Here is a 50177-nt window from a genome sequence, read left to right on the forward strand (position 1 = left end):
CAGACATCCTATAATGCAGGTAATTTGATATCCTTGTCGCAAGCACACGTCCGAACACCTGCTTTTGACCAATAGTGTAGTTATTCACGACACCTCTACGATGGTTCAATCGCTACTCATTCGTCTCCAGTAGTCTATACCTGATAAAGTCGGCCGTACAACTGACCCCTTTACCGTTTCCATGACGCTCAGTACCGTCCTCTTGAAAAGGCAGCACCTCATGGTGGTTTGGCAAATCCTCCTGCAAGGCCTTTGCCGAGAGACCATATCGAAGTAAAAACTCCAATACCCTCTCATCTTGATTGCAGTTATGTTACTCAAATTCAAAGAACATTTCTTAAATTGTATCCCTGAGTAACGACAGGACACACGCACGAAAACACAACATCGTGTATAGTGCATTTGGCGGATAGTGCTAATTTCAAGGTTGTTACATCTAATAAACTTTGTAGCGGTTTGAAAGGTTTGTGCTTCGAATCGCCAAACGACACCATACACGTAACCGTTGGCGTTCATTAAGCGCCAAAAATACGAATCCCCTCTCTGTTAATAGTTCTTTTCCTTATATTTGATATTCAATAATATACCCTATTTTATGCCTGAAAATCAAAACATTGAATGGAAAGAATCATGGAAAGACGAATATCTGAAATGGATTTGTGGGTTCGCAAATGCACAAGGGGGAAAATTAATCATTGGAAAAAGTGATAACGGAAGAACAGTTGGTATTGAGAACTCAAAAAAACTGCTCGAAGATATCCCAAACAAAATCCAAAGCCAATTAGGAATAATCTGTGATGTAAATCTTTTCGAAGAAAACTCAAATGTAATAATTGAGATTGTTGTAAAACCATATGACAATGCTATCTCATATCAAGGAAAATATTATTATCGAAGTGGAAGTACAAAACAGGAACTAAAGGGAAAGGCTTTAAATGATTTTCTCTTAAAGAAATCAGGCAAAACATGGGATGATGTTATAGAGAATAGAGCAACCCTTGATGATATTGACCCAAATGCAATTGAGGCATTTATTAAAGCTGCTGTGATTAGCAAGAGAATGCCATTTATTGAAAGCGAAACAAATACAGAAATAGTTCTTGACAATCTATTATTGAGAGAAAACGGATTAATAAAACGCTCAGCAATAGTTTTGTTCGGCAAGAATCCTTGCAAATTTTACATAAACGCATTCGTGAAAATTGGACGTTTCGGAAAAACGGATGATGATTTGATTTTTCAGGAAGTAGTTGAAGGAAATGCATTCCAAATTGCAGATAAAACACTTGAAATTCTTGACAAAAAATTCCTGATTTCTCCTATTTCATATGATGGATTACACCGAATCGAAAAATGGGAATACCCATATAAGGCAGTAAGAGAGACGATTATTAACGCAATAGTTCATCGTGACTATTTTGGAGCTCCAGTTCAAATTAGTGTGTATGACGACAAGATAATGATTTGGAATGAAGGAAAACTTCCAGAAGGCTTCTCAATTGAAGATTTAAAGAAAAAACACACATCAAGACCTTACAATCCAACAATTGCAAGTGTATTCTTTAAAGGAGGTTTAATTGAGGCATGGGGAAGAGGAACAATCAATATCATTAGTGAGTGTCTTAAAGCAGGACTCCCAGAACCTTCTTTCGAATCAGAATTTGGAGGCATTTTTGTTAAACTCTTTAAACCGTACACTGAAAAACATTTGATTGAAAAAGGCTTGAATGAAAGGCAGATTAAAGCTGTTTTTTATTGTAAAGAAAATGAATTTATTACGAATGGTATTTACCAATCAATAAGTGAAATCTCAGAAAGAACAGCTACACGTGATTTAGAGTTTTTAACTGAAATTGGTGTGTTTGAAAAAGTAGGAGAAAAGAAGGGAACAAAATATAAACTTATCCGTGTCTGACAATTGGCGGATAAATGGCGGATAAAAACATGTTTTGGCGGAAATATGACGGAAATAATTAGCGAAACGCCAAGATTTTGTTATGTCAGTTTTGCAGATAGTTCCACGTTTTTAGATGGTTTCGAGTGTGCAAAACCGCCACATACAAATCACCGATGGCGGCATGACCTGTCCCGCAAATCTGCTACTGTTGGGCATACCAGGAACGTTTACGGCCAATTTTGAAGTTACCAACGCGCCTTCACCTAGGCATACGATACGCAGTGAGGCATGCAGACAAAACCATTCGGCAACACTGATACAATTGATTATGAAAGAGCTTACAGAATCATCACGAAGACACTGAATAAGCATGAAAATAGAAAAAATCACCGAAAATAAGAAACAGTTTCTTGACTTATTGTTGTTGGCCGATGAGCAGGAAAATATGATTGACAAGTATTTGTTGAGTGGAGATTTGTTTGCTTTATATGATGATGATTTGAAAAGTGTCTGCGTTGTGGTACCCATAGATAGCGAAAACTGTGAGTTGAAAAACATAGCCACATACGCAAAATATCAAGGTAAAGGGTACGCAAGCGCATTGGTAAATTACATCTCTGGTTTCTACAAAAAACGATACAAAACGATGTTGGTAGGAACAGGTGAAACACCGACCATTTTATCGTTTTATGAAGGTTGCGGATTCAAAAAATCTCATAGGGAAAAGAACTTTTTTACAGATAATTACGACCATCCTATCTTTGAGGGTGACATACAACTTGTGGATATGATTTATCTTAAAAAGAATCTGTAGGCGTGAATGAATGCAAACCAAAACCGAATACAATATGAAACAATGGTATGAATCACTCTTTGAGAACTACGGTGAAAAATATGACAATGAAGATTTTGCACAAGGAACTATTGGCGAATGCGATTTTATTGAAAATGAGATAAATTACAACAAAGCGTTAAAAATAATTGACATCGGGTGTGGCACAGGCCGTCATTCCATCGAGTTGTCGAAGCGAGGTTATTCAATGACCGGAATTGATTTGTCGGAGTCGTTACTTGAAAAAGCAAGAGAAAAGGCAAAACACAATGGCGTTCAAATTGAGTTTTTACGTCACGATGCACGAAATTTACCGTTCGACAAACAATTTGATGTAGCCATAATGATGTGCGAAGGTGGTTTTCCTTTAATGGAGACAGATGAAATGAATTTTGAAATTCTTAAAAACGTTTCAAAGTCGTTGAAGGATAATGCAAAATTTATTTTCACCACTCTCAATGGCCTATTTCCGATTTTTAATTCCATCGAAGAGTTTTGTGCATCAAACACCAGTGACGGCAATGCCACCTATCACAAAAATACGTTCGATTTAATGACATTCAGAGATTTCAACATAACAAAAGTTGAAGATGACAATGGCATAGAAAAAGAACTGGAATGCAACGAAAGGTATTATATCCCGTCGGAGATTACATGGTTGTTGAAAACACTCGGATTCACTAAAATTGAAATTTTTGGTGCAAAACTCGGAGCCTTTTCTCGCGGGGATAAGTTAACAACGAGTGATTTTGAAATGTTGGTGGTTGCAGAAAGATAAAGCTTACGTACGTAAACACGCGGTATTTGAAATTGCAGTTATATGAGGATATATAGAAATAGCCGACATTAATAGTACCCATGGGTAAATAATGACGACTGATAACAATTCTACAACGCTCAATTTAAATCTTATCGACCTCCTCCAAGTTACGAATGAGTTGGTTTATGACAGATGTGGTTTTTTTATTGGTGTTTCTCCGACACTAATTATTATGCATCCTGCCGATATTTAAAAAGTTTTACTATCTTTTGACCTTTGTTAACCTTCTGAATCTTTTGATATCAGTTAACAACGAGATTTTAATTCTAACCTTTTGATTAAATATGAAACAATTTCACTTAAGAGGCTCATACACATGGATGAATTGCCGAACGACGAATGTTGAACCGTTCATGCGCCTTTCATCCGACCTTAAAAATCAAATTTTACGGATGAAAAAAATTACATTTTTTTTATTTGCACTGCTGCTGGTTGTGGCATGCAAAAAGGATTCGAACCAGGAATTGGTTCTCAATGATTTGGATTATTTCGAGATGCAAGGCGTCAATGTGCTGGTTTACAGCAATCTTTTTACCGGAGGTTTTAACGATGAGAAAAATGCCGGTATTGAGTTGATTCACCATGGGGTGAGAACATCACAAGGCGGTGCGGTGCGCCTTTCCAATACGCCCGAGCAGTGGGATTTGGTTCCGGCTATACCAAACCGAACCGTTGACCATGAATCGGGAAAGATAGAGGCAACACTCAGATATGAAAGCTACGATTTTGATTCGCGGGTGGTTGTCACGGCCAAGGGCAAAGGTTTCGAGATATCTGTTTATCTTGATAAACCCATTCCTGCCGAGCTTGAGGGCGCTGCCGGATTTAACCTTGAGTTTCTTCCCTCACAATATTGGGGCAAGACCTATTTAGTGGATGGACGTATCAACCGTTTTCCTCGTTATGCGGTAGGTAATACCATTACAAGACCCAACAGTGAGAAGATTGTACAGTATAAAGGTTACGTAACGGCCGATGACAGAGGTACCGGTACGTTTATCGATCCGCTGCCATTGGAAACAGGCCGTAACTTTGTTCTGGCTCCCGAACAACCTGAACGCACAGTGAGAATCACTTCGCACGACGCAGATATTATGCTCTTTGATGGCCGTATTCTTGCTCAAAATGGCTGGTATGTCGTTCGTAGTCTGCTACCTGCCGGTGCTACGGGTAAGGTTTTAACCTGGACTGTGGAGCCCAATGCCATCGATGGTTGGGTAAGGGAACCGAATATCGGTTTCTCACAAGTTGGTTATCTGCCAACTCAGCCTAAAGTATCTGTTATTGAGCTTGATAAGAAAGATAAGCCGCTTGCCAAAGCCTCCATATTTAAGTTGGATGCCGATGGAAAAACCAGCAGCGTATTTACTGGCAACATTGAGCCTTGGGGTGATTATTTCAAATACCATTATGTGAAATTTGATTTCTCATCGGTTAACACGCCGGGCATATACTATATTCAGTATGGCGACTTTAAAACAAACAATTTTGTTATTGGTGACGATGTGTATGATAGAATTACCGATGCCACAAGTGATATATGGATTCCAATTCACATGAATCACATGTATGTGAAGGAAGCTTACAGGGTTTGGCACGGAGAGCCATTTAAAGAAGGTTACCGTCAGGCGCCGCCCAACACCGACCATTTTGACCTGCATTGGCAAGGGCCAACAACCGATACAAAGTACAAAGCGCTGGAGTTGATTCCGGGTTTGAACATCGGGGGGTTTTTCGATGCCGGCGATTTTGATATCGAGACAGGTGCAAACATTGGCGTGGTGCAAAACTTTGTTCAAACATGGGAGTACTTCAAACCTCAACGAGACCAAACCTTTGTTGATCAGGCGCAACGCTATGTGGTGCTTCATCGCCCTGATGGTATTCCGGATGTTCTGCAGTATATTGAGCATGGCACCTTACAACTAGTGGCTCAGGCCGAGATTTTGGGTCACATGGCCCAAACGCTTTCCAACTCAGTACTTCACAATTACCATCACCTTGGCGATGCCGCTTCTATAACCGACGGACTTCCGTATAACCCAAATCTTGGACCCTATGAAGTAGCAGCCGACGGTCGCTCGAGTGGTGTAAAGGATGATATGTGGGCATTCACCTCACGCGATCCAAACCGGGATCTGCGAGCCGCAACGATGTTCGCCGCCGCAAGTCGTGCCTTGAAGGGGTATAACGACGACCTCTCCGAAAGGGCTTTGTTTCAATCCAAACGACTCCTGAAAGAGGCTACCGAACTTCTTGCAAATGCACCGCAGGAGACGCCTTCGTTTATGGGTGGTGCAGCTGATGTATCAACCAATCTTCAGTTATATATCTCCACCGGAGAGCAACAGTATGCCGATAAGTTTCTGGAACTTTTATGGCCAGCACTCGACCGCGGTCTCAGTTTTGTCATCTTAACTGCTCTACATGCCATACCACACATGGATGCCTCTTTTAAGGAGGATTTACGTCCTTATGTTGTTAAATATAAAGAGTATATCGATGATCTTGAAAAGGACAATCCTTACGGGGTACCCATTGGCTTGGGCAACTGGGCCGGTAGTGGCATGATTGTGAATTTTGGTACTACCATCTGTTTTGCCAACAAGCATTATCCTGAAATCATCGACGCCAATCACGCTTTCAAGACCACCAACTGGCTCTATGGCTGCCATCCATACCACAACTATTCGTTGGTAGCTACAGTGGGTGCTGCCCGTCCCAAAGAGGTGTTTTATGGAAACAACAGGGCCGACTTTTCGTTTATTCCCGGTAATGTGGCTCCCGGTTTATTATTCCGACAGCCAGACCATTTCGAGAATTACGACGATTGGCCATTCCTGTGGGGGCAAAATGAGGGCACCATTGGTGGAAATACAAGTTATCTGATTTTTGGCTCTGCCTTTAAGAATATGATAAAGTAACGGTTACTTCTTCTGTGAATTGCCCTATAAGAAATCATTTATAGTTCAAGCAGATGATTTTGTACCCATGGAGTGGTGGAAAGCCATTTCATGGGTATATTTTTTTTTGATGAGCTAGATGCCTTACTCCACTTCCAGGCTAATTAATCTGGCATCAACACCGTTAAGTAGGTTGAGTTTGCGGGTGATTTCTTCGTGTTTGGTCAGGTCATTACCTGTTAATTCAATAAATATCAAACCGCTGTCTGAGCAATTATCGAGCACGCCATCGTGTATGCCTAGTCGGGTTTTGATGTAGCAACCCCAACCGGTCAAAATTTTCTGAACCTTCTCTGCTGTTTCCTGGCGGTGGTTCACCAGTATGAGCAATACATCGCGTTTCATGATTAGATATTTTTATCTGTAATTTACAACGAGATGGTGGTTTGCGCGACAATTTTTGCCTTTTTTTTTGTTGCTACTTCAAAAAGGTTGGATACTTAATTGATGAGGCTTCTCTGTTTTTCATAACAGCTCTTTTGTTGTATCTGGTAAATAATTCACTATATTTATCTAAAATGTAATTGGCGATTTTTCTTGACTGAACCCACCAAGCTTAGGTTTTTTGATTTACGCAGCAGATGGTAAGCGTTAGATGCAATATTTTTGATGAGAGATAGTTAGAAGATAGATGTTTGTTGGAAGGATATGATATTCATCGTTTGAAGATTAATATGCCTGCCTTGCGCTGTTCTCTGTCTCTCATGATCCAACAACTGTCCATCTCTGATAAGCAATACCAATTTACATCACACAGTAGATAAGATGAGCCTATAATTGATAACGTTGCACAATGGCTGATATAGTCAAAATAGAAATAGTTTACAGTGATTTTTTTAATGCACTGCTCAAGGGGGACAAATCTCAATGTTCGCAAATAGTTCATGCGCTGATTAATGCGCAGATGGATGTGCGCTTCGTTTATGAGCATCTGCTTAAACCAGCCATGTACGAGATAGGCTACCTTTGGGAGCGTAATAAAATTACTGTGGCAACGGAACACATGGCATCAGCCATCACAGAGTCAATTATGAATGAGCTGTATGGCTCAATAGTGTACAATGGATCTACCTCAAAAAGTGTGGTTGTTACCTGTATCGAAAGTGAGTTACACCAAATTGGTGCACGAATGATAAGCGATGTGTTTGAACTGAACCACTGGCAGGTTCAGTTTCTTGGTGCCAACACACCCAATAGTGAACTAGTTAATTTTTTGAGTTTGAATCAGCCGGCTATGTTGGCAGTTTCAGTAAGCCTCTACTTTAACCTTCCCAGTGCCGAAGAGCTCATTAAAATGGTGCGGAAGCATTTTCCAACGCTTCCGATTGTTGTCGGAGGTCAGGCATTTTCACATGGTGGTCATGAGATTGTTTCAAAGTTTACAGGGGTAACTCTTTTACCCGATGTTATGAGCATGGACAAGTACTTAAAAAATCTAGATAGCAATGAATAGGGAATGGTTAATTGAATCTGCATCAGCTTTAAAACAGGTTAACCCAAATGAGGTTGCCGAATACGTTCAAGTGTCTGAAATGGCGGTGGCAGCAGTGAACGAGGCCTTGCTTGGACGTCCCGACATTGTCGAACTTATAGGAAAGAACAACATCCAGATGATGAAGGACAATCATTCAAATCATGCACGTTTTATTGCATCCATACTTAATCATTATCAGCCGGAGGTGTTTGTAGATACTGTTTTGTGGGTTTTCAGAGCCTATCGGAGCAGGGGATTTGTCTCTACCTATTGGGCTGCGCAGTTAAATGCCTGGATTACTGTGCTAAAAGAGATGCTTCAACCTGAGTCTTATTCTGAAGTTTTTCAATACTATTATTGGATGTTGATAAATATACCCCAGTTTATAGCCGTAACAGAAGCACAAAATGGTTCATCGCACTATCAAGACTAATTTATGAATGGCAATGGTATGTTATCGTTGGTACAACATTGGGCGGATGAAATTGTGGTTGCCTGTTTGGAAAATGAATCGGTGTGCATTGCGGTTTTTAGTGTAAGTGGCGAACTGGTTTATGCCAATAAAGCAATGTCGGCTCTTTTTAAGGGGGTGCCATCGCAAAGTTTGATAAATCCTGCTTTCAACGTTCTGACGACTATAGAATCGGATAACAGCTTGATTTTTAAGGGGTATATTACAGTAGGCGACCTGCTTTCTGTCAATAGTTCCATTCAGGCGCACGTATATCGAAAAAACAATGAGCTGCTTATTATAGGTGGGATGCCTTTTCATCAGCTTTTGGAAACCAATGAATCTCTGCATCGTCTCAATCGCGAGAATCTGGAGCTACAGCGTGAGTTGATTCGTGAAAAGCGAAAGCTGGAGGAGACGCTTGTTCAGTACAATGCTGCCAATGTTGAACTTCAGAAGTTGAGTACAGATAAGGATCGGTTTATTTCCATACTGGGACACGATTTGAAAAATCCCTTTAATAGTATTTTAGGATTTCTTCAGTTGTTACGGTCAAATATTCACCGCTATGATATGGAAAAGATAGAGAAGCAACTCTCTATAATTCATAATTCAGCAGATCATACTTATAATTTGCTTGAGGATATTTTAAGCTGGGCGCATGCGCAGTCGTCGTCGTTCCCTTTTGAGCCTGAAATAGCAGATTTTTGCGCAATTTGCACTGAGGTTAATGTTGAACTTAAAGCCGTTGCAATGGCAAAGAGCATTACGGTTGTTTTTCCTTCCTCTGATTGTGTACCGGTATATGCCGATGTAAACATGCTTAAATCTGTTTTGCGAAACCTCATTACCAATGCATTAAAGTTTTCAGAAACTGGTGGCCACGTAGAGGTTAAAGCAAGCCATAGCACAAAGGAAGTTATTGTATCTGTTGCTGATAATGGCATTGGCATGGAACCTGAGGTAGCTGCTGATTTGTTTGATTTAACTAAGAAATTCTCCACCAAAGGGACTGCCGGTGAACATGGAACCGGAATTGGTCTTTTATTGTGTAAAGATTTTGTTGAAAAACATGGTGGCCAAATATGGGTAGACAGCACTCCAGGGTTGGGAAGTACCTTTAGTCTTAGCTTACCAAATCGCCTCATTGGAGGAGCCTCTAAATGAAGTGGTTGTTTTGCAGCTTGTGGTTGATAAATAGTGTGTTAGTTATCGTAAGATGAGATTTTGATGAGTTTTTTGTGAGTTGATTTTTGCACTTCATGTGATTTTTATGCAGTCTTTTTTTTTCTAAATCAAAAGGTTAAAATTAGTTTTGATGTGTAAAATATGTTGTGAATTTATTTCTGTCAAATACTAAACTTTAATCGCGATGAAGAAAGTAATCTTAGTTGGAATGTTTGCAACCGGAATTCTATTTGGTTGTTCATCCCCGAAAAAGAGTGATGCTGCGTCGATGGTTGAGCGCATTCCGGAAGTGGAAAAACTGCTGTCTCAAATGACGCTTGAGGAAAAAGTGGGTCAAATGGCTCAGGTAACACTCGATGTAATCACTGTGGGCGCAAATGCCTTTGTTTCTGATGAACCTGCCCGCCTCGATATGGAGTTGGTGCGCAAAGCTATTGTCGAGTATCATGTTGGTTCTATTCTTAATACTGCCAATAACAGAGCCCGTACTCCCGAAACATGGCATACCATTATCAGCCAACTACAAGATGTGGCCATGAACGAAACCCGTATGGGCATTCCGATTATTTATGGTGTTGATGCCATACATGGTACCACTTATACTGCCGGTGCTACATTTTTTCCGCAACAAATAGGTCAGGCTGCTACCTGGAACCGCGAACTGGTGCGCAGGGGTGGAGAAATTACTGCCTATGAAACACGTGCGTCTTCAATTCCCTGGAATTTTTCTCCTGTACTTGATATGGGTAGAGACCCAAGATTTCCGCGTATGTGGGAGACTTTTGGCGAGGATGTTTATCTGGCCTCTGCGTTGGGCGTTGAGTTGGTAAAAGGGTATGAGGGCGATGACAACGACATAAGCGACCCAACCCGAGTAGCGTCATGTCTGAAACATTTTCTTGGTTACGGAACGCCTGTTTCCGGAAAAGATCGCACACCTGCGCTCATTCCTGAAATTGAGCTGCGTGAAAGACACCTGCCTCCTTTTGAGGCGGCTATTAAAGCAGGCGCCCACACCATTATGATCAACTCCGGACTTATCAATGGTGTACCAGTGCATGCCAGTTTCGAGTTGTTAACCAAATTGCTCAAGGAAGAACTGGGTTTCACAGGTCTGGTGGTAACAGACTGGGCTGATATCGAAAATCTGCACAACCGTGACCGCGTAGCTTCTACTCAAAAGGAAGCTGTTAAAATGGCCATCAATGCCGGTATCGACATGTCAATGATTCCGTACAATTTTGATTTTTGCGATTATCTGGTGGAGTTGGTAAATGAGGGTGAAGTGTCTATGGCACGCATCGATGATGCCGTTCGCCGTGTACTGAATACAAAGTATAAGCTGGGTCTTTTTGAGCGTCCTGTGACCCATTACGAAGACTATCCATTGTTTGGCAGCGAGGAATTCGAAGCAGATGCTTACCGCACAGCGCAGGAATCTATTACACTGTTAAAGAATGAAGGTAATGTTCTTCCATTGCCAAAAACCGCGCGTGTTCTTCTGGCAGGGCCTAATGCCAACTCTATGAGAACGCTAAACGGCGGTTGGACCTACTCATGGCAGGGTGAAAAGGTACATGAGTTTGCCGATGGTTATTCAACAATTCTTGATGCCGTAAAAGCCAAAGTAGGAGAGCGTAATGTTATTTTCCGCGAAGGCGTTCGTTATGTAGATGGCGCCAGCTATTGGGTTGATGAGGCGTATGACATTGCCGGTGCTGTTAGAGCTGCTGCCGGTGTTGATTATATCATTCTGGCTCTTGGTGAAAACAGTTATACTGAAAAACCTGGCGACCTGCATGACCTTATTCTCTCCGACAATCAACTGGAACTTGCCAGTGCCCTTGCAAAAACAGGTAAACCTGTAGTATTGGTTCTAAACCAGGGACGTCCACGCCTAATCCGTACCATTGAGCCATTGATGAAGGGTGTTATCAATGCCTATTTACCTGGCAATTTTGGTGGTTTGGCTGTGGCCGATGTCATCTTTGGTGACTTTAACCCAGGTGGCAAGTTGCCGTTTACCTATCCTCTGTATGCCAACTCGTTGGTGACTTATGACCATAAGCCTTCGGAGCATCAGGCAAAAATGGCCGGGATGTATGATTATGAGTCCGATTTTGCCATTCAATATCCTTTTGGCTTTGGGTTGAGCTACACTACTTTTGAATACAGCGATCTGCAGTTGAATGCAACTACTTTGCGTCCAAATGGTACTGTAGAAGTAAGTGTAAAGGTTAAAAACAGTGGCGACCGCGAAGGTATGGAAGTGGTTCAACTTTATACTTCGGATTTGTTTGCCTCTATTACGCCAGATGTGAAACGTTTGAGAGGTTTCGATAAAATTAGCCTGAAACCGGGTGAAGAGAAAACCGTGCGTTTCACATTAACACCTGAAGATGTTTCATTCATCAATGCCGAGAACAAAAGGGTAACCGAGCCCGGTGATTTTGACGTGATGATTGGTGAATTAACTGCAAGGTTTACGTATGTAAAATAGGTTTGTTGTTAAGTTTATAGTTTGAAAAGAAGCTGTCCGGCTCTTTGTCTGTCGATTTCTGTGCACATGCACAGGAATATATATACAAAGTTTCCGGACAGTTTTTTTGTTATTTATTGCAAAAGATGAAACTTGATCGAGGTGTTTTCTGTATCAAAAAGTGATATTTTTGACACATGAAGCAATTGATTCTTATTTTTCTGATCTACGGATTCAGTATTTCATTGACGGCTCAAATTAGTCACGGTGGCCGCCCGATGATGGATGCCGGCATATCATCCGCACGTTTGGTGCGTCAGGCTGTCAAAATGCCTGAACTGCCTGCTTATGTGCAGCAACTGAGCCTTCAGGAGCAAACCGTTCGATATCAACCATTGACTTTTGCGCATCCTCACATTGTAAAACTTTCGCCCGATAATTCAGGTGAATGGAGTCATGAGAATGGCAGGGATGTATGGCGTATATATATTCAGTCGCAAGGGGCTTACTCTCTCAATATCATATTCGACAGGTTTGTAATGGCACCAGGTAGCAGATTGTTTATTTTTAATGCTGATCAGAGTGTGGTGCATGGTGCTTTTACAAGTGAGAATAATTCTCCTTCGGGTATTTTGGCCACTTCGCCTGTGCCTGGCGATATGCTTATCGTTGAACTATCGGAGCCTGCGCGCGTTGGCAAAAAGTCGGAGCTGGTTATTGGCACTGTAAACCATGATTTTATGGATTTATATTCGTTTGTGACGGCCGAGACCAACCGGTTTAAACGCAGTGGTATTTGCAATCCTGAATTTACTTGCGAAACAGACCCTATGTGGCTTGAGGCCGGGCAGTCTGTTTGTAGGGTAATAGTTGACGGAACCGAACTTTGTTCCGGCGTTCTTGTAAATAACACTCAGAATGATGGTACGCCTTATGTAATAACTGCTGCACACTGCCTTCGAAACCAGAATTCTCATCAAACGGTAATTTTTACTTTCAACTATCAGGTGCCCAATTGTGATGCGCGGGTGGAGGGAAGCTTCACTCAAACCGTTTCGGGCAGTTTTCAAAGGGCTTTTTCCTCTGAGCTAGACATTGCACTTTTAGAGATGTCGTCAGTACCTCCTGCAACGTATCGTCCTTACTGGGCCGGTTGGAGCAGAATCACATCACCAGCAGCACCATATAAGTGTATTCATCATCCGCAAGGCGATGTGAAAAAGGTGGCACGTGCAGAGTCGGCTGTTACCGAGTCCAGTTTTCTCTCCTTTGTGCCAAACAGTCACTGGCGCATTGCCTCATGGTCGTCAGGTACTACCGAAGGTGGCTCTTCAGGTGCGCCGCTGTTTGATGCCAACGGTCGGGTCATTGGCACTTTAAGTGGAGGGTCGGCCACCTGCGCAAATCCCGTAAACGACTATTTTGTACGCATCAATAAAGCGTGGAACCATTTCCCACAAGAGGCAGCTCAATTGTCACGGTGGTTGGACCCAACCAATAGCAATCAGATGGTCATTGATGGATTCTCTTTTTATGAATCAGAGGTGTCGCGAATTTCTGGTTTCAGGACTGATGACTTGGCAGGGTGGGAATGGTTGATTCCGGGTAATGGCGTGTGGTCGGGTCACAACGCTCGTGGCGACAAGGCTTTTGCAGAACGGTATGGATCGTACAACCCTATTACTTTGCATGGCGTGTATGTGATGCCATCAAAATCGAAAGCCAGCAGTAGTCAGACTCTCAATCTGCGCTTGTGGTCCGGCAATCAGGAGCCTGAAACACTCATCGCATCAAGGGATAATGTGAGTCTGGCTCAAATACCTGCCAACCGTGAGTTTCTTTGGATGCTCGATGAGCCTTTGCAGGTATCTGGTTATTTATGGGCTGGTGTGGAGTTAAATTATTATACCGTTACCGATAGTTTTGCATTGTATCAGTCTAAACGAAATAGCAACAAAGCCATTAACTCTGCCTGGATTCAGAATAACCAGGAGTGGCGGAGTGTAATGGGATGGTACAGTGCGGCTTATGAAACTTCATTTTGGATAGATATACTCGCCTCTGACATAAATCCGGTTGATACTTTTATTCATCCTGTAAAGGGTGGGATGTTTGTGTATCCCAATCCGGTATCTGATCGCTTATTCCTGATATTGGACAACACAGTTTCGGCTGTTGTGACTGAACTTATAACGCCATCCGGGCAATTGGTGCTGCGTCAAAAGTTGTTTTTAGATGGTGGCAAAGGATATCTCAATGTGGGACACCTGCAACCAGGTATCTACATTTTGCGCATCGCATCCGGAAACCAATATTACACCGAAAAGGTGATGGTTGTTAGCGGATAATTTTAATGTTGTCGATGCAGAAAAAGGGTGGTGTAAGCATTTGGCCTTCTTCGTTTTTGATGGATGAATTGAGCGTGAACGAAAGCCGGTTTATTTCGCCAAGTGGCGTGAGATCAATGGTGGCCCAGTTTGCCAACATGGTTCGTAAACGGTTGTTGGCGCTCCTGAAATCAGCCAGATAGTACTCAACTTTACCGGTGTTTACACCGTCATTGGTATAGCCTTCAATGGTTAATCTAAACCAATCGGGTTCGTTGTTACTCGTGCCACCAAAACGTCTGATTCCGCTTTCCGTTCCATGCCGCATTACCAAATAGGTGAGTGTTGAATTGGCAACTGACATGGAGCCAAAAACGCGGTTTTGGCCATTCTCTAGATAAACAGATGCGGCGTACGGTGAAAGTGGCTGACTGTATAGCATGAACTTTCCGCTGGTTGATCTGGTAGCATAGGCACTGTATAGGTCTGGCTGTGCGGTTGTTGTCTGGCTGAATCTGCTGCTCAACGTAAAGCCTGTCCACTCACTCTCCCCAAATGGATTCACAGGGAAAACCAATCCTTTGCTGATGAAGCCGATACTGCCACCCGGTAAATTTTCGCCCCGGTTGTAGCTGTTATTGGCAAGCTCTAACTCCTTAAAATCAATGCGTAGAATGGTTGAAACAGGGATTACTAGTGAATCTTTTCCCGATGGAGTCTCTACCACAAAACTGTAGGTCTCTTTTCCCAGTACTTTTGAAACATGCACAATTGCAGGTTCTTGTGTAAGCAGCTCCCCGTTAAGATACCATTGATACGTTGATTGATAATCGTAAGTAATTTTTGGCGTGATGATAAGGGTGTCATTTACCTCCAATTCAAAACCTCCATCGGGCATTTTAAGGTAAATGCCCGGAGATGGAATCTCTTTCTTATCAGCTTCACAGCCAGTTGCGAAAACCAACATGGCAACAAGTAGTCCCGGAATCAGGCGTTTAATCAATTGTAATAGACTTAAAGCGTTGGTATCCACCATTTTTGTTTTATTATTCTGTTTTTTATTCCAATCACTACCTTTTACCTATGTTACCTGCTTAAAAGATGGTCGATAAACCCGGGAAGTTGTTCTGTATCCAATCGTTTAGCTGCTATTTTTTTGTGACGATCCAACACGTAAATCATGGGCGTTGAGCGAATGTCATAATAATTTCGGAACCGAGTCTGATGAAAAGGGTCGTACACGTTAATCCAATCAAAAAGTTCGTGTTCGTTGATGAATGATTCCCATTCGTTTTTATCGTTCATACTGTAAACGGCAAATACCTGAACACCTTTGTTTCGATAAGGCTCAAACACTGTTTTGTATAGCTTTGGAAGCTCTTTTTTACAGTGCCCGCACGATGGTTCATAAAACACAACAACTGTTACCTGAGCGTTGATTTCGTGCAGGCGAAACACCTCCCCATTTATGCTTTCCATGCGCAAATCGTGCGCCAGATTGCCAATGAGGGTGGGTTTGATATCCCTGACACGCTCTGCCAGGTTTTTCATGAACTCCTCTGAAGCCCATGGCGCCTCACCCGAGAGGTAATATTTTTCGGCAAGGGCTACCATGGTGGCATCCATACCCATTATCTTACTTTCGTTGGCGCGGTTGAACAGAAACTGAACCAGATAACGGAACATTTCCGGATTGCTGCGACTTTTCTCTATCACTTCGATGGAGGCCTGCGTGACTGTATCGGGAATTTGAACGATGACACGATCAAAATAGGTCTCAAGTTTTTGCGTGAAAAAAGGTGTACGTAATAGCCTTTCATCGGTGAAATCAACATTGTCAAAATAGTGCTTTCGGTAAAAGTGGTAGCGCTTCACCTGCACCAGCGAGTCGGCATTCTGAACGCCTTGAGGCAGATCAAAATTTGGCTGTTCGGGCTCCTGCATGCTTTTGATAAATGAAGCAAAGAAGGTTCCGTAATGCTGACTTTCAACATTTTTCCAATAGGCCTGTACCTGTTTGTTGATTTCTTCTATTTGGGCGTTGATGGACTCCGCTTTGGCAGCATCGCCCCCGGCGGCATTAAGCGCTTCGCGCAAGCGGTTGGCCTCCTTTTGTTTGTCGTTGATAAATCGTTGATATTCCAAAAACAGCTGAGACTCTTTGGAGCCGCTAATTTTCATGCCTGCAATAAAGTCAATGGTATCTGTTTTTATGGAAAACTGCTGTTCATCGGCTATCAGCACATCAAAGTATTTGCCATTGGGCAGATAAAAAAAATAGAGACCTCCGGGCAGTGGTTCTTCCTTCTGAAAAACAGCTACGCCTTTACTGTCGGTACGTGCCGTGTCACTCACGTACATTCGTTTGTTGTAATAATAGCCAAGAATCACATCCTGATTACTCAAACTGCTGATGGTTAACTCTATTCGATGTCCCTTGCCGGATGTCGCATAAAGCGTGGATATGGAAAAAAACAGGCCGATGAAAATCAGAATTACGCTTTGTCTCATAACTTATTAACTTTCTCGATTTAAAAAATTGATGAACAATTTTGGTTACTGTTACAGTTCTACTCTTTTCGTTGTTTGAGGATTGTTTATTGTACAAAGATATCAGGTACCATTGGCACATCAAAAAACTTGCCGCAAAATCTGCCCAAAGGTTTTCATCATATATTACAAAAAACACTACTCTAAAGCTGATGTTTTGTTTTTAAGCCACTCTGCCTGAGCTTCGGTTAAATGTGCTTTCAATACATCAAACACCCGTTGGTGATATTGGTTCAGCCAAGCAATCTCCTCGCTGGTCATCAAACTCTTTTCAATAAGCGTTTTATCGATGGGGCAGAGTGTAAGTGTTTCAAATTCCAGGAATTTTCCAAATTCTGTTTCGTATTTCTCTTTGCATAGAATCAGGTTTTCAATTCGGATGCCATACTCTCCCTGACGATACAGGCCTGGCTCATTGGATGACACCATGCCTGGCTTCAGTTCAATGCCATTGTCCTGCGGACGGATGTTTTGCGGCCCTTCATGCACATTGAGAAAGTATCCGATGCCATGACCAGTGCCATGTCCATAGTTTAGTCCTTTCTCCCAGAGTGCCTTGCGCGCCAGAATATCGAGGTGAACGCCGCGCGAGCCGGCTGGAAATATGGCATTGGCCAAGGCAATGTGTCCTTTTAAAACAAGGGTAAAATCCTCTTTTGCCTGCTGCGAAGGCGTGCCAAGTGCAATGGTACGTGTGATGTCGGTGGTTCCACCCAGGTACTGACCTCCGCTATCAATCAAATAGATGCCTTCGGGCTTTAGTACTGCATCGGTTTGGGCATTTGCATTGTAGTGAACAATTGCGCCATGAGGGCCATAGGCTGATATGGCGCCAAAGGACTCACCCATGAATCCCTGCTGACCTGCTCTGAATGATTTAAGCTTCTTGGCTGCACTTAATTCCGAAACCTTGCAGGAAACCACATTCTCCTCAAGCCAATACAGAAACTGCACCATTGCCACGCCGTCATTTATCAGCGTCTCTTTTAGATGGTTGAGTTCAATTGCGTTTTTACATGCTTTCAGGCGGTTGATAATACTCAGTCCCTCCCTCTTCTCAGATTTTGGCGATAGGGCAGCAAAAATTGCCGAATTTATTTTATCGGCATCTATGAAATAAACGGCATCGGTGGATTGATCTTTAATGTGTTTGTAAAAATCATCATACAGATATACTTTAACATCGTCGATTGCAAGTTTTTGTGCAATTTGTGCCGTGAGTTTGTGTGGGTTTACAAATAGCTTAGCCTGATCGTGTTCAATTATTAAATAGGCATGAAATACGGGGTTATAGAGCACATCTGTACCTCTGAGGTTAAGAGTCCAGGCTACTTCGTCCAGAGCTGCGGTGATGTAGTGCGTGGCTCCTTCCTTTTTCATTATTTCGCGAATTTCAAGCAGTTTTTCTGCGCGTGTTTTACCTGCCCAGTCATCGTCGTGCATAAATATGGTATCTTCCGGAATTGTTGGCCGGCTTGCCCAAATATCCTCGGCTACCGACGATACAGAATCAATTTGAATCTGGCCGGTGCGCAGTTGTCGTGTCAGGGTGCGCAACTGCGTAATGGATAAATTGGCTCCATTTACAGCCACTTTGTCGCCGGGCATCAACACTTCGCATAACCACGAAGCATAATCAGGTGTTCCCGGTTGACCATCTCTGAATAACTGGATGGTTAGTTCGTCAAGTTGTTCCTCTGCCTGCAGATAATACCTTGAGTCTGTCCATAGCGCAGCCTCCTCACGCGTTACTACCAGAGTACCTGCCGAACCTGTAAATTCGCTTAACCATTCGCGCACCTTCCAGTGGTCTGCAGGATATTCGCTCAAGTGCGGGTCGCCTGAAGGAATGATGCAGGCATCCACGCCGGCCGCATCCATTCTGCTGCGCAGTAACATCAACTTGTCTGATACTTGCATGTTGTTATTTTTTTCTGTTAAACTGATTGATGACAGAAGTTACACTTATTTGCTGTATTCTAAACCATTTATCGCACCATAAAATTTATGGTACAGCTTTTTCCAAACAGGATAATGGTGGTTGGAGCGTTGGTTGCGTGAGCCGACTGGCCTGAAAATGAGGTCATATTTTCTTCCTTGAGTATACGAATATCTTCTGCATCTGAATGGGAAAAAGTGCCGTTTTCCAGTTGGCCATGAAGTGTATATGGCACATTTTTGTCCAGTTCAATATGCAAAGGTGCGTTGTCCGAAGATACCGTTAATTCATCTAATCCCCTCACAATTGAGCGTATGTTAAGTGCTCCGTGTGTCATTTCAAAAAATCCTCTGCCGGTGAGGGTTTGGATAGCCACTGTGCTATGAGTGGAGTTCAGGTTCACAATGTGGGCTTCGCCTATCTGAATTTTGCCGGTTTTTGCATCAACATTCATTTCCCGCACTTTTCTGATGCCAATCTCTGAAAAATCACTGTTCAGTTCAAGGTGGTCAACTTCATTTAGTCTAAGCTGGCCGTTGTGATGGGTGATTTTGGCCGATTGAATGTTCTCTGCTGTCAGGTTTCCGTTTAGCAATGATATGTTGGCCTGTTTAATTTTGTCAGGTTGGTTTACGATGATCAGATTTCCATACTCCATGTTGATTTTAATATCCCCGGAGAGATGATCCAGATGGATGTCTCCAAATCGGTTTTTTAAATCGAGTAACAAATGATGCGGTGCGTAAATATGGTAATCAATTCCGAAACTATAACTTGAAAAAAAGTTCTCCCGGAATACTGTTTGGTAGCTCAATCCTTGCGAAGTTCGCTGGCTGGCAATCGCAATCTGATCGTGAACATCGGAGGCCAGACTTTGGAAAGGGGCTTCAGTCCAAATGCTGACATTTATAAGCACCGAGTCGCGATTCCATCCTGTGAAAAATATCTGTCCGTGACGATTACTAATGGTGAGCTGCTTGATGTTGTCCGATGCAAAGGCATCATTTTGTGATTTATGAAACCTCGTTAAATCTCTTTCTTGCTCCTGTTCCTGTCCTGTGGCCATCACACTCAAAAAAAAGAGGCCCACTGTTAAAAGATGCTTTTCTAATGTTTTAAATCTCATGGCATTATGTTTTCAACCTCGTGGTTGTTATTTAATTGTTTTATGGCTTTACGATGAATGTGACTCAATAGTTATGCCGAAGGTTTGGTAAGGGATTATTTTAAGGTGAAAATAGCTAAAAAAGATTTAATGCCCCGGTCCGCCTTTATTTTTCCTATTTTTGCTCTTTGACTGCATCAATATCTAATGCAGGAAACAATGTCAAATTTTTAATTTATAAATGATTATGATTTTAAACAATGTGAGTGATCCGCCAAACGTGATGATGTTGACTGATGCTACTGATGCCATGGCAACGTATAACAATGCAACGCAATTTGTAAAGTTGCAGAAACAAACGAAGTTTTTATCAATCAAAATAGTAAAGATGCGAAAAATGACATTTATGGAGAGTCTGTCTCAGCTGACTTTTAAAAGATGGACTCACACCAGTTATGGTGCGTTTAATACCCTTAAGAGGGAAGTTAAAATCGGATTCCTACTTACAGCATATTTTTCATGCCTGGGTGCCCACTTGAATTTTGCACATGCCGAAACCGACTCAATCAATACAAAAATAAGACTCGAAGAGGTAGAAGTATCAGCACGTCGTGGTGCCTCGCTCTACTCCGAGGTGGGACGCGTAGTCACGGTCTTGTCGAGGGCGCAAATAGAAGCCATGCCGGTACAAAGTGTGCAGGAGTTGCTTCGGTATGCTATGAGTGTGGATGTGCGTCAGCGTGGTCCACTTGGTATGCAGGCCGATGTAAGTATGCGCGGCGGCTCTTTTGATCAGGTGATGATTCTGCTCAATGGCATTAATATTACTGATCCGCAAACCGGCCATCATGCGCTAAACCTTCCGGTTGACCTGCAAAGCATTGAGCGGGTAGAAATTCTGCAAGGCCCTGCTGCCCGGGTCTATGGGCCTAACGCCTTCAGCGGAGCCATTAACTTCATCACCGGAACCGCTTCTTCCGATAAAGTATCTGCATCTGTCTTAGGTGGCGACCATGGACTGTATAACTTAGGAGCATCTGCCACACTCTCCTCCGGTCCTGTAAAAAACTTTATTGCCGCCAATAAGGGGGGTAGTGACGGATACATTTCAAACACCGACTTTAACGCACTCAATCTATTTTACCACGGCCGTCTGCATCTTAGCAATGAACAAATTGCATTTCAGGCCGGCTATACTGAAAAGGCTTTTGGTGCCAATTCTTTTTATAGTGCCCGATATCCAAACCAGTTTGAAGAGACACGTACCTATTTCAGCGCTCTCTCGATGGAGTCGGGAAGAGCCGTCAGAGTGCGTCCCAATGTTTACTGGCGCCGCCACCACGACAGGTTTGAACTTTTTCGTGGCGGACAAAATGCCGAATCATGGTACACTGGTCACAACTATCACCTAACCGATGTGGTTGGTGCTGGCGTTAATTCATCTTATCCCTGGGTGTTGGGTACCACATCGGTTGGCGGCGAAATGCGTGGCGAATCGGTTTGGAGCAATGTGCTTGGAAATCTAATGGATGAACCGGTGAAAGCTCCCGGAGAGAAGGATGGTTATTTTACACGTCATTTTCATCGCAACAATGCTTCTCTGTTTTTTGAACACACTTATAACAGTAGAAATTTCAGCGCATCGGCAGGTGTTTTGATGAATCGCAATTCGCAGATTGGATATAGAATCGACTGGTTTCCAGGAATTGATATAAGCTATTGGTTTACAGATAAACTAAAATGGATGGCGGCATGGAACCGATCATTGCGAATGCCAACCTTTACCGACTTGTTCTATTCAGGCCCCAGCAATGTAGGAAACCCATATCTTAAACCGGAAGAGGCCACCACCATTGAAACAGGTTTGCGCTATCGGCAGCACTGGATTGATGCCCAATTGGGCGGGTTTTACCGTATCGGTGAAAACCTAATTGACTGGGGACGCATCCCTGGCGAACCTCGTTACACCACTTCAAACATTAATCGCGTGGAAGCTATTGGGCTTGAGTTCTCTTCAACTATCTCATTTTGGTCGCTATTGCCCATGCAGCAATTTTTACACAACATGAACATTAACTATTCATACATCACTCAGGACAAGAAGGCCGATGAGGGATACGAATCGGTTTATGTGCTTGACCATCTCAGGCATAAGTTAAATCTTGGCCTTGAACATGGTGTTGGTTTTGAGAAGTTATCCATGTCGTGGAATTTTCAGTATCAGGACAGGGTGGGGGGATATACCCTATCAGCAACCGGAAAGCATGTGCCTTATGCGCCATTTTGGTTAACAGATACAAGACTCACCTGGCGTCACAATTACATCCGCATATATGGTGAGGCTACCAACCTTTTCGACAAACGATATGCTGATTTGAGTGAATTGTTTCAGCCCGGTCGATGGGTTAAGGTTGGCCTGGTGCTTGATCTGAATCTCTGATTGTAATAGAAATTTTATGTAGATAGTTTACCGTGTTTTTGAAGTCTATAATGGATTGATGGCTTCAGAAACACGGTGTTTTTATGATTTCAATTGTAGCATTTCTTCGGAAAGTGTGTAGATGTGCATCTCACATTTTTTGCAATCAAACCTGAGTTCGTAGCGTATGTTACCCGAGCGCATGATAAGATTCTCCGGCTTTGCGCCGGGCTTCTCTTTTGGACAGCCGTCGGTGGCATAACGCACGCAATGGCGCGTTGTCATTAAGCGGGCGCCCTCTTTTGGCGAATTTAACTCAAATGCTGGTATGATATTGGATACGCCATGACGCTTGTAAAAGTCCTCAGCAAGGTGATTGGATATGTTGAGCGAGAAGCTCTCCGGCATTTCCGGATAGTGATGACTTGTTGGCTTGATAAAAGATGACGTACGCTGATAATTCTCAATGCGCTTTTGTTGATGCGTTGCGGCCAATTCACGACGCAAAGCGTTGATTACCGACACCGGAATAAAAAGTGGCTGTGATAAATCTATTTTGATGGAGGAAGGCGTAAAAATTGTATTACCCCATTTCGACAACTGTTGATTTATCTGCTCCATGGCTCTCGACGGGTTGTTGGCAGTTTCCTTGTTTAGGCTCTCTTCAATGCATGATGTGATACCATCCTCATCTATAAGCGACAAACTAACTCCACTCCCTGTTTCGCAAAAGGTAACATCAACCGCAATTCGTCGTGTCTCTTTGCTGTTTTCAAGTTCCTTTTCAAACGCGCGGTCATGATTTCGAAACAACGTGGCGCCTGAGAACAACTCCGAAATATTGTCGGCATATATTTTGTTTCCCTCGGCCACATTAATCCTGAAACCGCACAACTGCTTTTCCCGGTTTAAGAAGCATAGTCCGTCACCATTCTGGAGATTTAATCCATCTTCTATAAAGAAGTGATCTTTGTTTACTTTGACTACTCTTCCCAGTTTTTCTCCCAGTGATTTGGGTGTATGCATGGACCAGATATTCTTCTGTCGGCCATTGAGAAAATAGGTTGTAAAACCACGGGAAAAAGATTTCTCGGGTGAAGGTTTAAATGCAGTGGTTACTTGTCCCGATGAACTACGTTGAAGGCCTGGGTTGGCATCAATGATTTTGTCAAGTGCCTTACGGTACCACGCCGTTATGTTTTTTACATAGGCGGCATCTTTAAGGCGTCCTTCAACTTTAAAGCTGGTGATGCCTGCATTTATCAACTCTTTAAGATGATCACTATTGTTTAAATCTTTTAGAGAAATCAGATGCTGGTCTTTGAGTATGGTTTTTCCACCGGCTGTTTCCAGTGAGTAGGGGAGTCTGCACGGTTGGCTGCACTCTCCACGGTTTGCACTTCGTCCGGTGGTGGCGTGGCTCATGTAGCATTGTCCGCTATACGAAACGCATAATGCACCGTGAACAAAGAATTCAAGTGGCACACTTGTTTGTCTGCGTATCTCTTTTATCTCCTCCAGATTGAGTTCGCGTGCTAGCACAACTTGTTGAAAACCAGACTTTTCGAGAAATGCCACTTTCGCAGGCGTGCGATTATCGGTTTGGGTGCTGGCATGAATTTCAATTGGAGGCAAATTCATCTCTAAAATGCCCATGTCCTGAATTATGATGGCATCTACACCAATAGCATACAGTTCATGAATCAACTGTTCAGCTTCTTGCAACTCGTGGTCGTATAGCAGGGTGTTGATAGCTACATATATTCGGGCATTAAAAAGATGGGCATATTGCACCAGTTGGTTAATATCATCCAGACTATTACCGGCTACCTTTCGAGCGCCAAATTTTGGTGCACCAATATAAACGGCATCGGCGCCATGGTCAATGGCTGCGATGCCGCATTCTAAATCTCTGGCCGGAGCCAGTAATTCTATCTGTTTTATTCCTCTTTTTTGCTGTAACATCTTATCCAGTCAATCTCCAGGTTAGCAGTGAGCTGGTTTTCGGCAGGGCTTTCGGGCAATGTGGTGCAAAATACAAGATACATTGGTTCTGAAGGTATAAGTCTGGTTTCGCGATGCACTTCCAGTCCATTTACCTTCCAAATGATGGCCTCTTCTGACCATTCAAGGCTGTAGATGAAAAATTTATCTTTGAATTTTGCACCTGTTATGCGACTGGCTTTTTGCTGTACAACACCCTTGTCATCTGTGATATGTACACCACATTCAAGTGTTTTACCTTTTGTATTTGTTGTCTTGAAAATATCAATCTGTGGGGTCATTTTCTCGCCAACCATCCAAAATGCGTTTATTACAGGACTGCACTGCGAGAAACGCACCTTAGCTTCAAATTTGCCATGTTTTTGCCTGAAACTTTGTCCGGTGCTGATAAGCCCCGAGGTGTACTCAAACTCACGCACGGTGAATCCGTGTCTTGGATCCCACTGTTTGCCTTTAACCGGTTCGCGTCTGGTGGTGATTCTGGCTACGCTGTCGCGCATTTCTATGTTGTCATCTTTAAAAAGCTGTTTTTCGCCTGCCAGTGCATAAGTCTCGTTCATGAGTGCTTTTCCCCAGTAATAACCGGTCATCCACTTATCCTGATTAAGCCTTAAACCGTCAAAATCTTCCTCAAAATTCAATGCCCATTTGCGAATTTCTTTGAAAGGATTATTTTTCTTTTTATCAAGATACCAGATTATCTCCTCATTTTTTTTCAGCGTTTCAAATTCCTGAATCAATTGAGCTTCTTCCGATTTTTTAAAACGTTTTTTGTCTTCCATAAACGCTTTGTGTTCAATAAACTCAGGTGATTCAACGATGGCCTCGAGTTTAAAAAACGTTTGCAAACGCTCGCTGTTTTCCAGTTTTTGAATGGTACGATACTCTGAACTCTTCTCAGTTTTCAGATAAAATTGTATGTCAGAATCTTTTAAAAGTGATTTGTAGCGCTGTTCTTTGGCATAGGCATCACTTTGTTTGTAATCTTTTTGTGCTTTGGACGAATGGTGGGCAGGGGAGTTTACAAACTTCTTTAAATCCTCAAACTCTTTGTAGGTGCTATTGGTCAGAATATGTTTCATCCGGTCAAGTTTGCCTGCCTTGGTAAATTTAAGATAGGATTTAATGTCGGTAGCTCCTGACATTGTTTTATACTGATCCAACTGGCGCCATTGTTCGGTATCTTTATATCTGGCATTTTTTAGATCGCGTACTTTTTTCTCGAATTCCCCTGAATGAATCATGGTGTCGAGCGCGTTATACCGATTCAGAAGTTCTGATTTCTCAAAATTGGTAAACCTTTCAAAGTCATTTCTTTCTTTGTTAAGGATTGCTTCATATTTTTTTGTTGAAACAAATTTGCTTCCAAATTGTATTCCGAATATGGTGGCCATGTTTAACGTTTTAATTTAGGTGTTGCGTTTGGTTACGTAAATGGTTAAAAAGAGTTTGGAATTTTAAGGTGGAAAAATAAGAAATTTTCATCAGATATTGCTAAAAGCACGGAAGTTGTTCTGAATATTTATATCGGTAAATGATTTTGTTGGGATGGTGCAGAATCTTAAATTGTCACAATTCATCCCTATAAGCATCAAGGAAGTCCTCAGAGTACGATATATCTTGTTCTGATTGTTGAAATTTTTTTATTTTCAACAAGTTTTAGTAACTGGTTTAATTCAATTGGTATAATATGATATAGACGTGAAGCGTGTTATGTTTTAGACAGATAGAGTGGTTTAGAATGAAAATTAGATTGTTCTTAATTTCTCTTAAATCATATCTCTCAGTCTAAACATCTAAAATCTAACATCTAAAAATTAGGCATATATAAAGATTACTGTTCTGAGTTTTTCGAGTAGTTTTTTGAGTTTTATTCATGAGCAGAAATCTTTTGAGTGAATCACCATTATTTGTTTGATTTTGGATGAGCAATATTATCAGATTGTTGCATGTATTGATGATTTTTAGGGAATTTTTTTTGAGGCAAAAGGTTTTGTGATTACTAAAAATTTATACCTTTGCAATCGCAAATGCGAAAGTAGCTCAGTTGGTAGAGCACGACCTTGCCAAGGTCGGGGTCGCGGGTTCGAGTCCCGTCTTTCGCTCCAAATTACTCAAAGGAGTTTTTTAAATGTATTTATTGCCCAGATGGTGAAATTGGTAGACACGCCAGCTTGAGGGGCTGGTGCCGGTTACGGTGTGCAAGTTCGAGTCTTGTTCTGGGCACAAAAAGGCCCTTGAATCATAACGTTTCAAGGGCTTTTTTTATGTTACTATCCCCAATTGATTAATCCCATTCGGGAAATTGCGTGGTGTGAAGATCCAGTTTGGATATCATCGCCATCTCATCTCTATCAAGCTCAAAATCAAAAATGTTCAGGTTTTCAGCCATGTGTGCCTTATCTGATGTGCGCGGTATGGCTATGATACCTCTTTGGTAATGCCACCTTAGACTAATCTGTGCGTTGGTTTTTTTATGTTTTTTCCCAATCGAAGCCAAAACTTCATTCGTAAACATTCCGTTGCGGCCTTGTGCAAAAGGTGACCAGGCTTCAAGTTTTATATCGTGTTGTTTTAAGTATTGATGGGCATCGGGCTGCTGAAAAAATGCGTGTGTCTCAATTTGGTTTACCGCCGGTTTTATGCTACATGTTTCTAAGATCTCATTCAATTGATGTGGTTCAAAGTTGCTGACGCCTATCGCTTTAATCCTGCCTTCCAAATAGAGCTCCTCCATAGCGCGCCATGAGCCCTTCACATCGCCTCGTGGACGGTGGATTAGATAAAGATCCAGATAATCCAAACCCAGTTTATTTAATGATGTTTCAAATGCTTTTTTTGTTTTTTCATAGCCGGAATCATCTACCCAAACTTTTGAGGTTACAAATAGCTTTTCACGTGCTATGCCACTGCGCTTAATGCCTGCTCCTACTGCTTCTTCATTGTTGTAGATGGTGGCTGTATCAATAAGTCGGTATCCGAGTGCGATGGCATCTGATACACATTTTTCACCAACCGACCCTGTTAGATACAACGTGCCGAAACCCAAAATAGGCATCTTTACACCGTTGTTAAGGGTTACTGACTCTATGGCAACGGATTTTGCGGGACTGGTGGCTGATCCGTGCATCTTATGAATACCAAATGTGGCAATCAGTGCAGTGGCAGAAAGTTTGACACTTGTTTGTAAGAACTCACGTCGGTTAACTCTTTTTGTCTGAGGAGTATGTTTCATGATAGTTTGGATATGTGAGGTAACTCTGGTTTTATGCTATCTACGAATATAGCAAAATATTCTTTCGTGGGGCAAAAGAAAAAGAGCACCCCGAATTGGAGTGCCCTCTTTTTGTAAATAATTATGATGAAGTTTAATTGCCTGAACTGTAGCCAGGATTTTGAGTTAACCCCTGGTTTAGTATGATGGCATCTTCAGGAATCGGACGATATACTTTGTTTTGTCCGTCTAACCCTCTGAAAGCGCTTTCGCCAATGGGTCGGATATTTGGGTTGTGAGCAACACAAAGTTCAATCAGTTTTTTGGTGCGTCGCAGTTCTGGCCAACGCAGGTATTCACCTGCAAATTCTTTGGCACTCTCTTGCAAGAGTCGGTTCAGCGTCATTTCTGCTGATGTGATTTCGGCGAGTGAACCACCTGATTTCGAGTTACCTGGTCTGTTTCGTACGGCATTGATTTTATCGGCTGCCTGTTGAGGTTGTGATAACCCTAAATATGCTTCAGCAGCAATGAAGTAGGTTTCGGCCAATCGGGCCAGCACGATGTCCCTTGAACTTGAAGAGGTTGACCATCTTTGGTTAGAGGGGTCATCAAACTTTTTAATGATGGGATATGCACCATCAAAGTTTATGGGAGTCATCCAATCGCTCTCATTCACCGGGAATGGATAGATGGTAGTATTGGCACGGTTCGCCGGATCTTCGTTGCGCCATGCCTCGGTATCAGTTTCTGTCCAGGCGCCATTCCATTTTCTGGGATAGTACCAGTCGATGGGCGTATTGGCAAGTTGATCGGCAGTTCTTTCATAGTAATAGAAGTATCGCTGATACACTTTACGCATAAATGTGGCATCGTAGCGGGCGTCGTCCTCTTCGAACAAGCTGTGAAGGTACCATGTGGGGAAGAAGTTAGTATCTGAATATTTATGTCCTCTCTCGGGTCCTCCCAGGTAAGGGCCAAACAGTGCTTGTTGCATATTACCTGAAGTTTCTGGGTTTGGCATTGAATTCAGGTGATACTGTACGGCAAAAATAACTTCTTCATTGTTTTGATTGGCAGGGCTCCACAAAGTTTCAAACGGAATGCTGATGGCTTGTGATGCTATGGCAGCTTCAGCATAATCCTTTGCTTTGGTGAAATCGGCCTGACTGTTTAAATCGTAGGCACGCGTAAGATATACCTTTGCCAGATAGTGACGCACCACCCGCTGGTCAACACGACCTTTGGGATTGGCGGTTGCAGGCAAGTCATTTATAATGGCCTCCATTTCGGCGATGATGAAATTGTAGGTGTCACTCAAACTGGCTCTTGGCATGTTGACACGTGGGGCATCGGTCATCACATCATTTATGGCCACACCGCCAAACTGCTCAAGTAGCAGAAAGTGATAGAATGCTCTCAGAAATCTAAGCTCAGCCTGTCGTGTGCGCAGTGTTGCCGCATTCATGTCAGGTCCTTTGTCGGCATAAAACAGACCCGTATTGGCAACTTGTATGCCTGCATAAGCAAGTTGATAAAAATCTCTAACAGAGCCATTGTTGGCTTCGAGCACGTCGTAACGTTGGATGCCGTGGTTGTCGTCGCGACGACTGATTTGGTACATATCGGTACCGGCTACCAGCAACCAGGGCTGACTGCCAAACATGGTTCGCAATGATGAATAGGTAGCTGTTACCAGGGTTTCAAATCCGTCCGCAGTACTATAAAATTCGTCTGAGGTAATCCCCCCTTTGTTGTCTTCGTTGAGAAAGTCACTACAGGCCGACAACACGAAAGTCAGGGATAATAAATATATTAGTTTCTTCATGTCTCTTTTATTTTAGAATTTAACATTAACGCCAAACTGGTAAGTGACGTTGGCAGGGCCGTTACCATTTTCCAAACTTACATGGGCATATTCAGGATCGTATCCCTCATGGTCGGTCCAAACAAATGGGTTTAATATATTCATATATACCCGCATGGAGGCTATTTTAGCTCTGTCAATCAGCTCTTTGGGCAGCGTGTAGCCCAAGGTGATGTTTTTCACTTTCACAAACGAGGCATCGGTATAGTAGGCGTTACTTCCATAATATGGGCCAGCAAGACCTGGTGCAGGGTACTTTTGTGAGTAATGGCCAGTGGTGGTTATCCAGTTCAGGTTTTCATCAAATCTGGGTAGTCCTGCGGGGATGTAATAGTCCATATTGATTTTGGAACGACCACGGTCGCCCACAAAGCCAAATTCACGTAAAAATGGGCTATCAACCAATACTCCCTGATGGGTGAAAATGTTAAATGAGAAGTCGAAATTTTTGTAGTTAAGTGTTGATGAAAAGCTTCCAATCCATTTTGGGTCTGGCGAACCCAGAACGGCCATATCTTCGTCGGCAGTAATGAAGCCATCATCGTTAAGGTCACGAGCAATGGCGCGTCCTTCAACAGCCTGATAGCCTGTTACTCTTGCTGCTGGTAAGGCTGCAATGGCATCCGGCGTCCACACACCATCGAACACATAGTCATAGATAACATTTATGGGCTGTCCGATGAATCTTCTTTCACCAACCACATCTTTCTTCTCACCATAAAGGCTTATAATCGCATTCTTATTACGTGAATAGGTGAAGTTGGTGGTCCACTGCAAATCACGTGTATTGACGTTCACTGTGTTCAACCCAATTTCGATACCTTTGTTACTTACCGAACCAATGTTGTCTATCATGCTAACCACACCCGATTCGATGGCAAGCAGTCGCGGCATCAGCAGGCCGTCAGACAATTTGTCGTACCAGTCAATTGTACCATTGATACGGTTATTCAGAAAGCCATAGTCCAGACCAATGTTGTACTCTCTGGTTTTTTCCCACGAAAGGGCCACGTTAACCGGATCACCTGGGGCGAATCCGCTCACCACATTACCGTTGTAGTCGTAATATACCAAACTTCCGTATTTGGGAGTCAATTGGGTTCCAAATGGATTTACACCGTAGTTGTTGCCGGTATATCCGTAACTGAGTCTAAGTTTCAGGTTCGACAACCAATTGGCACCTGTCATAAAATCTTCTTCTGATAATCTCCAGGCTAAGGCAAAGGATGGGAAAGCATCCCATTTGTCGGCCAACTTGGAGCTTCCGTCATATCTGATGGTTGCTGTAGCAAGATATTTACCCATATAGGAGTAGTTTACCCTGGCTGCATATGAGAGCAATGATGTTTCTGAATATGCAGAACCTGATCTTCCTGGCAGCAAAGTACCTGAACCAATGTTATACCATTGCGAATCATAAGGCAGTCGCTCAGCACCTACATTTGAGCTTTCGTAGCGGGTTGCATACACACTGTTGATAAGCGTGGTGTTAATTGTGTGTGCGCCTATGCTGTGTCTGTAGTTCAATACGTTATCCCATGTGTAATCAAACCATTCTTTGTTTTCCTGAAATGCAAGAGAGTTTGAGCGGCCACCCAGAATTGCACCATAATAGGCACCGGTTCGCAATCTGGTGAAACGCGGAGCCAGAGTGGTTTTGAATTCTAACCCGTCAACTGGTGTGATGCTTACAAAAATGTTACCCAACACATCGTATCTTCTGTCTTCCCGAGTTCCGTTGTCTATTTCGGCGAGGGGGTTTGGCGAACTGGTAAAACCGCCCGTTCCCTGTATGCCAGCTGCACTACCCGGTTGGGGTACCAGATTGCCGTCTGCATCATAGGCAGGAGTTAAAGGATTTTGGCGGAAACCATCGCGGTATCCCCACTCACTTCCCTGAGAATTTTCTGTGAGCGTCAGGCTTAATGAGCCACCTGCCGAGAAGAATCTTGATGCTTTGTGAGAGGCACTCAGCTTAATGTTGTATTTGTCGAGATATTCCCTCAAAAAGTTTCCTTCTTCATTTTGGTAGCCAACTCCAATCACATAGGAGATGTCACTTGCATTGCCGGCAAGCGTAAGGTAATGGTTTTGTTGCTTTCCATTTTGGGTTACCAGTGACGGCCAGTCGGTATAGTCGCGGTTGAGCAACCGTTGACGTAGAAAGTCACTGTTTTGCAGAATGATATTTCTGTCGTTATCAGGCATGAAGAAACCTTGAGTGGCATTATACTGATAATATCGAGATGTTCGCCAATCTACAAATTCACGGCCATCCATCCAGTCGGGCATCCGAGCTATCTGACGCACGCCATAGTAGCCATCATAGGAAATGATGGTTTGTCCCTGACGCACTTCCCCAGCATTTTTGGTTTGTACAATTACCACTCCGTTAGATGCTCTTGAGCCATATATTGCTGTGGATGAGGCATCTTTAAGAATATCAATCCGTTCAATATCTGACGGGTTCAGAAAATTGATGTTGTCGGTTACCACACCATCAACCACATACAATGGTTCACCGGCTTCAAAAGAGTTCTGGCCACGTATTTGAATATTGAATCCGCCACCAGCACGCGCAGAGTTGGAGGTAATATTCACCCCCGGTACAACGCCCTGAAGCGCCGCAACGGCCGAGGTGGTTCCTCTGCCTTGCAGTGTGCCACCTTCAACAGAACCGATGGAGCCGGTCAGGTCACTGCGCCGCATCACACCGTAACCAATGGCAACTACTTCATCCAATCCAATAAAAGCTTCGGTAAGTACCACATTAATGGTTGATTGATTCCCAACCAAAACGGTTTGGTCGTTAAACCCTATAAATGAAAAGACCAGATTGGCAGTCTGGGGGTTTTCAACCGTTAGGGAGTAGTTTCCATCAATATTTGTGACAGTACCCGTTACGGTTCCTTCTATAATTACGTTGACACCAGGCAGCGGATAACCGCCGGTATCGGTTACATTCCCGCTAACCGTGCGGGATGTTTGGGCTATTGATATTGCAGATATCATTATAATACCTGCTAAAGCCATACTTCTAATAAGCGTTTTTCTCATTACTTTTTGGTTTTAAGTTGATATGCTGATATTTTTAAGTATGTGTGCTTTATTTCCGGGTTTCGGTTTTTTTTGACGCACGTTAACTTTTCTTTGCAATTTTAACGGCTTTATAACAAAGTGGTGAGTGATTAATTAACTGAAAAAGGCTGATGATTTATCAGATAGGTAGTTTATAATTGTTTCTATTTGTCTGTATATTAGAAGAAAGATAAAATGTGTGCGTTCTAATGGCAATATGTGGCAGGTGTTTTTTTGAGTTCTTTTAGCAAAAAAAATGTTGGCATACATTAAATGTTGTTTGATTTTAAGTACAAAAAAAGACGACACACTTTCATGTTCGTCTTGGTGGATACTTTTCAATGAAAAGTTGCAATTCTAATCCTGGCTGAATCGGTTGTGATGAATTCTTTCGTTCAGGAGTTCTGCATCAGAGTATGCAGCCCGTTCTTTTGCTTTATAACCTATTGCTATGATGGAGGCTACTTCTAAATTGGCTGGTATGTTTAGAATCTTCTTTATGTAATCGCTTGCTGTTAACTGTTCATCGTGAGCACGTAAACGCACCTGCACCCAAGTTGAGCCCAATCCAATACTTTCAACAGTCATTTGAAGCAGAATAGCTGCTATGGCGCAATCTTCAACCCAAACATCACTCTTTTCCATATCTCCTACGATCACAACAGCCAGAGGGGCGCCCGACATAAACGAGGCACCATGTGGCTTGCAGGTTGATAGAAGTCTGATGGTTTCAACATCATCTACAAATATAAAATCCCACGGACGATTGTTTTTCGAGGATGGCGACCAGAGCAGAGCCTTTGCCAGTTGTGCTGTTTTATCCGTTTCGATGGCACGGGGCAGGAAAGAACGGCAACTGCGGCGGTGTTGAATTAATTCCAATAAGGTTTTCATTGTGCAATTGGATCGTATTATTCAATGGGTAAATGTTGGGCTAACTTATGAAGTTCATCACATTCAAAAATATGACTGGGCGGTTGGTTTACAGCCACATAAATCATTGTTTTTGCCACTGTTTTTGCGCTTATGGGTTTGTATTTTAGTAGCTTACCTATAAACATGAAATTAAACAACGGCATTATTTTTTGTGCAATATTTTCGCCGGCTCTTTTTTCGCTGCGTTGCCCCAGTAACAATGCAGGGCGCATAATGTACAGGCGCTGAAATTCCAAATTCAACAACTTCTCTTCGGCTCTTCCTTTGGTGCGCAGATAGAAGTTTCTACTTCTGGCGTTGGCTCCTGTGGAGCTTACCAATACAAATGTTTTAACTCCTTGCAGCCGTGCCTTTTGTGCCACTGTGAAGACACTGTGAAGATCTACTTTTTCAAATTCTCTTTGCGATCCGGCCTTTTTGATTGTAGTGCCCAAACAGCAAAAAACAACATCGGTATTGTCGGGGATTACAATGTTGTTGGTAGCAAATGGCAAGTGTATTACCTTGTTTGGCAGGCTCTCTGGCTCTGTGCGAGATGCCGCATGAATTTTTGAGAATCTGGAATCTTGTGATAATACTTCAACCAAATGACTTCCGGTTAATCCAGTTGAGCCAAATATTACTGCATGCATAATTTGTCTGTTTGCCGTTACTTCAATAGAAATTTGGTTGAGTTATATTTCACCCAGTGCATTACGTGAACCCAATTATTCACCTAAAAGTTGATCAATTCTTGCAGCTTCGGCTCGCATCTCCAATCTCAGATAGGTGTTTTTAAGATACCTCATGTAGTTTTTGTTGTCAGGTGAAATCTCATGAAGTTTGATGAATAGGTCGCGGGCAGTGCGGTAGTCAGCCGAGATATGTCTCAATTCTCTTCGCAGGTAAGCGTAGGTCGTAAAATTGGGATCACGGTTATACTTTGTCATTTCTTCCTGGTACCGCTTTTCGGCATGTTCGTAATAATGTCTGGCCTTTACAAACAAAGCATCCTGATGGTTTGGTTTAGTTTTCAGAATCTCTTCGGCAAAACTCAACGCTTCTGCTTGTTTGCCTTCTGCAACAATGCCGGCCAAACGCGTGGATAAAAGCATCTCGTTGGATGTGGGCGTTATTTTATTCCATAGCAGGGTTGCGGCATTGTGATTTCCTCGTTCTGTCTCCATCACAAAAAGTCTTTCAACTACTTTTTGGTGGTAATCACTTCCCGATATTGCTGGAAGATATTTAGTCCAGTGCTGGTATTCCAATCCTGGCTCTCCGGTTTTACTATAGCTGATGCCTAAAAACTCAATTGCTTCGGTATCAGGTGCCAGATTGTCAACTGAGGAGAGATAACGCATGGCTTGTCCATATTTTTGAACCTGAAACGCTGCTTTTCCTGCAATAATTTTGTGTCTATCTTCAATGGGCTGATTGTTATTGATGGTTGTGGCTTCGAGTCTGTCAAAGTATTGTATGGTCTGCTCAAAATCGCCTCGCGCAAATGCTTCTTCCATTGATGCCTCAATGTTCGTAATTTTTGATGTGGTGCCACAGGCAGTCAGAAATCCAATTGCAATTAAAAAAAATCCCGCTATTAACTTCATTGTGTTTTGTTCAAATTTTAAAACTAGCATTTCCTTATTTGATGTGTTATTTATAAAATTATCATTGAAAAGGAGGTGTGTAAAGATGTCATGTTGACGCTTCAAATACCATACTCGCTCTGTGGTTTTCAATGTCAAATATCGTACCTCTTTGCAAATATAAGCATTTGAAAAGGAATCAAAGAAATTACAATTGGCAAGGTATTTCAAAATACCACACTGAACCGTTGTCTGGAAGCTAAAGTATTGCATTTGCCTTAAACTGTAATTCAGGATGTTAAGTTTTTGCTTGAAAATATTGGCTTTTTATTTGTTATGATACCGGTAAATATTCTATTTTTGCAGCACAATTAAACACGGGTGTAGCTCAGTTGGTAGAGCACTGGTCTCCAAAACCAGGTGTCGGGAGTTCGAGTCTCTCCTCCCGTGCTTTTTTTGAATCAGGAGAGTTGGCCGAGTGGTCGAAGGCGCACGCCTGGAAAGTGTGTAAACCTCAAAAGGGTTTCGAGGGTTCGAATCCCTCACTCTCCGCCAGAAACGGTCTCTATTACTTCAAAGATAAGAGTAGAGAAGAAAATTAAACCGCACATTAGATGAATACTTCTAATCGTGCGGTTCTATTATTTCCAGCTTAACGAAAATTACGCCCCTGTTTTTGCTGCTTATGGCATTAAAGGCCGATATCGAGAGATCGATTATTCTCCCCTTAACAAACGGACCTCTGTCGTTAATTATAACCTCAGCACTTCGCGTACTTTCCATGCAGGTTACTCTTACTTTTGTTCCGAGTGGCAATGTTCTATGCGCCGCGGTGAATAACTCATGACGATAGACCGCACCCGAAGCAGTGCGTTTCCCCACAAAATAGTCGGCATAATATGATGCTCTGCCATACTCTGGCTGGGTTGTATCCACTTCTATTTCAGGTTCTTTGCCGGATGGGAATATCAGAGCCGCAATGGCCATAATAAGCATGATAAGCAGTGCCTTTTGCATCAGTGGTGTGCTAAAAACTTTTTCGTTTATCTCTTTTAACGCTTCTATCATACAAAGTGCATGTCGTTTTGAAGGCCTTACACAAGAATAAGATTCATGTCCAGAGCTGTTTATCAAAACGATTATATGGTATTTTGGTTACAAATCGGATGCCATTTTATTTCATTAAGTCACTGTTTAATCCTAATTTATAAAACACGAGGCACTAAATTGTTATTCTGATGCCTAAGAGCCAATTTCTTGGGTTGCCCGGATAGTAGTATCGCGGCAGAGCATTGCCAAAGGATGGGGCATTTACCAGCAACATGGAAGCGTGCTCACGATTAAACAAGTTGCGCACACCGGAGATTATCTGCAGCTCATTAATAAGCTTCAACTTCCGAGTGAAGGTGGCCGTGATGTCAACCAACTCGTGACCGGGGTAGGTGAGGGAATTGGCATCGTTCAGAAACTGCTTATTTATATGGCTGAAGTTTAAGATGAATCCCAATCCTATGGGGGTTGATGCTGAAATATTTATGTTTAAGATTGAAGTGGGCAGACCTGGCAACTTTTTATCACTGTAGTTGGTTTCATCCTGAATGAAATGACTAAAACGGTTCTTCATCAGGGTATAGTTTCCTGACAACACCAGCTCATTTGGATTTGATTGGATTGATTTAATCAGATACCATTTCAGTTGCGTCTCCACTCCCGAATGGTTGGTTCTCCCGGCATTCTCTCCATAAAACACATCTTCGGCGTCACGGCGTGTCATCAAAAGGTTTTTCACCCTTATGTTGTAGGCTGTCACATCCAGTAACACGCGATCGTTGAGAAGTGCTTTACGGATTCCGGCTTCAACATTGAAACCCTCCTCTGGTTTCAGCTCACGGTTTATGCTGCCATCGGGTAACAGCGCTTCTTCCGATGAGGGTGCAGAGAATCCGTGACCTGCAGTGGCAAACAGATACGTGTTTGGTGTAATGCGCTGGTTGATGCCTATTCGTGGCGAAAGAACAGGCGAGTAGGTGTGGTTCTGTGACTGTTCTGCTCCTTCGCTGGTTCGGTACCTCAACTCATGAAAGTTTATTCCCGTCAAAAAAAGGGTAGATGATGATAGCTCTGTTTCATAATGCAGGAAAAAATTGTAGTAATAGCGAATTTCATCTGCAACCGATAGTTGATTTCCGGCATTCCCCTGTATGGTCTCAAAAATCTGCCAGTTATAAACTTCTCGAAAATATTCCAATCCTCCCGACAGTGCATGTTTGTTTCTCCGCCACATCAGGTTTTCACGAAAACCGATGGTTTTGGTCTCCTCAACCAGTATGTTGAACGGGCGTGATTCGTATGCATCATTATAAATGCCATATAGTGAAAGTCTGTTTTCAAGGTAGGGATTAATCAGCGTGATAAAGGTCAGACCTGCTTGCCACTTTTCGTATGATTGGAACCCCTGTATGTTTTTCCAATTAGCAGCTGCTGACTTTGGATTTGCTTGATAGGTAGGATGGTCAATTGAACTTGGGATGCGTGCAAATAAATCCACATGATTGAGCAGCAAACGTATTGTATGGTTACCCAGTTTTTTGTTTCCGGTTAAAAGCAGATTGGAACGCTCATATTGGCTGTTTTCTCTATAACCATCTGAAGTGGTACGCGAAAATAGGGTGCTAAAGGATTGGTGGCTGCTACCGTATGATACACCTGCACCTTTTCGCCAAAGGTTAAATGAACCGCTCTCTGCCACAGCTTTTCCCTGCCATCCATTTTCAACAGTGGGTGGACTAATAACAATCACTCCTCCTAACCCAGGTCCGTACAAGGCTGAAGAGGGACCTTTTATCACTTCTATCTGTCCCATTCCACCCATATCCAAATCTTCAACGATGGTTGCACCGTCGCCCGAAGTGAGCGGAATTTCGCCAAACCATGCTTTGATACGGTTAGATGCGTAAGGTGTTCTGCTGCCTATACCTCTAATGGTAAGCCTGGCAGTATTCAGTGCGCCCGATTGCATGTACAGCCCTGGAACCTGATCAAGTACGGGCTTTATATCAATTTGTTGACTGTTTTTTAGCGTACTGGCTGGTATATAAGTGATGTTGCCAGGCAATGCTCCAATTTTTCTTGGGAAAGGTGTGGCTGTGATTGTAATTTCCTCCAGCTCCTTTGTGGTATGAGATTTTATACTGAGTGTGTCATTGATGACATTGATTGTTGCAGCATTTGCAATAGTGCCAACCAGCAACAGAACCAATAGGATTAATGTTTGATACATACGATTTGTTTGCTTTTATATAACACAAAAGCTCAAAGATAACTTGAACTTTGAGCCTTTGTGGTGGTATAGTGTTTATATTTAATCGATTAACTTGTGCTTTTATCTGGTAAAGCGTACAAAATTCAGATGCAATTAAGCGATTCTTTAAATTCAGATACACCGTTCCATCTAAACTATTACTCCTTTATATACTTAAATGACTACTGAAAATAAATATGCTCATGAATAATGTTTACTGGTTCACTGGTGTCAATCTGAAAATTACTCCCGGATTTTCAACAGCCACATAAACCAGTCCATCAGGCCCCATATCCACATTTCTGACTCTGCCAATTTCCCGCAATAAAATCTCCTGATGCACGACCTTATTGCCTTCAATCTCGTTGCGCACCAAATAGCGGAAGCTAAGTGAGCCTGTCAGTATGCTGTTGTTCCATGCTTTAAAGGGCTCACCGGTCACAAAGGTCATGCCGCATGGAGCAATAGATGGCGTCCACTCAATAATGGGTTGTTCCATTCCTTCTTTTTCGGTAATTTCTGTGATAATGGTTCCATCGTAGTTAATACCATAGGAGATTACCGGCCAGCCATAATTGAGTCCTTTGTGAATGATGTTGAGTTCATCTCCTCCACGTGGACCATGCTCATGAGACCATAAAACGCCTGTTTCGGGATGTTTAACCAATCCCTGTGGATTGCGGTGTCCGTAAGACCAGATGGTTGGCATGGCACCAATAGTCTGAAGGAATGGGTTGTCCTCCGGGATGTTTCCATCCTGTGTTATTCGGTGTATCTTGCCCGCGTGGTTGCTTAAGTCCTGTGCATTGGCCATGTGTCCGCGATCTCCAATGGAGAAATATAGATAACCATCATTGCCAAATACCATACGGCTGCCAAAGTGAACACCATTTCTTGTGTCGGGGAGTCCTTTAAAAAGCTCTTCTTTGTCGATAAGCCTATTGCCATCCAGCCGTGCCCGCATAATGGCTGTATTACCACCTTGCATCGGGCCGCCGGCACCAAATGTGGAGTAGGCCAGATATATCCAGCCATTGGTGCGATAGTCGGGGTGCAATCTGATATCCATTAATCCTCCCTGACCGTGTGCATAAATGGGTGGTAAACCCTCTATCATGCTAAGAAACACACCATCGCGAAAGCGAAACAGATGACCACTGCGTTCGGCCACCAGCATGTCGCCATTTGGTAGCCACAACATGCCCCAAGGTACATCCAGTCCGGAAATTATCGTATCAACACGGAAAGCAATCTTCTCTGATTGCTGAACGCTGCCTATCACAGGGCGATAATCGTGCGTCAGACTCCGGTCTTTAATATCAGTGAGGATATAGGCCGAGAGGTCTTTTATCTCTTTTTCGGATAGCACATGACCAAAGGCAGGCATCCCCGATAGAAGGTCGCCATCGCGTATTACGGCCATCATCTCCTCCATGGGGGTGTTGAAAAGAGCTTCCCGGTCATCGCGCGAGAAGCGCTCCATGTTTAGCCCATGGCACGATGCGCAATAACGTTCATAGTTGGCGATGGCCAACACTTTATCGGTCACTTTTAGGTCGAATGCCGAAGTATGGTTGTCGGAACAACGTGAGGCTGTGATAAGCCAGAATATTGCCATAAAAATGGCAATTGTTAAAAATGAAATCTGGTCGCGGTGATTCATAGACGATTTTTTTCTTCAATTTAATGAGAAACAGAGATGTTTGCAAATTGTTTATCGATTAAACCATATTCTACATGCCATTCTCAACTTAGAACTGCTTTAAATCCTTATTACAGACACTCGGGTATCATTTTTGTAGTCTTCTTGCTTTATCTGGTGCTATTTTATTAATTTTGGTTTGATTCTCAAATGCCCTAAATATTCTACTTATGAAGAAGTTTTTAAAGATTTTTTTCGCAACAATTGGTGTCATCTTTCTTTTGTTGCTGATATTGCCTTTCGCGTTTAAAGGTTCAATTGAGCGCAAGGTTAAAGAAATTATCAATGAGCAGGTTAATGCAACTGTCTCATGGGACAAATTCTCACTGTCCCTTATCCGAAATTTTCCAAACCTTGGTATGGGGCTCGATGGGCTTACTATTATTAACGATGCTCCTTTTGACGGCGATACATTGATGCATGTTGGTAACATTTCACTTTCGGTGGATTTGATGAGTGCCATTAGAGGCGAAGCCATAGAGGTGAAATCCGTGTTAGTGAACCGTCCCTATATTAACCTGATGGTGAATGCCGATTCCATTGCCAATTGGGATATTGTACCTGTTTCTGATGATGAGATGGTTGTTGATGATGATGGCGAATCGGCATCTTTTAAAGTAGAGCTGCAATCGTTCGAAATACGCAACGGCGCATTAAGTTACATCGATGCTACCATGGACTTTGGTACCGCACTTAAAGGTCTCAATGCCAAAATGCGTGGCGACCTAACCGAATCATATACAACCATCAATTTAAATGCTGGTGTAGAGGCTTTTGATATGGTTTTTGACGGCATACGCTATATCAGTGGTGCCACTATCGATTTAAAGGCCGACATTGGTGCAGACCTCGATAATATGATCTTTACTTTCGAGGACAATGAGATATTGTTTAGCACTATTCCACTGTTTATGGAGGGTTTTGTGGCCATGCTCGACGAGGGATACGATATGGATTTGAAACTGGCTGCCAGTCGTACCGATTTTAAAACCCTGCTTGCTCTTGTTCCCGATGTGTTTATGAAGGATTTTGAAGGTCTCAGAGCCGATGGAACAATGACATTGGAGGCTACGGCCAAAGGGGTTTATATCGATACCGACAACCTGCCGGCATTTAATTTCCTGCTAAGTGTTGACGGCGGACGCATTCAGTATCCCGACCTGCCAAAATCCATCGATGACATTCGCGTGAGAATGACGGTTGACAATCCGGGTGGTTCAATGGATAACACAGTAATCAACATCAGTGCTTTTCATTTTGAACTGGATCGAAATCCTTTTGATGCCTCTCTGCATTTATCAACACCTATTTCAAATGCTGTTTTTAACGGAGCAATGAAGGGCGTTATCAATCTGGCTTCTCTGGCTGATGCAGTTCCTATGGACAGTATTGAGATGAAGGGCATCATCAATGCAGATGTAACTTTAGCTGGCGATTACAATATGATTGAAAAGGAACTCTATGAGCAGCTAAAAGCTGACGGAACAATAACGCTTAAGGATTTTGAGTTCCGCAGTCCTGACCTGCCAATGGGGTTGCTAATCAGCGATGCCAACCTGTTTTTTTCGCCACGTTATTTGGAGTTACGAAGTTTTGCCAGCCGGGTAGGGGAGAGCGATTTTCGTTTAACCGGCCGTTTGGAGAACTATCTTGCTTATGCGCTTAAAGATGGCACACTTAAAGGCCGTTTAGATCACAACTCATCATTTATCAACACCAACGAACTGATGGCGTTGGCTGGCGAAGATGAGGTAGCAACTGAGGAAACTGAGCCATTCGGTAAGATTATTGTTCCTGCAAACATCTCTTTTGACATGATTACCCGCATCGATCGTCTGCTTTATGACAAGCTTACGCTCACCAATACCACCGGGAACATGGAAATTAAAGATTCACGTGTATTAATGAAAGGTTTGCGCACCGATTTGCTTAACGGACAAATGGTGATGAATGGTGAATACAACTCACAGGACACATTAAAACCTTTTGTGGATTTTGATTTGGGCATCAGAGGTGTAGATATCAATATGGCGGCACATTCGTTTAGTATGGTTGAAGCCTTTTTACCAGTTGCACAAAAGGCTACTGGTAAAGTCTCTTCTACCTTAAAATTCCGCTCGATAGTTGGTGACGATCTATCTCCCGTTTTAAGCTCCTTCAACGGTAGCGGAAATCTAAGTTCCGACAACGTGGAAATTTCCGGTGCCAAGGTGCAGGATGCACTCGTATCAATGCTTAAAGACGAAAAGTACAAGGTGGCCAATTTGCGCGACCTCATGGTTTACTTCAAAATTGAAAACGGCAACCTTTCTGTAACGCCATTTGATGTAAACGTGTTTGGAAAAAAGGCAAATATCTCAGGTACACAAAGTCTCGACCAGAATATGAATTTCACAATGAAAATGCCTGTTAGTCGCAGTGAGATAAGTAATGTGGCAGGTCTGCTGGGAGGTTCGCTTCCTACAGGTGGCAGTGATGTGATGGTAGGCATTAATATCACCGGCACGCCAACCGATCCTAAGTTAAGTCTCAATATGCAGGATTTATCTTCAGCGGTAAAAGATGAGGTCAGACGTGAAGTTGAACGCGTTGTAGACAAAGCCGTAGAGAAAGTAATGGAGGAAGGTGTGGAGAAGGCTGTGGAAGAAATCATCAAAGATGAGGAAGTGAAGGAGAAAATTGACGAAGGCTTGCGCCGTTTGCGCGACAGACTGAGATAAGCCGTTGTTCTATAAAAACAATAATACAAAAGTCCGTGGGAAACATTAAACGGTTTCTCACGGACTTTTGGGTATAAATTACCCGATACAAACCTTCTGTTTGGGCACAAAAAAAACCATCTCTGAAAAGAGACGGTTTTAATTTCATTAAGAATAAAGTAATTATACTCTTTTCTCTTTGATACGTGCTTTTTTACCGGTAAGCTCACGGAAGTAGTAAATTCTGGCTCTGCGAACTTTACCTAATCTGTTCATTTCAACTTTTTCGATGAAAGGTGAATTGATGGGGAAGATACGCTCTACACCAACGTTGCCCGACATTTTTCGAACGGTGAAACGTTTGGTAACCCCGGTTCCTTTAATCTGAATAACCACACCACGGAACACCTGAACACGCTCTTTGTTACCTTCGCGAATTTTGTAGTGCACCGAGATGGTATCACCGGCTTTAAATTCAGTAATTTCTACACCGGTATTAAAGGCCTCTTCAGCAACTTTAATTAAATCCATTGTTTTTGCTTTTGAAGATTAAACTTACTCGTGCAATATTATCTGACACCCACGTTCAGTAAGAGATTACACGAAACGGCCACAAAAGTACTCTTTTTGTTTTAATTATGGAAGTGTTTGGTGTCGAAGTTTTTTTGTTTTTGTTGATTCCGATACTTATAATGTCATATAATTGCAATTACTACTTGCTATATTCAATTGCATGCTTTATAATTACTGATGATTTAACGCTTATTCACAAAATATCCTCGCGCTTTAGTTGATTTCAATCTTTAAAATTTTGTGAAAAATTGAAATTTAAAGTATCATTGCACAACACATCTAACAAATAATTAATATGGAAAAAAAGAGCAACAATGTCCTGGTGGGCATGTCCGTTTTTGGAGCTATTTTCTTTATCTTCGGATTTGCCACCACGTTTATCATTCAGTTGAGTGCGCCAGTAATGGCTGTATTTAACCTTACCGAGTTTCAGGCACAGTTATTAACTTCTGCCTTTTTTATTGCCTATCCGGTAATGTCTATTCCTACCGGAATGCTCATTAACCGTATCGGATACAAATGGACGGTTAGCTTAGGGTTAATTCTCATGGCCATCGGAAGTCTTATTTTTATTCCGGCAGCACGTATTCCATCATACCCATTGTTCCTGATGGCTACATTTGTGCTTGCAACCGGAGTGGTATTTCTTCAGGTATCTGCCAATCCCTATGTAACAGCTATTGGTCCTGAAAGTGGTGCCTCAGGTCGATTAAACCTTACACAGGCGCTTAACTCAATTGCAACCATGGTGGCGCCTTGGCTTATCGCCGTGGTTATTTTCCGTGGTTTGGAATTGCCTGCCGGAGCAACTGAAGCTCAGGAGTTGGCTTACGGTCTGGAAGTGGCCAACCGCATTCCTTTCCCATTTATTGTGATGGCTATGATTGTTGTAGCAGTGGCTATCGCCTTGTTTCTCATTAAGCTGCCTGTTATCACAGCTTCTAAAAGCGAGAATGGCAAGAAAAGTGTGTACCGTCATCCACACGTTTTGTTGGGTGCTTTTGGTATCTTCTGTTATGTGGGTGCTGAAGTAGGTAACGCAGGTCTTATGGTGAACTATCTGCGTCAGGGCTCACTCGGGCTTTCTGCTGAAATGGCTTCTACTTACGCAGCCATTTACTGGGGAGGTGCTATGGTGGGTCGTTTCTTCGGTTCCATTATGTTCTCCGACATTAAGAGCCAAACCAAAAAGTACATTTCCATTGCATTGGTTTTGGTACTGGCATTTATTTCCGGCGCATTTGTTACCGAATGGAACTGGACCATTGGAGCTATATTCACCGGTGTTGCTTTTGTGAACTTCATCATTATGCAAATTGGCAAAGGTCAGCCAGCCCGTACATTGGCCATTTTTGCACTGGTTGCCGGGTTACTCGGTATTGTAACCACCTTTACAACCGGCCATATCGCTCTTTGGACAGTGATTTCTATTGGTCTGTTCAACTCAATTATGTTCCCCAACATCTTTGCACTTGCTGTTAAGGATTTGGAATCGAGCGAACTGGGTTCTGCATCGGGCATTATCAATGCACTCATTGTTGGTGGTGCCGTAATTCCGCCGCTTATGGGATCTATTGCCGATAATTATAGCTACACATACGCTTATATTGTTCCGGCAATTTGTTATCTGTACATATTCTTCTTTGCTGTGAAGGGAAGTAAAATCAGGGTAGCAAGCTAATTGTTTGAACCATGCCTGGGTTTAACCGTAAATGCTGGCAATTTATTTTGCAGGCCTTTACGGTTAAATCATTTTGAGTTTTTTGAATTACAACGATAAATACACACCTTAAAATATTCTATCGATGAAGAAGTTTTCTATTGGAATTGATATTGGCGGAACCAATACCGCCATCGGAATTGTTGATGAAAGTGGCAACGTACTCGTAAAAGGCGGTATCGATACGCCTTCTCATGGCGATATCGATCGTTATGTACGCGAAATGTCGGCTGCTGTGAAGGAATTGGCTAAATCAGTTAAACTCATGAATCCTGATTCTGAAATTATCGGAATGGGTATCGGAGCTCCCAATGGCAACTACTACAATGGCACCATCGAATATGCCCCCAACTTATCGTTTAAAGGTGTAGTTCACCTTGTTGAGCTGCTTAAAGTTCAGTTTCCGGAATATCAGTATGTTGCATTAACTAATGATGCCAACGCCGCTGCTATAGGTGAAATGATTTATGGTGGCGCCAAAGGAATGAAGAATTTTGTGATGTACACCCTCGGTACTGGTGTTGGAAGCGGGGTAGTGGTTAATGGTGACTTGGTTTATGGTCACGACGGATTTGCCGGTGAGTGCGGCCATACAACTTTGATTCCAGGTGGAAGACTTTGTGGCTGTGGTGCATTGGGTCACCTTGAAGCCTACTGCTCTGCCCCGGGAATGAAACGTACTGCTTTTGAACTGATGGTGAAATACAATGCCAATGACAGTTTGCTGGCTGACAAGTCATTTCAGGAATTGAACTCAAAAATGATTTTCGATGCTGCTGAAAGGGGTGATAAAATTGCGCAGGAAGTATTTGAGCTAACCGGAAAATATCTGGGACAAGGTCTTGCAGATACTGTACACCACCTTTCTCCTGAAGCCATTTTCTTGTTTGGCGGGCCTACTGCTGCCGGCGACTACATCTTTAAGCCAACCATTGCAAGTATGGAAGCACATTTGTTGCCCATCTTCAAAAATAAAATTAAGGTGTTACCATCAAAACTTAATGCCGGAGATGCTGCCATCGTGGGTGCCAGTGCTTTGGTGTGGAAGGAGATGGAGAAATAATTAGGGGTACTTTTTAGTATAAAATCATTGTGCAGGCCTTTGTTAATACTTAACAAAGGTCTGCTTTTTTGTATTTCCCTGACGCCTGCTTTTTAGATGCTGACACCACCATCTACATTAATGACTTGCCCTGTTATAAAATCTGATTGCGAACCCAGCAACCAACACGCCAATGAGGCATAGTGTAACACATCACCAGTACTTCCTGTCGGGATTTTTTTCGCAATGAGTTCGCGCGCTTTGTCCACTGTAATGCTTTGCTGCTGGCTAAGTTTATCATATAATCGTTCGAGAGCTTTGGTTTCATGATAACCTGGTGCCAGTACATTAAAGGTGATGCCGCTGTTTTTATATTCATTTACGAGCGTACGCGTCAAACCTACTATGGCCATGCGTAGCGAGTTGCTTAGTGCCAGATTCTCAACGGGTCTGGTAACTGAAGTGCTTTCACTGTATAATATCCGCCCGTATCCCTGTTTTTGGAATAGGGGTATCAACTCCCGGGTGAGTTGTACTTTCCACCTTATCAACAGGTTGTAGGCATTGTCCCAATCTTCAAGAGTTGTTTCTGCAGTTGTTTTGGCTGGAGGGCCACCAGCATTGATAAAAGCACCCGACAAGTTTTCGGGCAGTTTACTCACCAAATAGCGCACAAAACTCTCCTGCGACAAGTCTCCACAAATATAACTCGTCTGTTGAGGCTGTTGTGCACATATCTCTTTTAATTTACTTTCATTTCTTGCTACTAAAATTACCTCATGTCCATTATGAATAAGGGCATTGGCAACTGCCAATCCCAGTCCCGAACTGGCACCCGTAACCAGGAAAATTTCTCTGTTTATCATTGCTAAAGTGGATTTGATTTAAGGTTGATGTTTTAATAATTTGATTACTCGTTTCTTCATCAAGCGCCTATTTACCAGATGCTTTCTATAAAAACCTCGTATGTGATGAATTGTTTCGTATGTCATAAAATAATTGTGACAGGCGATAGGGGTTTTTTAATGAATTGTTGTCATAAGGTAAAACAAGTTAATTCACTTAATATCTCATATCATGAAAACTGCGAATCAATCTTTAAGGCGTTTACTCTCCGGTTGGATGATGATCTTTTTGGCTGTTTTTCTTTTAACAGGAAACGTATTTGCCAATGAAGGAGAGGATGATAACTTTACCCAATATAAAGGTATTGTTACTGATTCAAGATCCAATGATGCATTGGTGTTTGCTACCATATCCGTAGAAGGTGCCAATGTGGCTACTGTGTGTAATTCCGATGGTGAATTTCTTATTAAAGTGCCTAATTCCATGCTGGATCGCAACATGGTGATATCCTATATCGGATATGCCCGAAAAGTAATTCCAATAAGAGAATTGAAGCCTGATGGAAACCGCATTCAGCTTGATATGACATCTGTAAATCTGGTAGAAGTATCTGTGTTTCCTTCAGATCCCAACCTGTTGATGCGTGCCGTTTTGAACCGTCGCGAAAAGAATTACATGAACACGCCGGTTGAAAAAACTGCCTTTTATCGTGAAACCATTAAAAAAGGGTGGACCTATGTGTCTTTAACCGAAGCGGTAGTGGATATTTACAAACACCCTTATACCAGTCCACGCGAAGACAATGTAAGGCTTGCCATTGGTCGTAAAAGCACTGATTACGGTAGGTTAGATACACTCGTGTTTAAGTTGCAGGGCGGGCCTGTTTCAGCGCTTATGCTGGACATAATGAAGGATCCGTATCTGCTTTTTGACGAAGAGATGCTCAATTACTACAACTTTGAAATGTCGAATATTACCCGTGTAGATGATCGATTTATATATGTGGTTAATTTCTCACAGAAGCCTGAAGTGAAAGAGCCTCTTTACTATGGTAAATTATACATCGATACCGAATCGCTTGCTATCACCAGTGCGGCTTTTAATATGAATTTGAATGATCGTGAAGAGGCCGCACGACTCTTCATCAGGCGCAAACCGGCAGGTGCCCGCGTGTATCCAACCGAAGCGTCATATCTGGTCAATTATCGGGAACAGGATGGCAGATGGTATTTTGGATATTCCCGTGGTCAGGTGGCATTCCGGGTGAATTGGCGCCGCAGGTTGTTTAATACCAATTATTACACTACAATGGAGATTGCTGTTACCGACTGGGAAGCAACCGATGAGAGACCCTATAGAGCATCAGACAGGCTGAAAATGAATGTGATTATGGAAGATGCTGTGACCGGTTTTGCCAACGACGATTTCTGGGGTGATTACAACGTGATTGAACCTGAACAATCCATAGAATCGGCCATTCGTCGAATTCAACGTCGAATTGATAAGTAGCCACTTTTGTGTGACAAACTAAAAAAACTGCCGCCGATGTTCAAATCGGCGGCAGTTTTTGTATTGTCAAAAGGGATATAATAGCAAAAAATAGTTGGTAGAAACCTCTGTATGCATTGTATCTATTGCGATTTGAAAGAGTTTATTGAAATTGGTTTCAATAAACTCTTTTTTTATGATAATATCCAAGAAAAAGCGCTGTTGGAGTTGTGATAGTTTAGATGTAATTAAGTGGGGAAAACAGCAAGGTAAGCAACGCTTCAAATGTAAAAATTGTGGTATACTGTTCACCTTTACAAATCAAGGAGTAAGTCGTCAGAATAGATTTAAGTGGTTTAAAGATTGGGTGCTTGGTAGGCAAACCATTATTCAAATTAGCCATATCAGCGGATATAGCCCCAGAACCTTACAATCTTACTTTGATTATTATCTATCCAAGAGGCCGGTTCTACATGTGAGACCTTCGGAAAAACTTAATTTATTGATGGATGGCACCTACTTTGCCAACAAGTTGTGCCTAATACTCTATAGAGATAATACCATAAGATACACTCAATTGTACCGGATAACAGATGGCGAGTGGTATGATGAAATAAAAGAAGACATCGCTAACTTGTTAGCGCTAGGTGTTCAAATTGAAAGCATCACTTGTGATGGACATAAATCCGTATTAAAGGCCATACGGTCAGCAGATAAATCCATTTTAATACAAAGGTGTGTTGTTCACGTCCAACGGATGTGTAAGATATGGCTAACGCTAAATCCAAAGAGTGAAGCTGGATTTGAGCTGTTAGCAATTGTCAAAAAGCTTCATCGGATAGAAACCAGAAATCAGTGGGGTTATTGGGTCGTTGAACTGATTGCCTGGAATGAAAAACATAAAGCCTTTATTGCTGAAAAAAGCTTTAACTCTGAAACTGGGAGGTTTTGGTATAAACACAAAATGGTAAGGCGATCTTTTGTGGTAATAAAAAGAGCTCTACCTGATATGTTCCACTATCTCGACAATCCTAGAATTCCTAAATCAACAAATGGGCTTGAGTCGTTTTTCGGACATCTAAAGAGCCATTTAGCAATCCATAGGGGCTTAACCAAGAACCATTTTAAGGGATACATCCAATGGTATCTGTGGTTAAAGAACCAAAAATAAATATGGGTTTTCTAAGCCTACTTAAAACACCAGTATAAATAAAAATGGGATAGTAATAAACTATCCCATTTTACTCATACTGTATGTTTGTAAGATTTATTGCTGATAGGTTGCTCCCCAGCAGAGCCTATTTCCTCATCCACCTTACGACCTGAATATACCACATTAAAACAAAAAAGTCACCAACTATTATTTGCCACATTACCTTTGTATCTGAACCCGATGACCTATCGCCCCTAACAGGTAAAGAGCTGTTGGATAAGAAACTGAATCGCTGGGTTGCACTCGGTGCATTGGGTGCATATAATGAGGGGTACTATTTCGTAAAGGATTGGAATTTCTTTTTCAACAATACAGCGCCATACACTCAGTATTTGATAGAAAATTTTTCAAAGCCGGCCTATTTTGTTGATGGTGGTTCTGAAACAATGACGGGTAAAAGCTTGATGACTACAGCTCCTGGCAATATTGTACGCACGGCTTATCGCGATTGGTTATGGAATTATAAAAACTTAACGCTCGAT

35 protein-coding genes and 4 tRNA genes are annotated in these 50177 nt (G+C 42.5%); 20 read left to right on the top strand and 19 right to left on the bottom strand.

Annotated features, from left to right (window positions below):
• Window positions 1-112: 112 nt before the first annotated feature.
• Window positions 113-286: a hypothetical protein gene (locus ALKIM_RS19945; RefSeq protein WP_157363936.1), complete on the bottom strand. Its 174-nt coding sequence runs from the start codon at window positions 284-286 to the stop codon at window positions 113-115.
• Between the two features lie 309 nt (window positions 287-595).
• Here ALKIM_RS19945 and ALKIM_RS0115170 point away from each other — a divergent pair, with 309 nt between their 5' ends.
• The 4 genes from ALKIM_RS0115170 (at window position 596) to ALKIM_RS0115190 (ending at window position 6473) form a co-directional block, all read left to right on the top strand.
• Window positions 596-1915, top strand: coding sequence for an ATP-binding protein (locus tag ALKIM_RS0115170; RefSeq protein WP_026475383.1), 1320 nt, complete (start codon window positions 596-598; stop codon window positions 1913-1915).
• Window positions 1916-2267: 352 nt separating this feature from the next.
• Entirely contained in the window at window positions 2268-2711 is a 444-nt protein-coding gene (locus tag ALKIM_RS0115180) for a GNAT family N-acetyltransferase (RefSeq protein WP_026475385.1), read from the top strand.
• A 34-nt stretch (window positions 2712-2745) separates the two neighbouring features.
• Window positions 2746-3507 (top strand): class I SAM-dependent methyltransferase, encoded by a 762-nt coding sequence (locus ALKIM_RS0115185; RefSeq protein WP_026475386.1) that lies wholly within the window; start codon window positions 2746-2748, stop codon window positions 3505-3507.
• 434 nt (window positions 3508-3941) lie between these two features.
• Window positions 3942-6473 (top strand): cellulase N-terminal Ig-like domain-containing protein, encoded by a 2532-nt coding sequence (locus ALKIM_RS0115190; protein ID WP_026475387.1) that lies wholly within the window; start codon window positions 3942-3944, stop codon window positions 6471-6473.
• 123 nt (window positions 6474-6596) lie between these two features.
• On the opposite strand, the gene ALKIM_RS0115195 is transcribed toward ALKIM_RS0115190, so the two are convergent.
• A complete protein-coding gene (locus ALKIM_RS0115195) occupies window positions 6597-6857 on the bottom strand; it encodes a hypothetical protein (RefSeq protein WP_026475388.1) in 261 nt (86 codons plus the stop codon).
• 448 nt (window positions 6858-7305) lie between these two features.
• On the opposite strand from ALKIM_RS0115195, the gene ALKIM_RS0115200 reads away from it, so the two are divergent.
• The 5 genes from ALKIM_RS0115200 (at window position 7306) to ALKIM_RS18850 (ending at window position 14452) form a co-directional block, all read left to right on the top strand.
• Window positions 7306-7965 carry a cobalamin B12-binding domain-containing protein gene (locus ALKIM_RS0115200; RefSeq protein WP_044118004.1) on the top strand — a complete coding sequence of 220 codons (660 nt, stop codon included), beginning with the start codon at window positions 7306-7308 and terminating at the stop codon, window positions 7963-7965.
• Complete coding sequence (locus ALKIM_RS0115205; protein WP_026475390.1) at window positions 7958-8419, top strand: hypothetical protein; 462 nt, start codon at window positions 7958-7960, stop codon at window positions 8417-8419. Before ALKIM_RS0115200 ends, ALKIM_RS0115205 begins: the two co-directional genes overlap by 8 nt.
• An 18-nt stretch (window positions 8420-8437) precedes the next feature.
• Window positions 8438-9604, top strand: a complete 1167-nt coding sequence (locus tag ALKIM_RS19435; protein ID WP_162148830.1) for a sensor histidine kinase — start codon at window positions 8438-8440, stop codon at window positions 9602-9604.
• A 205-nt stretch (window positions 9605-9809) separates the two neighbouring features.
• Window positions 9810-12125, top strand: coding sequence for a glycoside hydrolase family 3 N-terminal domain-containing protein (locus ALKIM_RS0115215; RefSeq protein WP_026475391.1), 2316 nt, complete (start codon window positions 9810-9812; stop codon window positions 12123-12125).
• A gap of 176 nt (window positions 12126-12301) precedes the next feature.
• Window positions 12302-14452, top strand: a complete 2151-nt coding sequence (locus tag ALKIM_RS18850) for a T9SS type A sorting domain-containing protein (RefSeq protein ID WP_052345599.1) — start codon at window positions 12302-12304, stop codon at window positions 14450-14452.
• Here the strand turns inward: ALKIM_RS18850 and ALKIM_RS0115225 are convergent.
• The 4 genes from ALKIM_RS0115225 to ALKIM_RS0115240 form a co-directional block, all read right to left on the bottom strand.
• Complete coding sequence (locus ALKIM_RS0115225; RefSeq protein WP_026475392.1) at window positions 14442-15467, bottom strand: DUF4465 domain-containing protein; 1026 nt, start codon at window positions 15465-15467, stop codon at window positions 14442-14444. The two genes, ALKIM_RS18850 and ALKIM_RS0115225, sit on opposite strands and share 11 nt — an antisense overlap.
• 50 nt (window positions 15468-15517) lie before the next feature.
• Window positions 15518-16942: a TlpA family protein disulfide reductase gene (locus tag ALKIM_RS0115230; protein ID WP_026475393.1), complete on the bottom strand. Its 1425-nt coding sequence runs from the start codon at window positions 16940-16942 to the stop codon at window positions 15518-15520.
• Window positions 16943-17119: 177 nt separating this feature from the next.
• On the bottom strand, window positions 17120-18901 hold the full coding sequence (locus tag ALKIM_RS0115235; RefSeq protein WP_026475394.1) for an aminopeptidase P family protein: 1782 nt from the start codon (window positions 18899-18901) through the stop codon (window positions 17120-17122).
• A gap of 68 nt (window positions 18902-18969) precedes the next feature.
• Complete coding sequence (locus ALKIM_RS0115240; protein ID WP_026475395.1) at window positions 18970-20046, bottom strand: DUF4097 family beta strand repeat-containing protein; 1077 nt, start codon at window positions 20044-20046, stop codon at window positions 18970-18972.
• 220 nt (window positions 20047-20266) lie between these two features.
• On the opposite strand from ALKIM_RS0115240, the gene ALKIM_RS0115245 reads away from it, so the two are divergent.
• Window positions 20267-22465 (top strand): TonB-dependent receptor, encoded by a 2199-nt coding sequence (locus tag ALKIM_RS0115245; RefSeq protein WP_235714430.1) that lies wholly within the window; start codon window positions 20267-20269, stop codon window positions 22463-22465.
• 81 nt (window positions 22466-22546) lie between these two features.
• On the opposite strand, the gene ALKIM_RS0115250 is transcribed toward ALKIM_RS0115245, so the two are convergent.
• Both ALKIM_RS0115250 and ALKIM_RS0115255 read right to left on the bottom strand, forming a co-directional pair.
• Window positions 22547-24409, bottom strand: coding sequence for a peptidase U32 family protein (locus ALKIM_RS0115250; RefSeq protein WP_026475397.1), 1863 nt, complete (start codon window positions 24407-24409; stop codon window positions 22547-22549).
• On the bottom strand, window positions 24385-25842 hold the full coding sequence (locus ALKIM_RS0115255) for a glycoside hydrolase family 16 protein (RefSeq protein WP_044118005.1): 1458 nt from the start codon (window positions 25840-25842) through the stop codon (window positions 24385-24387). Before ALKIM_RS0115255 ends, ALKIM_RS0115250 begins: the two co-directional genes overlap by 25 nt.
• 638 nt (window positions 25843-26480) lie before the next feature.
• Between ALKIM_RS0115255 and ALKIM_RS0115260 the strand changes: the two genes are divergently transcribed.
• Together ALKIM_RS0115260 and ALKIM_RS0115265 are read left to right on the top strand one after the other, a co-directional pair.
• Window positions 26481-26556: transfer RNA gene (locus ALKIM_RS0115260), tRNA-Gly, on the top strand.
• Between the two features lie 34 nt (window positions 26557-26590).
• A tRNA-Leu gene (locus tag ALKIM_RS0115265) sits at window positions 26591-26674 on the top strand.
• 61 nt (window positions 26675-26735) lie between these two features.
• Here the strand turns inward: ALKIM_RS0115265 and ALKIM_RS0115270 are convergent.
• From ALKIM_RS0115270 to ALKIM_RS0115295, 6 genes are all read right to left on the bottom strand, one after another.
• Window positions 26736-27683, bottom strand: a complete 948-nt coding sequence (locus ALKIM_RS0115270) for an aldo/keto reductase (RefSeq protein ID WP_026475399.1) — start codon at window positions 27681-27683, stop codon at window positions 26736-26738.
• Window positions 27684-27816: 133 nt separating this feature from the next.
• The gene (locus ALKIM_RS0115275) at window positions 27817-29490 is read right to left on the bottom strand and encodes a RagB/SusD family nutrient uptake outer membrane protein (protein ID WP_084555915.1); all 1674 of its coding nucleotides are present in this window, start codon (window positions 29488-29490) and stop codon (window positions 27817-27819) included.
• Between the two features lie 12 nt (window positions 29491-29502).
• The gene (locus tag ALKIM_RS0115280) at window positions 29503-32586 is read right to left on the bottom strand and encodes a SusC/RagA family TonB-linked outer membrane protein (RefSeq protein WP_026475401.1); all 3084 of its coding nucleotides are present in this window, start codon (window positions 32584-32586) and stop codon (window positions 29503-29505) included.
• A gap of 378 nt (window positions 32587-32964) precedes the next feature.
• A complete protein-coding gene (locus ALKIM_RS0115285; protein ID WP_026475402.1) occupies window positions 32965-33501 on the bottom strand; it encodes a nitroreductase family protein in 537 nt (178 codons plus the stop codon).
• 17 nt (window positions 33502-33518) lie between these two features.
• On the bottom strand, window positions 33519-34175 hold the full coding sequence (locus ALKIM_RS0115290) for an NAD-dependent epimerase/dehydratase family protein (RefSeq protein WP_026475403.1): 657 nt from the start codon (window positions 34173-34175) through the stop codon (window positions 33519-33521).
• Window positions 34176-34250: 75 nt separating this feature from the next.
• Window positions 34251-35132: a tetratricopeptide repeat protein gene (locus ALKIM_RS0115295; RefSeq protein WP_157363940.1), complete on the bottom strand. Its 882-nt coding sequence runs from the start codon at window positions 35130-35132 to the stop codon at window positions 34251-34253.
• 356 nt (window positions 35133-35488) lie between these two features.
• On the opposite strand from ALKIM_RS0115295, the gene ALKIM_RS0115300 reads away from it, so the two are divergent.
• Window positions 35489-35561 (top strand) — tRNA-Trp (locus ALKIM_RS0115300).
• A 14-nt stretch (window positions 35562-35575) separates the two neighbouring features.
• Window positions 35576-35666: transfer RNA gene (locus ALKIM_RS0115305), tRNA-Ser, on the top strand.
• Between the two features lie 69 nt (window positions 35667-35735).
• Here ALKIM_RS0115305 and ALKIM_RS0115310 read toward each other — a convergent pair.
• The 3 genes from ALKIM_RS0115310 to ALKIM_RS18855 all read right to left on the bottom strand — a co-directional run bounded on the left by ALKIM_RS0115310 (window position 35736) and on the right by ALKIM_RS18855 (window position 40030).
• Entirely contained in the window at window positions 35736-36179 is a 444-nt protein-coding gene (locus ALKIM_RS0115310) for a septal ring lytic transglycosylase RlpA family protein (RefSeq protein ID WP_052345600.1), read from the bottom strand.
• 154 nt (window positions 36180-36333) lie between these two features.
• The gene (locus tag ALKIM_RS0115315) at window positions 36334-38391 is read right to left on the bottom strand and encodes a TonB-dependent receptor (RefSeq protein ID WP_026475406.1); all 2058 of its coding nucleotides are present in this window, start codon (window positions 38389-38391) and stop codon (window positions 36334-36336) included.
• A gap of 235 nt (window positions 38392-38626) precedes the next feature.
• Window positions 38627-40030, bottom strand: coding sequence for a PQQ-dependent sugar dehydrogenase (locus tag ALKIM_RS18855; protein WP_235714431.1), 1404 nt, complete (start codon window positions 40028-40030; stop codon window positions 38627-38629).
• Between the two features lie 254 nt (window positions 40031-40284).
• Here ALKIM_RS18855 and ALKIM_RS0115325 point away from each other — a divergent pair, with 254 nt between their 5' ends.
• Window positions 40285-42834: an AsmA family protein gene (locus ALKIM_RS0115325; RefSeq protein ID WP_026475407.1), complete on the top strand. Its 2550-nt coding sequence runs from the start codon at window positions 40285-40287 to the stop codon at window positions 42832-42834.
• Between the two features lie 162 nt (window positions 42835-42996).
• On the opposite strand, the gene rplS is transcribed toward ALKIM_RS0115325, so the two are convergent.
• Window positions 42997-43344, bottom strand: a complete 348-nt coding sequence (gene rplS / locus ALKIM_RS0115330) for a 50S ribosomal protein L19 (protein WP_026475408.1) — start codon at window positions 43342-43344, stop codon at window positions 42997-42999.
• Window positions 43345-43681: 337 nt separating this feature from the next.
• On the opposite strand from rplS, the gene ALKIM_RS0115335 reads away from it, so the two are divergent.
• Together ALKIM_RS0115335 and ALKIM_RS0115340 are read left to right on the top strand one after the other, a co-directional pair.
• Window positions 43682-45067: a sugar MFS transporter gene (locus ALKIM_RS0115335; RefSeq protein WP_026475409.1), complete on the top strand. Its 1386-nt coding sequence runs from the start codon at window positions 43682-43684 to the stop codon at window positions 45065-45067.
• Between the two features lie 124 nt (window positions 45068-45191).
• A complete protein-coding gene (locus tag ALKIM_RS0115340) occupies window positions 45192-46169 on the top strand; it encodes an ROK family protein (RefSeq protein ID WP_026475410.1) in 978 nt (325 codons plus the stop codon).
• A 92-nt stretch (window positions 46170-46261) separates the two neighbouring features.
• Here ALKIM_RS0115340 and ALKIM_RS0115345 read toward each other — a convergent pair whose 3' ends face one another.
• The gene (locus tag ALKIM_RS0115345) at window positions 46262-47014 is read right to left on the bottom strand and encodes an SDR family oxidoreductase (protein ID WP_026475411.1); all 753 of its coding nucleotides are present in this window, start codon (window positions 47012-47014) and stop codon (window positions 46262-46264) included.
• Window positions 47015-47225: 211 nt separating this feature from the next.
• Here ALKIM_RS0115345 and ALKIM_RS0115350 point away from each other — a divergent pair, with 211 nt between their 5' ends.
• The 3 genes from ALKIM_RS0115350 to ALKIM_RS20065 form a co-directional block, all read left to right on the top strand.
• A complete protein-coding gene (locus ALKIM_RS0115350; RefSeq protein WP_026475412.1) occupies window positions 47226-48503 on the top strand; it encodes a carboxypeptidase-like regulatory domain-containing protein in 1278 nt (425 codons plus the stop codon).
• A gap of 175 nt (window positions 48504-48678) precedes the next feature.
• The gene (locus tag ALKIM_RS0115355; protein ID WP_044118007.1) at window positions 48679-49653 is read left to right on the top strand and encodes an IS256 family transposase, variant Zn-binding type; all 975 of its coding nucleotides are present in this window, start codon (window positions 48679-48681) and stop codon (window positions 49651-49653) included.
• 254 nt (window positions 49654-49907) lie between these two features.
• Window positions 49908-50177, top strand: a 270-nt coding sequence (locus tag ALKIM_RS20065; RefSeq protein ID WP_026475414.1) for a hypothetical protein, incomplete at its 3' end; no start/stop codon positions are given.

Origin of the sequence: Alkaliflexus imshenetskii DSM 15055 (assembly GCF_000517065.1) — a bacterium.
Taxonomy (GTDB): domain Bacteria; phylum Bacteroidota; class Bacteroidia; order Bacteroidales; family Marinilabiliaceae; genus Alkaliflexus; species Alkaliflexus imshenetskii.

What these genes read in the sequence shown, in the direction of transcription:
- ALKIM_RS0115170 (WP_026475383.1), top strand. Translation starts at nt 596, where the DNA reads ATGCCTGAAAATCAAAACATTGAATGGAAAGAATCATGGAAAGACGAA.
- ALKIM_RS0115180 (WP_026475385.1), top strand. Translation starts at nt 2,268, where the DNA reads ATGAAAATAGAAAAAATCACCGAAAATAAGAAACAGTTTCTTGACTTA.
- ALKIM_RS0115185 (WP_026475386.1), top strand. Translation starts at nt 2,746, where the DNA reads ATGAAACAATGGTATGAATCACTCTTTGAGAACTACGGTGAAAAATAT.
- ALKIM_RS0115190 (WP_026475387.1), top strand. Translation starts at nt 3,942, where the DNA reads ATGAAAAAAATTACATTTTTTTTATTTGCACTGCTGCTGGTTGTGGCA.
- ALKIM_RS0115195 (WP_026475388.1), bottom strand. Translation starts at nt 6,857, where the DNA reads ATGAAACGCGATGTATTGCTCATACTGGTGAACCACCGCCAGGAAACA.
- ALKIM_RS0115200 (WP_044118004.1), top strand. Translation starts at nt 7,306, where the DNA reads ATGGCTGATATAGTCAAAATAGAAATAGTTTACAGTGATTTTTTTAAT.
- ALKIM_RS0115205 (WP_026475390.1), top strand. Translation starts at nt 7,958, where the DNA reads ATGAATAGGGAATGGTTAATTGAATCTGCATCAGCTTTAAAACAGGTT.
- ALKIM_RS19435 (WP_162148830.1), top strand. Translation starts at nt 8,438, where the DNA reads ATGTTATCGTTGGTACAACATTGGGCGGATGAAATTGTGGTTGCCTGT.
- ALKIM_RS0115215 (WP_026475391.1), top strand. Translation starts at nt 9,810, where the DNA reads ATGAAGAAAGTAATCTTAGTTGGAATGTTTGCAACCGGAATTCTATTT.
- ALKIM_RS18850 (WP_052345599.1), top strand. Translation starts at nt 12,302, where the DNA reads ATGAAGCAATTGATTCTTATTTTTCTGATCTACGGATTCAGTATTTCA.
- ALKIM_RS0115225 (WP_026475392.1), bottom strand. Translation starts at nt 15,467, where the DNA reads ATGGTGGATACCAACGCTTTAAGTCTATTACAATTGATTAAACGCCTG.
- ALKIM_RS0115230 (WP_026475393.1), bottom strand. Translation starts at nt 16,942, where the DNA reads ATGAGACAAAGCGTAATTCTGATTTTCATCGGCCTGTTTTTTTCCATA.
- ALKIM_RS0115235 (WP_026475394.1), bottom strand. Translation starts at nt 18,901, where the DNA reads ATGCAAGTATCAGACAAGTTGATGTTACTGCGCAGCAGAATGGATGCG.
- ALKIM_RS0115240 (WP_026475395.1), bottom strand. Translation starts at nt 20,046, where the DNA reads ATGAGATTTAAAACATTAGAAAAGCATCTTTTAACAGTGGGCCTCTTT.
- ALKIM_RS0115245 (WP_235714430.1), top strand. Translation starts at nt 20,267, where the DNA reads ATGATTATGATTTTAAACAATGTGAGTGATCCGCCAAACGTGATGATG.
- ALKIM_RS0115250 (WP_026475397.1), bottom strand. Translation starts at nt 24,409, where the DNA reads ATGTTACAGCAAAAAAGAGGAATAAAACAGATAGAATTACTGGCTCCG.
- ALKIM_RS0115255 (WP_044118005.1), bottom strand. Translation starts at nt 25,842, where the DNA reads ATGGCCACCATATTCGGAATACAATTTGGAAGCAAATTTGTTTCAACA.
- ALKIM_RS0115270 (WP_026475399.1), bottom strand. Translation starts at nt 27,683, where the DNA reads ATGAAACATACTCCTCAGACAAAAAGAGTTAACCGACGTGAGTTCTTA.
- ALKIM_RS0115275 (WP_084555915.1), bottom strand. Translation starts at nt 29,490, where the DNA reads ATGAAGAAACTAATATATTTATTATCCCTGACTTTCGTGTTGTCGGCC.
- ALKIM_RS0115280 (WP_026475401.1), bottom strand. Translation starts at nt 32,586, where the DNA reads ATGAGAAAAACGCTTATTAGAAGTATGGCTTTAGCAGGTATTATAATG.
- ALKIM_RS0115285 (WP_026475402.1), bottom strand. Translation starts at nt 33,501, where the DNA reads ATGAAAACCTTATTGGAATTAATTCAACACCGCCGCAGTTGCCGTTCT.
- ALKIM_RS0115290 (WP_026475403.1), bottom strand. Translation starts at nt 34,175, where the DNA reads ATGCATGCAGTAATATTTGGCTCAACTGGATTAACCGGAAGTCATTTG.
- ALKIM_RS0115295 (WP_157363940.1), bottom strand. Translation starts at nt 35,132, where the DNA reads ATGAAGTTAATAGCGGGATTTTTTTTAATTGCAATTGGATTTCTGACT.
- ALKIM_RS0115310 (WP_052345600.1), bottom strand. Translation starts at nt 36,179, where the DNA reads ATGATAGAAGCGTTAAAAGAGATAAACGAAAAAGTTTTTAGCACACCA.
- ALKIM_RS0115315 (WP_026475406.1), bottom strand. Translation starts at nt 38,391, where the DNA reads ATGTATCAAACATTAATCCTATTGGTTCTGTTGCTGGTTGGCACTATT.
- ALKIM_RS18855 (WP_235714431.1), bottom strand. Translation starts at nt 40,030, where the DNA reads ATGGCAATATTCTGGCTTATCACAGCCTCACGTTGTTCCGACAACCAT.
- ALKIM_RS0115325 (WP_026475407.1), top strand. Translation starts at nt 40,285, where the DNA reads ATGAAGAAGTTTTTAAAGATTTTTTTCGCAACAATTGGTGTCATCTTT.
- rplS (WP_026475408.1), bottom strand. Translation starts at nt 43,344, where the DNA reads ATGGATTTAATTAAAGTTGCTGAAGAGGCCTTTAATACCGGTGTAGAA.
- ALKIM_RS0115335 (WP_026475409.1), top strand. Translation starts at nt 43,682, where the DNA reads ATGGAAAAAAAGAGCAACAATGTCCTGGTGGGCATGTCCGTTTTTGGA.
- ALKIM_RS0115340 (WP_026475410.1), top strand. Translation starts at nt 45,192, where the DNA reads ATGAAGAAGTTTTCTATTGGAATTGATATTGGCGGAACCAATACCGCC.
- ALKIM_RS0115345 (WP_026475411.1), bottom strand. Translation starts at nt 47,014, where the DNA reads ATGATAAACAGAGAAATTTTCCTGGTTACGGGTGCCAGTTCGGGACTG.
- ALKIM_RS0115350 (WP_026475412.1), top strand. Translation starts at nt 47,226, where the DNA reads ATGAAAACTGCGAATCAATCTTTAAGGCGTTTACTCTCCGGTTGGATG.
- ALKIM_RS0115355 (WP_044118007.1), top strand. Translation starts at nt 48,679, where the DNA reads ATGATAATATCCAAGAAAAAGCGCTGTTGGAGTTGTGATAGTTTAGAT.